This window comes from Anaeromassilibacillus senegalensis (assembly GCF_001261775.1).
In the GTDB taxonomy this organism is placed as follows: domain Bacteria; phylum Bacillota; class Clostridia; order Oscillospirales; family Acutalibacteraceae; genus Anaeromassilibacillus; species Anaeromassilibacillus senegalensis.
On sequence record NZ_LN868536.1, the window covers coordinates 1 to 55652 of the forward strand.

61 protein-coding genes, 1 tRNA gene and 1 other annotated feature (1 of these 63 running past the window's edge) are annotated in these 55652 nt (G+C 54.1%); of the genes, 43 read left to right on the forward strand and 19 right to left on the reverse strand.

Annotated elements, in window-relative coordinates; all coding sequences use genetic code 11:
• Positions 1-51: 51 nt before the first annotated feature.
• A tRNA-Asn gene (locus BN2106_RS02545) sits at positions 52-127 on the forward strand.
• A gap of 275 nt (positions 128-402) precedes the next feature.
• Here BN2106_RS02545 and BN2106_RS02550 read toward each other — a convergent pair.
• A complete protein-coding gene (locus BN2106_RS02550) occupies positions 403-732 on the reverse strand; it encodes a winged helix-turn-helix transcriptional regulator (protein ID WP_050697012.1) in 330 nt (109 codons plus the stop codon).
• Between the two features lie 144 nt (positions 733-876).
• Between BN2106_RS02550 and BN2106_RS02555 the strand changes: the two genes are divergently transcribed.
• The 4 genes from BN2106_RS02555 to BN2106_RS02570 all read left to right on the forward strand — a co-directional run bounded on the left by BN2106_RS02555 (position 877) and on the right by BN2106_RS02570 (position 3680).
• Entirely contained in the window at positions 877-1278 is a 402-nt protein-coding gene (locus BN2106_RS02555) for a pyridoxamine 5'-phosphate oxidase family protein (RefSeq protein WP_050697013.1), read from the forward strand.
• A 100-nt stretch (positions 1279-1378) separates the two neighbouring features.
• Complete coding sequence (locus BN2106_RS02560; RefSeq protein ID WP_050697014.1) at positions 1379-1981, forward strand: pyridoxamine 5'-phosphate oxidase family protein; 603 nt, start codon at positions 1379-1381, stop codon at positions 1979-1981.
• Positions 1982-1994: 13 nt separating this feature from the next.
• Positions 1995-2771 carry a protein-ADP-ribose hydrolase gene (locus BN2106_RS02565; protein ID WP_050697015.1) on the forward strand — a complete coding sequence of 259 codons (777 nt, stop codon included), beginning with the start codon at positions 1995-1997 and terminating at the stop codon, positions 2769-2771.
• Between the two features lie 12 nt (positions 2772-2783).
• Entirely contained in the window at positions 2784-3680 is an 897-nt protein-coding gene (locus BN2106_RS02570; RefSeq protein ID WP_050697016.1) for an SIR2 family NAD-dependent protein deacylase, read from the forward strand.
• Between the two features lie 79 nt (positions 3681-3759).
• Here the strand turns inward: BN2106_RS02570 and lexA are convergent, their stop codons facing one another.
• A complete protein-coding gene (gene lexA, locus BN2106_RS02575) occupies positions 3760-4344 on the reverse strand; it encodes a transcriptional repressor LexA (protein WP_050697017.1) in 585 nt (194 codons plus the stop codon).
• 486 nt (positions 4345-4830) lie between these two features.
• On the opposite strand from lexA, the gene BN2106_RS02580 reads away from it, so the two are divergent.
• A complete protein-coding gene (locus BN2106_RS02580; protein ID WP_050697018.1) occupies positions 4831-5571 on the forward strand; it encodes a M23 family metallopeptidase in 741 nt (246 codons plus the stop codon).
• Positions 5572-5953: 382 nt separating this feature from the next.
• Positions 5954-6385, forward strand: a complete 432-nt coding sequence (locus BN2106_RS02585; protein ID WP_242846236.1) for an adenine nucleotide alpha hydrolase family protein — start codon at positions 5954-5956, stop codon at positions 6383-6385.
• 187 nt (positions 6386-6572) lie between these two features.
• Here BN2106_RS02585 and BN2106_RS02590 read toward each other — a convergent pair whose 3' ends face one another.
• The 5 genes from BN2106_RS02590 to gpr form a co-directional block, all read right to left on the reverse strand.
• Positions 6573-7364, reverse strand: a complete 792-nt coding sequence (locus BN2106_RS02590) for an HAD hydrolase family protein (RefSeq protein WP_050697020.1) — start codon at positions 7362-7364, stop codon at positions 6573-6575.
• Entirely contained in the window at positions 7357-7575 is a 219-nt protein-coding gene (locus BN2106_RS02595) for a helix-turn-helix domain-containing protein (RefSeq protein WP_050697021.1), read from the reverse strand. Before BN2106_RS02595 ends, BN2106_RS02590 begins: the two co-directional genes overlap by 8 nt.
• A gap of 168 nt (positions 7576-7743) precedes the next feature.
• Positions 7744-8439 (reverse strand): hypothetical protein, encoded by a 696-nt coding sequence (locus BN2106_RS02600; RefSeq protein WP_050697022.1) that lies wholly within the window; start codon positions 8437-8439, stop codon positions 7744-7746.
• 595 nt (positions 8440-9034) lie between these two features.
• Positions 9035-10114, reverse strand: a complete 1080-nt coding sequence (gene spoIIP / locus BN2106_RS02605; RefSeq protein ID WP_050697023.1) for a stage II sporulation protein P — start codon at positions 10112-10114, stop codon at positions 9035-9037.
• Between the two features lie 374 nt (positions 10115-10488).
• A complete protein-coding gene (gene gpr, locus BN2106_RS02610; RefSeq protein ID WP_050697024.1) occupies positions 10489-11304 on the reverse strand; it encodes a GPR endopeptidase in 816 nt (271 codons plus the stop codon).
• 99 nt (positions 11305-11403) lie between these two features.
• On the opposite strand from gpr, the gene rpsT reads away from it, so the two are divergent.
• The gene (gene rpsT, locus BN2106_RS02615; protein WP_050697025.1) at positions 11404-11667 is read left to right on the forward strand and encodes a 30S ribosomal protein S20; all 264 of its coding nucleotides are present in this window, start codon (positions 11404-11406) and stop codon (positions 11665-11667) included.
• 220 nt (positions 11668-11887) lie between these two features.
• Positions 11888-12040 carry a hypothetical protein gene (locus tag BN2106_RS16410; protein WP_195891764.1) on the forward strand — a complete coding sequence of 51 codons (153 nt, stop codon included), beginning with the start codon at positions 11888-11890 and terminating at the stop codon, positions 12038-12040.
• Positions 12041-12272: 232 nt separating this feature from the next.
• Here BN2106_RS16410 and spoVAE read toward each other — a convergent pair whose 3' ends face one another.
• Positions 12273-12629, reverse strand: coding sequence for a stage V sporulation protein AE (gene spoVAE / locus BN2106_RS02620; protein ID WP_050697026.1), 357 nt, complete (start codon positions 12627-12629; stop codon positions 12273-12275).
• A 142-nt stretch (positions 12630-12771) separates the two neighbouring features.
• Here spoVAE and BN2106_RS02625 point away from each other — a divergent pair, with 142 nt between their 5' ends.
• The 8 genes from BN2106_RS02625 to BN2106_RS02660 all read left to right on the forward strand — a co-directional run bounded on the left by BN2106_RS02625 (position 12772) and on the right by BN2106_RS02660 (position 23082).
• Positions 12772-13554, forward strand: coding sequence for an immunoglobulin-like domain-containing protein (locus BN2106_RS02625; RefSeq protein ID WP_050697027.1), 783 nt, complete (start codon positions 12772-12774; stop codon positions 13552-13554).
• Between the two features lie 230 nt (positions 13555-13784).
• Complete coding sequence (gene lepA / locus BN2106_RS02630) at positions 13785-15593, forward strand: translation elongation factor 4 (protein ID WP_050697028.1); 1809 nt, start codon at positions 13785-13787, stop codon at positions 15591-15593.
• On the forward strand, positions 15586-16704 hold the full coding sequence (gene hemW / locus BN2106_RS02635; RefSeq protein WP_050697029.1) for a radical SAM family heme chaperone HemW: 1119 nt from the start codon (positions 15586-15588) through the stop codon (positions 16702-16704). The genes lepA and hemW overlap by 8 nt, the downstream gene beginning before the upstream one ends.
• 440 nt (positions 16705-17144) lie before the next feature.
• On the forward strand, positions 17145-18176 hold the full coding sequence (gene hrcA / locus BN2106_RS02640) for a heat-inducible transcriptional repressor HrcA (protein WP_050697030.1): 1032 nt from the start codon (positions 17145-17147) through the stop codon (positions 18174-18176).
• Between the two features lie 55 nt (positions 18177-18231).
• Entirely contained in the window at positions 18232-18822 is a 591-nt protein-coding gene (gene grpE, locus BN2106_RS02645; RefSeq protein WP_050697031.1) for a nucleotide exchange factor GrpE, read from the forward strand.
• Between the two features lie 69 nt (positions 18823-18891).
• Positions 18892-20739: a molecular chaperone DnaK gene (dnaK, locus tag BN2106_RS02650; RefSeq protein WP_050697032.1), complete on the forward strand. Its 1848-nt coding sequence runs from the start codon at positions 18892-18894 to the stop codon at positions 20737-20739.
• A gap of 236 nt (positions 20740-20975) precedes the next feature.
• Positions 20976-22121 carry a molecular chaperone DnaJ gene (gene dnaJ / locus BN2106_RS02655; protein ID WP_050697033.1) on the forward strand — a complete coding sequence of 382 codons (1146 nt, stop codon included), beginning with the start codon at positions 20976-20978 and terminating at the stop codon, positions 22119-22121.
• Between the two features lie 184 nt (positions 22122-22305).
• A complete protein-coding gene (locus BN2106_RS02660) occupies positions 22306-23082 on the forward strand; it encodes a class I SAM-dependent methyltransferase (protein ID WP_050697034.1) in 777 nt (258 codons plus the stop codon).
• Positions 23083-23361: 279 nt separating this feature from the next.
• On the opposite strand, the gene BN2106_RS02665 is transcribed toward BN2106_RS02660, so the two are convergent.
• Entirely contained in the window at positions 23362-24282 is a 921-nt protein-coding gene (locus tag BN2106_RS02665) for a hypothetical protein (protein ID WP_050697035.1), read from the reverse strand.
• A 149-nt stretch (positions 24283-24431) separates the two neighbouring features.
• Here BN2106_RS02665 and BN2106_RS02670 point away from each other — a divergent pair, with 149 nt between their 5' ends.
• Complete coding sequence (locus BN2106_RS02670) at positions 24432-24704, forward strand: DUF1905 domain-containing protein (protein ID WP_050697036.1); 273 nt, start codon at positions 24432-24434, stop codon at positions 24702-24704.
• A gap of 26 nt (positions 24705-24730) precedes the next feature.
• On the opposite strand, the gene BN2106_RS02675 is transcribed toward BN2106_RS02670, so the two are convergent.
• The 3 genes from BN2106_RS02675 to BN2106_RS15995 all read right to left on the reverse strand — a co-directional run bounded on the left by BN2106_RS02675 (position 24731) and on the right by BN2106_RS15995 (position 25639).
• Positions 24731-24976: a helix-turn-helix domain-containing protein gene (locus tag BN2106_RS02675; RefSeq protein WP_050697037.1), complete on the reverse strand. Its 246-nt coding sequence runs from the start codon at positions 24974-24976 to the stop codon at positions 24731-24733.
• Positions 24976-25329, reverse strand: a complete 354-nt coding sequence (locus tag BN2106_RS02680) for a helix-turn-helix domain-containing protein (protein ID WP_050697038.1) — start codon at positions 25327-25329, stop codon at positions 24976-24978. Before BN2106_RS02680 ends, BN2106_RS02675 begins: the two co-directional genes overlap by 1 nt.
• Positions 25330-25474: 145 nt before the next feature.
• The gene (locus BN2106_RS15995; protein ID WP_154666402.1) at positions 25475-25639 is read right to left on the reverse strand and encodes a hypothetical protein; all 165 of its coding nucleotides are present in this window, start codon (positions 25637-25639) and stop codon (positions 25475-25477) included.
• A gap of 165 nt (positions 25640-25804) precedes the next feature.
• Between BN2106_RS15995 and BN2106_RS16420 the strand changes: the two genes are divergently transcribed.
• The 18 genes from BN2106_RS16420 to nrdG all read left to right on the forward strand — a co-directional run bounded on the left by BN2106_RS16420 (position 25805) and on the right by nrdG (position 41402).
• Complete coding sequence (locus BN2106_RS16420; RefSeq protein WP_195891766.1) at positions 25805-25975, forward strand: ribbon-helix-helix domain-containing protein; 171 nt, start codon at positions 25805-25807, stop codon at positions 25973-25975.
• Positions 25976-26061: 86 nt separating this feature from the next.
• Positions 26062-26283 carry a type II toxin-antitoxin system RelB family antitoxin gene (relB, locus tag BN2106_RS02685; RefSeq protein ID WP_050697039.1) on the forward strand — a complete coding sequence of 74 codons (222 nt, stop codon included), beginning with the start codon at positions 26062-26064 and terminating at the stop codon, positions 26281-26283.
• Complete coding sequence (locus BN2106_RS02690) at positions 26280-26552, forward strand: type II toxin-antitoxin system RelE family toxin (protein WP_050697040.1); 273 nt, start codon at positions 26280-26282, stop codon at positions 26550-26552. Before relB ends, BN2106_RS02690 begins: the two co-directional genes overlap by 4 nt.
• A gap of 75 nt (positions 26553-26627) precedes the next feature.
• Positions 26628-26759 (forward strand): hypothetical protein, encoded by a 132-nt coding sequence (locus BN2106_RS16885; RefSeq protein ID WP_278275345.1) that lies wholly within the window; start codon positions 26628-26630, stop codon positions 26757-26759.
• A gap of 18 nt (positions 26760-26777) precedes the next feature.
• Positions 26778-27554 carry a class I SAM-dependent methyltransferase gene (locus BN2106_RS02695; RefSeq protein ID WP_050697041.1) on the forward strand — a complete coding sequence of 259 codons (777 nt, stop codon included), beginning with the start codon at positions 26778-26780 and terminating at the stop codon, positions 27552-27554.
• A gap of 109 nt (positions 27555-27663) precedes the next feature.
• Positions 27664-28236 carry a VanZ family protein gene (locus tag BN2106_RS02700; protein ID WP_050697042.1) on the forward strand — a complete coding sequence of 191 codons (573 nt, stop codon included), beginning with the start codon at positions 27664-27666 and terminating at the stop codon, positions 28234-28236.
• 28 nt (positions 28237-28264) lie between these two features.
• On the forward strand, positions 28265-28480 hold the full coding sequence (locus tag BN2106_RS02705; protein WP_050697043.1) for a PF20097 family protein: 216 nt from the start codon (positions 28265-28267) through the stop codon (positions 28478-28480).
• 135 nt (positions 28481-28615) lie between these two features.
• Positions 28616-29308, forward strand: coding sequence for an iron-sulfur cluster assembly scaffold protein (locus BN2106_RS02710; RefSeq protein ID WP_050697044.1), 693 nt, complete (start codon positions 28616-28618; stop codon positions 29306-29308).
• 91 nt (positions 29309-29399) lie between these two features.
• Positions 29400-30407: a GGGtGRT protein gene (locus tag BN2106_RS02715; protein ID WP_050697045.1), complete on the forward strand. Its 1008-nt coding sequence runs from the start codon at positions 29400-29402 to the stop codon at positions 30405-30407.
• Between the two features lie 232 nt (positions 30408-30639).
• Entirely contained in the window at positions 30640-31113 is a 474-nt protein-coding gene (locus tag BN2106_RS02720; RefSeq protein WP_242846251.1) for a sigma-70 family RNA polymerase sigma factor, read from the forward strand.
• A gap of 33 nt (positions 31114-31146) precedes the next feature.
• The gene (locus tag BN2106_RS02725; RefSeq protein ID WP_050697047.1) at positions 31147-32016 is read left to right on the forward strand and encodes an anti-sigma-V factor rsiV; all 870 of its coding nucleotides are present in this window, start codon (positions 31147-31149) and stop codon (positions 32014-32016) included.
• A gap of 1102 nt (positions 32017-33118) precedes the next feature.
• Positions 33119-33889: a 23S rRNA (guanosine(2251)-2'-O)-methyltransferase RlmB gene (gene rlmB / locus BN2106_RS02730; RefSeq protein ID WP_050697048.1), complete on the forward strand. Its 771-nt coding sequence runs from the start codon at positions 33119-33121 to the stop codon at positions 33887-33889.
• Positions 33890-33905: 16 nt separating this feature from the next.
• Positions 33906-34262: a hypothetical protein gene (locus BN2106_RS02735; protein ID WP_050697049.1), complete on the forward strand. Its 357-nt coding sequence runs from the start codon at positions 33906-33908 to the stop codon at positions 34260-34262.
• The gene (locus BN2106_RS02740) at positions 34186-37434 is read left to right on the forward strand and encodes a hypothetical protein (RefSeq protein ID WP_154666403.1); all 3249 of its coding nucleotides are present in this window, start codon (positions 34186-34188) and stop codon (positions 37432-37434) included. The genes BN2106_RS02735 and BN2106_RS02740 overlap by 77 nt, the downstream gene beginning before the upstream one ends.
• Before the next feature lie 11 nt (positions 37435-37445).
• Positions 37446-38054 (forward strand): pentapeptide repeat-containing protein, encoded by a 609-nt coding sequence (locus tag BN2106_RS02745; protein WP_050697051.1) that lies wholly within the window; start codon positions 37446-37448, stop codon positions 38052-38054.
• 357 nt (positions 38055-38411) lie between these two features.
• Entirely contained in the window at positions 38412-40709 is a 2298-nt protein-coding gene (locus BN2106_RS02750) for an anaerobic ribonucleoside triphosphate reductase (RefSeq protein WP_050697052.1), read from the forward strand.
• Positions 40710-40750: 41 nt separating this feature from the next.
• Positions 40751-40912, forward strand: coding sequence for an anaerobic ribonucleoside-triphosphate reductase (gene nrdD / locus BN2106_RS15520; RefSeq protein WP_074017386.1), 162 nt, complete (start codon positions 40751-40753; stop codon positions 40910-40912).
• Positions 40893-41402 carry an anaerobic ribonucleoside-triphosphate reductase activating protein gene (gene nrdG, locus BN2106_RS02755; protein ID WP_050697053.1) on the forward strand — a complete coding sequence of 170 codons (510 nt, stop codon included), beginning with the start codon at positions 40893-40895 and terminating at the stop codon, positions 41400-41402. The genes nrdD and nrdG overlap by 20 nt, the downstream gene beginning before the upstream one ends.
• A gap of 436 nt (positions 41403-41838) precedes the next feature.
• Here nrdG and BN2106_RS02760 read toward each other — a convergent pair whose 3' ends face one another.
• On the reverse strand, positions 41839-42051 hold the full coding sequence (locus BN2106_RS02760; RefSeq protein WP_050697054.1) for a CopG family transcriptional regulator: 213 nt from the start codon (positions 42049-42051) through the stop codon (positions 41839-41841).
• A 421-nt stretch (positions 42052-42472) separates the two neighbouring features.
• On the opposite strand from BN2106_RS02760, the gene BN2106_RS02765 reads away from it, so the two are divergent.
• Both BN2106_RS02765 and rhuM read left to right on the forward strand, forming a co-directional pair.
• On the forward strand, positions 42473-42769 hold the full coding sequence (locus BN2106_RS02765; RefSeq protein WP_050697055.1) for a DUF6809 family protein: 297 nt from the start codon (positions 42473-42475) through the stop codon (positions 42767-42769).
• Positions 42770-42832: 63 nt separating this feature from the next.
• Positions 42833-43036, forward strand: a complete 204-nt coding sequence (gene rhuM / locus BN2106_RS15750; RefSeq protein WP_050697056.1) for a RhuM family protein — start codon at positions 42833-42835, stop codon at positions 43034-43036.
• A gap of 179 nt (positions 43037-43215) precedes the next feature.
• Here rhuM and fba read toward each other — a convergent pair whose 3' ends face one another.
• The 4 genes from fba to BN2106_RS02790 all read right to left on the reverse strand — a co-directional run bounded on the left by fba (position 43216) and on the right by BN2106_RS02790 (position 46579).
• On the reverse strand, positions 43216-44154 hold the full coding sequence (gene fba / locus BN2106_RS02775) for a class II fructose-1,6-bisphosphate aldolase (RefSeq protein ID WP_050697057.1): 939 nt from the start codon (positions 44152-44154) through the stop codon (positions 43216-43218).
• Positions 44155-44258: 104 nt separating this feature from the next.
• The gene (locus BN2106_RS02780) at positions 44259-44873 is read right to left on the reverse strand and encodes a sugar O-acetyltransferase (protein WP_330379729.1); all 615 of its coding nucleotides are present in this window, start codon (positions 44871-44873) and stop codon (positions 44259-44261) included.
• A gap of 118 nt (positions 44874-44991) precedes the next feature.
• Complete coding sequence (locus BN2106_RS02785; protein ID WP_050697058.1) at positions 44992-45807, reverse strand: DNA-3-methyladenine glycosylase family protein; 816 nt, start codon at positions 45805-45807, stop codon at positions 44992-44994.
• Between the two features lie 4 nt (positions 45808-45811).
• The gene (locus BN2106_RS02790) at positions 45812-46579 is read right to left on the reverse strand and encodes an enhanced serine sensitivity protein SseB C-terminal domain-containing protein (protein WP_050697059.1); all 768 of its coding nucleotides are present in this window, start codon (positions 46577-46579) and stop codon (positions 45812-45814) included.
• Positions 46580-46765: 186 nt separating this feature from the next.
• Positions 46766-47005 (forward strand) — a binding site (T-box leader).
• Between BN2106_RS02790 and BN2106_RS16000 the strand changes: the two genes are divergently transcribed.
• Together BN2106_RS16000 and BN2106_RS02795 are read left to right on the forward strand one after the other, a co-directional pair.
• Complete coding sequence (locus tag BN2106_RS16000) at positions 46995-47312, forward strand: hypothetical protein (protein ID WP_154666405.1); 318 nt, start codon at positions 46995-46997, stop codon at positions 47310-47312. (Overlaps the previous feature by 11 nt.)
• Positions 47287-48669, forward strand: coding sequence for a TrpB-like pyridoxal phosphate-dependent enzyme (locus BN2106_RS02795; RefSeq protein WP_050697060.1), 1383 nt, complete (start codon positions 47287-47289; stop codon positions 48667-48669). Before BN2106_RS16000 ends, BN2106_RS02795 begins: the two co-directional genes overlap by 26 nt.
• Before the next feature lie 58 nt (positions 48670-48727).
• Here the strand turns inward: BN2106_RS02795 and BN2106_RS02800 are convergent, their stop codons facing one another.
• A complete protein-coding gene (locus BN2106_RS02800) occupies positions 48728-50686 on the reverse strand; it encodes a M28 family metallopeptidase (RefSeq protein WP_195891767.1) in 1959 nt (652 codons plus the stop codon).
• Between the two features lie 478 nt (positions 50687-51164).
• On the opposite strand from BN2106_RS02800, the gene BN2106_RS02805 reads away from it, so the two are divergent.
• The 3 genes from BN2106_RS02805 to BN2106_RS02815 all read left to right on the forward strand — a co-directional run bounded on the left by BN2106_RS02805 (position 51165) and on the right by BN2106_RS02815 (position 54624).
• A complete protein-coding gene (locus BN2106_RS02805; protein ID WP_050697062.1) occupies positions 51165-53231 on the forward strand; it encodes an elongation factor G in 2067 nt (688 codons plus the stop codon).
• A 267-nt stretch (positions 53232-53498) separates the two neighbouring features.
• A complete protein-coding gene (locus BN2106_RS02810) occupies positions 53499-54014 on the forward strand; it encodes a hypothetical protein (protein WP_074017415.1) in 516 nt (171 codons plus the stop codon).
• 73 nt (positions 54015-54087) lie between these two features.
• The gene (locus tag BN2106_RS02815; RefSeq protein WP_050697064.1) at positions 54088-54624 is read left to right on the forward strand and encodes a hypothetical protein; all 537 of its coding nucleotides are present in this window, start codon (positions 54088-54090) and stop codon (positions 54622-54624) included.
• A gap of 236 nt (positions 54625-54860) precedes the next feature.
• Here the strand turns inward: BN2106_RS02815 and BN2106_RS02820 are convergent, their stop codons facing one another.
• Positions 54861-55652: the 3' end of a CBM35 domain-containing protein gene (locus BN2106_RS02820; RefSeq protein WP_050697065.1), read on the reverse strand. The gene runs 5556 nt beyond the window's last position; the window shows 792 of its 6348 coding nt (coding positions 5557-6348); its start codon lies off the right edge, out of view; it ends in the stop codon at positions 54861-54863.

The following is a 55652-nucleotide window of genomic DNA, read 5'->3' on the forward strand; positions in this document are numbered from 1 at the left end:
ATACTTGGCTGGCGACGGCCCGGGACAATAGGAAGACGCCAACACGAATATTCCTCCTTAGCTCAGCCGGTAGAGCATGCGGCTGTTAACCGCAGGGTCGTTGGTTCGAGTCCAACAGGGGGAGCCAACGAGAAAGAATCTTCTGATTGGAAGGTTCTTTTTTGCTATATGCAGATCATTTTACTGAAAATGCAGTGGATTGTTCAAAACAGGTTTGATCAATCATTTGCTTGTACATGATTGACATTTTATTTATGAACATAAAGAGCTTTCAAAGGCGGGAGATCCTGCCGTTTGAGGGCTCTTTTTTGGTTTAAATATAATCTAAGCGTAGGGGTGGCGGTTTGTAAGCCAACACCGACGAAAATGCTCGCAGAAGTTGAATCCAGGAAAGCGCCCGGTCTATGGACGAACCGCTTTCTCCTTGTAGGCAAGCCCCCAGTCCCACATGGCGTCAAGGATGGGTTTGAGGCTGTAGCCTGTTTCCGTCAGGGTATACTCCACACGGGGCGGCACCTCAGCGTAAACAGTGCGAGTCAGCAGGCCGGAGGCCTCCATATCGCGCAGGTTGGAGGTCAGAACTTTCTGTGTAATATGGCCGATGGATTTTTTGAGTTCACCAAAGCGTTTGGTTCCGTCCATCAGGTCGCGCAGGATCAGAACCTTCCAGCGGTCAGAAATAAGGGTCAAGGTAGTTTCTACCGGACAGGCCGGCAATTCTTTGGTTGTCATGCGGGCAGCTCCTTCCAATCGTATCCAAAAGGATACTACAGCACAATAAAGTGCTTACTTTACAAATTCACTCTATGGCTCTATTATAAAAACAAAGGCTGGCAAAAGCAAGCCAAACGGATAAAATCCATGGAGGGATTCTAAATGAACGAAGTAACGCAATTTTTACAGGCAAATCCGGTTCAATATCTGGCCACTGTCGGCAGGGACGGCAAGCCGAAAAACCGCCCGTTCATGTTCTGCTTTGAGCAGGAGGGCAAACTCTGGTTCTGCACCAATCATGAAAAGGACGTCTATCGGGATTTACAGCAAAATCCCTGGGTGGAGGTTACCGTCTCCAGTCCGGAGTTTGTCTGGCTCCGTCTTTCCGGGAAGGCGGTATTTGTGGATAACCGGAGTGTCAAGGAAGGCTGCATGAACAACCCGATTGTCAAAGGACAGTACCAGTCCGCCGATAATCCCATTTTTGAGGTTTTTTATTTGGCAGAGGCGCATGCGGTGCTTGCAGACTTCTCTGGAAATCCACCGAGGGAATACGACCTGTAAGAATGTGGAGAAGGCCCCCGGCTCTAAGGCCAGGGGCCTTGTAAACGGTTTTCAGCATTTCGATATTATGGTGAGGCTGGGAGATAAAGGGGCAATGCATATGAGTACAAAGGAATACCTGCACTTTTTACAAAGGGAAATTCACTCCCCCGCTGTTGCCACCATCGGCGGGGACGGTCACCCGCAAGTGCGCATCATTGATATGATGCTGGCGGACGACGACAGCCTTTATTTTATCACGGCCAAGGGCAAGGCGTTTTACCGCCAGCTGCTGGAACAGCAGTATGTAGCGGTGACCGGACAAAAGGACGGAAGGGCGGTTTCGCTCAGAGGCCGAATCCGCCGGGCTGACGCAGCGCTTTTAGAACGGGTATTCCGGGAAAACCCGTATATGTGTACGATTTATCCGGGCAATACCCGAGGCGCCCTGGAAGTCTTCCAGATTTATGAAGGGCAGGGCGAATATTTCGACCTTTCGCAAAGGCCGGTATTTCGAGAAGCCTTTGCCATAGGGAACACGACGGTACAGGGCGGCGGATATTTGATCACTGAGGATTGCATTGGCTGTAAGCTGTGCGGGCCTGGATGCCCGCAGAAGTGCATTGATTTTTCTGTTGTACCGGCGGTGATCCGGCAGGAACATTGTCTGCACTGCGGCAGGTGTGCGGAGCTGTGCCCCAAGCAGGCCGTGATCCGTCGGTAAAAGGAGAAGGAATATGACACGCACGGAACAGGAATTGTATTTGATCCGGGAGCTGATCAGGGAACAGCCTCGTTACAGGGAGATAGAGATCCCACATGAGCCGGAGGAACGGCAGATGCTGCTGCATTCTCTGTTCAATGTCCGTCCGCCCGCACCCGTAAGCGCCGGTTTCCTGGAGGTACAGAACGCCTATTTGCAGGCGGTAACAAAAGAGAAGGGCGTCACCGACGCGGAAACGCTGCCGTTTATCCGTCCGGGCGTTTGTCTTTGGCAGGGGGATATCACGACGCTGCGGGTGGATGCCATCGTCAATGCGGCGAACGATCAATTGCTGGGATGTTTTTTACCCTGTCACGGCTGTATAGACAATGCCATTCATACCTTTGCAGGCGTTCAGCTTCGGCTGGCATGCTGGGAACGGATGCGGGAACAGGGGAAAGCGGAAGAGACAGGATGTGCCAAAATCACCGCAGGGTTCAACCTGCCGGCCCGATATATCCTGCATACGGTAGGCCCGGTCATCCGGGGAGTGCCGACCACAGGAGATTGTAGTCAGCTGGCGGGTTGCTACCGTTCCTGCCTGGAACTGGCGGAAGAAAACCGGCTGGAGAGCGTGGCGTTCTGCTGTATCTCCACAGGTGAGTTCCATTTTCCCAGGCAGAAAGCCGCAGAAATTGCAGTCCAGACCGTGATGGAGTTCCTTGCATCGGCGGGTGCGGTCCGCAGGGTTGTATTTAATGTGTTTCAGGATGAGGACCGGCAAATTTATCAAAAATTACTGCAAGGATGAGAGGGCGACGATATGGATGAACGGGAAACACAAAACCGGGAAATGGCATTGATGGAGCAGGCCGCCGCATGGATTCTGGATGCGGACCGCCTGGTCATCGGGATTGGCAGCGGTTTATCTGCGGCAGGGGGCCTCTGCTACACCGATCCAGCGCTTGTCCGGAAATGGTATCCGGAGTATGATCAAATGGGAATGCATGCCATTGTGGACATTCAGAGCCTCTATTGGCGCTTATCTCCGGCGAACCGGGAAAAATACTGGGGCTTTTGGGCACGGCACATTTGGCATATCCGCTATGAAGCGGCCTGTACACAGCCTTACCGGGATTTGTTTGCTTTGGCGCAGGGAAAGACCCATTTTATCATTACCACCAACTGCGACAGCCAGGTGGACAAAGCCGGGTTTTCCAAGGCGGATATTTTTGCGCCGCAGGGCAACTACGGCTATTTCCAATGCTCCAAGCCCTGCACGCAGGAAGTGTATCCAAATAAGGAACGGGTGGAGCGCATGATGCGCAATATGCCGGATTCCTTTGCCGTCCGCCCGCAGGATGTCCCGTACTGTCCGCAATGCGGCGCGCCGCTGGTCCCCAACCTGCGTTGCGACAATGCGTTTGTGGAACGGCCGCATCTGGCCAACTGGGAGCGATATGAACGGTTTATCCAGGAAGGGACGATGCAGAACACGGTATTCCTGGAATTGGGTGTTGGTTTCAATACCCCGATGATCATTCGCTATCCCTTTGAAACGCTGGTGAACCGTTTTCCATCCATGCGGCTGATCCGGATCAACGATGTGTACGCGGATGTACCGCAAAGCATTTGTAAGCGGTCCATTTCAATCCGGGCCGATTTGGCGCAGGCAATGAAAGATTTGCGGGAACTGTGCGCCGGTTCTACTTCCTGTTGAGAAAATGAAAGCCGTGCCGCTGTAGGTGGCACGCAAAAAAGCAGCCTCCATCCGGAGACTGCTTCTTTTATGTACGGTTTTATTTGTAATAGCGGAATACGGCGGCCACTTTGCCAAGAATCGTCACATCTGTGGCATAGATCGGCTCATACTCCGGGTTGTCCGGCTGCAGGCGGATGCGGTCCGGCTCGCGGTGGAAATACTTGACGGTGGCTTCGTCCTCAATCAGAGCGACGACCATGTCCCCTTCCTCTGCCACAGCGGTTTTGTGTGCGACGACCACGTCGCCGTCGAGAATCCCCGCGCATTTCATGCTCTCTCCGCGGACGTTCAATGCAAAATACTCGTCTCCATTCAGGCTGGGGGGACAGAACGGGACATAGCCCTCTACTTCTTCGACCGCCAGAATCGGCTGGCCAGCCGCCACCCGGCCCACAATCGGGACCTGTACGGTGGGCTGTTCCCCTGCGAGATGGATCGCGCGGTTCAGGCCGGCGTCCCGGCTGATGTATCCTTCACGCTCCAAGGTCTTCAGATGCGCGTGTACGCTGGAGGTGGACTTCAGGCCGGTCGCCTTACAGATTTCCCGCACGGTGGGCGGCAAGCCCCCCTGCGCCCTGCTTTTCAGGTAATCGTATACTTTTTTCTGGCTTTCTGTCAGCATAGTCAGGCCCTCTCTTTCAATCGGTACGGATAGGAAAAAATGCGGCAGGAACCGCAATATCTTGTATGTTCTATTGATTAGTATTATAGCATACCGGGGAGAAGACTGTAAACGTTTGTTTGAAAAGTTTTTTATCAAATTCGTCTCATTTGGATTCTTTTTCACGAATCGGTACAAAAAACGTTCAAAAATTCCGCAGAAAACGTTAAAAGAATATTCATAGCATATTAACAACTGAAACGGATAAAACGATTATAATAAAGTCGTAATCAAGGAATGGAGCCGCACCAGAACTTGATACATGTTCTACCCTCCTCAATATACCCCTCAAGCTAAAAGAAAAAGGACCGAATCCGCAAGGATTCGGCCTTTTTTCATGTCCGGATTAAAATGTTGCAAAGATTTGGAAAAAAGACCGTCTGTATTTTCGTTCCTTCCGAATATTCCCCGTTTTCAGTGGCAAAAATAAACTCGGAGGTGCAACGAATGAGCAATAAACATTTTCAGAAGGACAATAAATCCAGCAGCTTTTCACCAAAGGGCTTTTACATTGCGTTGGGCGTCTGCCTGATCGCGATCGGCGTGGCAGCCTGGACTACGTACGACAGTGTAGTCAACTACACCAATCCGCAGGAAGAAATCGTCAGCAGCCAGGCAGCGCATCCGGCAAATGAAGCGGTCAGCGGTATTTTGGAGGTTCCAAAGGCCAGCAGCACCGCGCCGGTTTCTTCGGAGGAGCCCAAAAAGACAGAAAGTGCTGTTCCCAGCAGCCAGCCGCCCAAGCAGCCGGTTTCTTCTGCGGAGCCGGCCAAACAGACTGCGGTGACGCCGCAGAGCTTTTCTTATCCGGTAGGGGAAACCGTTTTGCGCGAGTTCAGCGGGGAGAATCTGATTTACTCCGAAACAATGCAGGACTGGCGCGTTCACGCGGGCGTTGATTTTGCCGCCAAAGAAGGTGACCCGGTCAAGGCGATCGCGGATGGCACCGTCAAGGACGCCTACCACGACGACCTGTTCGGAAACGTGGTCTATATTGAGCACGGGAATGTAGGAAGCTGTTACTGCGGATTGCAGGATATGAACGTCAAGGCGGGCGATACCGTCAAAGCCGGTCAGGAGATCGGTACAGTAGGCGTTACCCCCTGTGAAAGCGCAGACGAAGCACATCTGCATTTTGCGGTCAAAAATTCCGGAAAATGGGTAGATCCTCTTACCATCCTGAAATAAATGCCCCCGCAAACCGCTTAGGGGCGCAAGCAGCGGAGCCGATTTCGGCTCCGTTTTTGCTTGCAAACATTTATAAAAGTTACATAAAATTTAAAACTTTGTAATTGGATTTTTCATATAAATTGTGGTACAATGAAGTTGCAGAAGTGAACCGGATTTCGGGCGGAGAAATCCGGAAAAAACAAACAGGGTGGGGATGGAAATGTGCACTTTGTAGAAAATTGACGAGTCAATTTACGAATTATTCACAAATTATACACCATCTGTTACCATACCCGCCCAGATTTTAACTATACTTAAAGGGCAAGGAAAACAGATCATACACATCGCGCCGGGGCCAATGTTTGCTCCGGCACGAACCCAGGGAAAGGAGGTCTATTTGGTGAAAACTGGAGGAGCGGTCCTGGTTTGCGTGACAGGCCAGCGCGACTGCGACCGATTGATTCAAGCAGGGAAAAAGATCTCGGAAGAGCGTTCCATACCGATCCATGTACTGTGCGTACAGCCCACTTCGGCGGGGTTTGATGCGGATTGCGAGGAACTGGAATATCTCCGGCAAACGTCCCGTGACGTGGGGGCTGAAATGTCGGTTTATTTTTACGACGACGCCCCGCTCATGGCAGTCGGCTTTGCAAAGCAAATCGGAGCGACTCATATTGTGACAGGAATGGCAGAAGCGCCTGTCAATGGATTTGTACAAGTCATTCATAAACTTTTGCCGCGCATCCCGATTTCGATGGTGGCAAAGGATGGAATTATATATAATATCTGCCCTGCGGGCCGTACGGCGGCGGCGCCGGCAGCGGTTCATTGACAGAATCTGAAATTTTAATGCGTATATCCCCTGTGAGAGACAGTGAAGAGAAAAGCTGTCCCCATAGGGGATATTTATTTATGGTGGAAAAGCCCGCGCTTATCGCTAACGTTCATTCCCCGCATGGCAAAACCCCATTGGGACGAGGCCAGCCGCCGCGTCCCAATGGGGTTTTGTTATTTTTCAATTACAGCAAGTTGAAATGCACCAGAGCCTTTTCCACTCCGTTGTTCCAGATATCTGCCGTTACATAATCCGCGGCGGCTTTCAGCTCATCGACCGCATTACCCATGGCGATCCCACAACCGACCGCACCCATCATCGTGATGTCGTTAAAGCCGTCCCCGATGGCGATGGCATTTGAAGGGTTGATGCCGGCTTTTTCCAGGAAAATCCGAACACCCCGGGATTTGTCGCGCCCCTTGAAGGAGAGGTCGGCCGCAAGGGTGCCAGGGTGCTTATTAAGCACCATTGGGCCCCGGAAGGCAGGCTTGCACTGCACATAGTGCGCCTCATCCCGGAAGACGAAATCCAAAATACTGGCGTGAACGTCCTGCGGTTCCCACTCGGTGAATAAATACCCGGGCAGTCCGTAGCTGTCGTTCAGCGGCTCAATGACCTCCTGCGGCACGTGGCAGGCCCAGCCGTGCGCATTGCCAACAAAATTGTACCAACAGCCGTACCGGTCAAAATATTTCATCAGCGCACGAACCTGCTCGGTGCGGAAAAACTCTTCAAATACCGTTTTTCCTTCCACAACGACATGCGCGCCATTCATTGCAACGTAGTTATTGAACAGGCCTGGAAAATACTTGTGGATAAAAAGTTCCGGACGGCCGGACGCAATGGCAATAATATGCCCCCGCCGCTTCAATTCCTCCAGTGCGTCTATCACACCGGGCATGACGCAAAAATTCCGTTCGTTTTCTGAGGAGAGAAGCGTGCCGTCTATATCAAAAAAGATGGCTTTTTTATCCATGAATACCTCCTTTCTGTTCACTCAGTCCCAGAAGATAATCTGTAGAAACATGGTAATACCGCGCAAGCTTGATCAGCGCCCATACGGGAATTTCCCGGAGCCCTTTTTCATAGCGCCGGTAGACCTCTCGTTTGCAGTTGAGCATATCCGCAATTTCCTGCTGTGTTTTGTCGCTGTCAATGCGCAGATCTTCGATCCGATGAAAATACATGTTTCCACCTCTAGTTCTATGCTACTATTATGTGAGAGAAGAAAGGTTAAATTGCTACCATACGGTAGCACAATGAAAAAACAAATAAAGTCGTAAAATTTGTAACACTCAAAAAAGTAAATAGGGACTCCTGTGCGGCAAAAGACGTCGCACAGGAGTCCGTTGGCTTTAATATCTTAAATTTCGATAATACTTATCGTTTAGCAAATGCTTTTTCCGGCGCTTGGGGCGGCGATACCGTTTCCGGCCGCTGCCGCCTCTGGGAGGCCGGCGGTTGCTCAGGATGACAATGACAACCACAGCGACGCCCAACCCAATGCACACCCATGCAATGATACCGATCCAGTTGGTCTTCTGGTTGTTGACAGGCGCCATGCTGGAGGACGGAAGCGGCGTGCTTTCGTCCGGCACACTCACAGTGGGCAGAACGATAGAACTTGTGCTGGAGGAACTCTCTTCAGAAGAAATTGCGGAAGAAGAGGATTCCGGTTCGCTGGAGGACGCCGGACGGGAGGTTGGCCGGCGGGAGCTGCTCGGTTTGGAAGAGGAAGGCGGTGCAGCAGAAGAGGGCGGCTCTGAGACCGGCGGTGTAACCGGTGGTTCGCTTGGCGTCTCCGGCGGCTGCGTTTCCACGGGCGGTTCTGTTGGCGTGGTCGCGGGCGGCGTCTCCGGCGTGGGGTCCACAACGGGGGCAGTGGGGTCCGGCGCCGGCTCCACAGGCGGTGGAAAAGAGGATTCCGGTGTACGGCCGATGACCTGTTGCTGCTGGCCGGGGTCCTCAGTGGCAAAGGCCGAGGTGCCGATGACGGGGATTATGCAGAGAAATAAGAAAAAGAGCATAAATGCCCGATTATGTTTCTTCAATTTCAAACCTCCTGGGCGTTCCGGGACGTTAGAGACCGCCCGGCATTACATTTTAAAACGGGTTTGGAGTCTGGCAGATTTGAACATACGCAAATTTTGGCAATTATCTTTCTTAACATCGTTATTGTTCCATAAAGAGACAAAGTCTCTATCACAACGGAACAATGTTCTCTCAGGCGTCAAAATCTCTGATTTTGGTAACGCCGTGAGGTTATTATTCCATAAAGAGACAAAGTCTCTATCACAACGGAACAATGTTCTCTCAGGCGTCAAAATCTCTGATTTTGGTAACGCCGTGAGGTTATTATACCATATTCCGACCAGAAAGCAACCGGAGCCGGGGACTGCCAGGATGTGGGACCGGTTAATTTTTTGTGAACGGACCGGTTGTATGTTATCAGAGATGAAGGTCTTTTCCGGTCAGTGCGTAGATTAACGTTTTATGATCGCCAAAACCGGTTTGGCGCGAATAATAATCCACCTGCAAAATGCCAACAGCAAGAATTAACAGGCAAAGCGTGCAGTAAAACGAAACGAGAAAGATACGGAAATTGCCCTTCCTTTTCATTTAAAACGTCCTTTCCAGACCCCTGGATCAGGTGAGCTGGTTGAGCGCCTCCACCAGCGCGTCGCCAAAGAGCTGGCCGGCATATTTGGCCTCTTCCAGCGTGTTGACCTCCGTGCCGAATTCCACCAGGAGGGAGCCTTTCGTCATATGCTCATTGTATTTACGAGGGCAAAAGTTAAGCGGACGCGCCAGGTTGGGGTATAGGTCGGACATCGACTTCTGCAATCGTGTTGCCAGACGCAGGTTGTATTCCCAATTGGGGAACCCGAGCGTACCGTCGTCGTCACAGCCGGAGATAATCATGACCTGCGCGGCCTTTTTGCCGTCCACCAGAACGGTTGGTTTGATGCGTGTGCCGTCCTGTGTGCCCATGGCGTCGCGATGGATGTCGAGCGTCACCTGAATCCCTGGGTATTTTTCCAGATTCCTTTGTATGGTTTCGCCGGAGCGGTCGTAAGAACCATTGTAACTGGGATAGTCGTGGCAGGTGGTGTCGTGCACCACACCGATCCCGGCGGCCTCCAGCTTCTTCGTGATCTCTTCACCGACCGAGACCACGTTCAGGGAATTGTCCTGTGTGCGGCTGGAACCGGCGTAAGCTTCCGTGGTATGCGTGTGGTAGATCAATACCTGTACAGAACCGTCTTTTTTTATTTTGACCGCGGGTTGTTCGCTTAATACGGCCGGAATGTCAATGGTATGGTTTTTGTTGGTGTTTTTCACCCACATATTTTCATATTGAATGCCGGAATTCCCGATGCTCATTTCCTTTATGCTGCCTGTCACTGTTTCATCCAGCGTTTTGGTGGGCAGAGCGCCAGCCGGTGCGGATGACGCCGCGCTGGACGGTGAAGAGGAAGAGGGAGCGTTGCTTGACGGCGGAAGCGCGGAAGAAGAGGGCGCCGGCGCAGGGGTTGCTGTGGTTTCCTCGCTGGCAAAGCCGTGCTCCATCGCTTCCTTTGCGCCGCCGGGCAGGATGAATCCAGCCGCGGCCAGTGCGGCGTCCTGCATATGAAGTTCCGGAAGACGGCACGCTGTACAGAAAACCGCTACCACAGCCAGCGCGGCGGAACACAGCATCAGTCCATATTGTTGCCAATTTTTCATTTTTACGATCCCCCGCCATTCACAATTCTGCGCGGAAAGACCGCGCCTATCATCTATGTGTATGCGGAAGGTCTTTCTGGCAGACCTGACTTCCAGTCGGGGCTGCCCGCCCTTTCATGTTGCCGGAATCAGTTCCGCGCAGTGGCGGGACGGACGGGACAAGCTCCCGGAGCTTTTTTAGCTTGCAGAAATCTGCGGTCAGCTCACGCATGTAGCGAGGATTATTTTTATCTGACAGGTAATGGTTAAAACGTATTTATCCACCTGTCTGTCGGGAAAGATGCCACACGGGAGTGGATTCTTTCCGTCGCGGGTACCGTGGACTTTTGTTTTGCACAACGTCCGCCCGCGCCGTGCGTGCAGGCTCAGCCTGCTCAGCCGGCGAGCATGGTAAATTCTTCGACGGAGAGGGAAGGGTTCAGAGCGGTGTTGATTGCCATTGCGACGGTGCGCGCGGCGCGGTGGATCAGCAGGTCGATTTCCCGCGGGGTGACGACCATCGTCGCACCGCGCGGCGAGACTTTTTCCTGCGGCGCTTCACGTCCCAGCAGGTCTGCGGCGAGAGTGCCGGCGTCCACGACGGTCGGTACGCCCAGGCCGATCACCGGGATACCCAGTGTTTCACGGCTGAGCTGGGGCCGTGCATTGTCCACGCCGGAGCCGGGGGAAATGCCGCCTGTGCTGAGCTGAATGGTACAGCCCAATCGTTTCAGACTCCGGGCGGCCAGCGCGTCGACTGCAATCAGCGCGGCGGGTTGGAATTCTTTTACCAGCGCGGAGAGAAGTTCGCGTGTTTCCACGCCGGTGCAGCCCAATACGCTGGTGCTGACCACCGCTACGGGACGCAGGCCGTCCAGACCGGTGACACGGGCAATCTCTCCTTTAATATGGCGTGTAGCAAGCACCTGCTCCGCCGCCTGCGGTCCAAGCGCGTCCGGTGTGATGGCCCGGTTGCCCAGGCCCGCCACCAGAACAAGGCCTTCTTCTGGAAGCAGGGTGGTCAGTTCATCGCTCAACATGTGCAGTAGTTCGTTGTTGCTGTCAAGGTGGTCGGAGATGGCGGGTACCTCAAGCGTGACATAGTCCGCGCCGTTCTCCTTGATGCGGGTGATCGTGCAGTTCCGTTTTTGTTCTACCCTTTGGCTGCCCGGTTCCGTGTATTCCAGGGCAAGGTCGGTGCGAAATTCCATTTCAATCTCTCCTTGTACTTTTATTTTGAAAAAGCTTGATTTTTCGTATATATGGTGATAAAATAAACTTCATATGACAGCACCAAAGGAGGTGGAACCATGCCGAATATTAAATCTGCCAAGAAGCGCGTTAAGGTAACTGCGACAAAGACGCTGATCAATAAATCCTTCAAGTCCAGCTTGAAGTCTGAGATCAAGAAGGCGGACCTCGCTCTGGATACGAACGCGGAGAACAAGGCGGAAGCCGTTCGCGTTGCGGTGAAGAAGATTGATCAGGCTGCTGCTAAGGGCATCCTGCACAAGAATAACGCCGCCAGAAAGAAGGCTGCGCTTGCCCGCAAGCTGAATGCCGCACAGGCGTAATTGAATACGCGATGGAAAGCTGAAAGCAGAGCGCATGCTCTGCTTTTTCTAATTTTTGTCGCTTTCCGTCGGGAATGGTTTCCAGCCGGAAATTCATTTGACTTTTTTATGGGAAGCGGTTATCATATACTATAGATGATAAGAGGGTATACAAGCCCTGTAAAATGGGTTCAATAAATAGAGCTTGTATAGGCGCTCATAAAAAATGGAGGTGCTCGATTTGAAAAAAGGAAACAACTTTGCTGTTTTTATTACCATACTCTCCGCAATGGCCGCAGTCGCCGCTGCAGCAGTGGCGGTCGTCCTTTTCTTTGAAAAGAAAAAGAAGGACGAAGAAGAGCTTGAGCACTACCTGGATTGTTCCATCCAGTAAGGAACGGTTTGGGGAGACAGGTCAATTCGGAGACAGGCGGGAAATGATACGGGCAGGTGATTACCTGCCCGTTTTCTTTTTCCTGTTTTTGCGGCGCTCCCGCATTTTGTTAAAGTCGTCGCGTGTTTTGCGCCAGACCAGTTTTCCGTATTCCATCAGGAGCGTCCAGAAAATACGCCCCTGCAGAATGCGCAGTCCTTTGTACACATATTTGCCGTAACGAAGGTACCGGTTATCCTTTATCCTTGGGTTTTGAAAACAAGGCGGCTAAATAGCCAAAGAACACCGCCGCCGCGATGCCCGCCGCGCCCGCCGTGATGCCCCCGGTAAAGACGCCCAGGAACCCCTGCTGCTGTACGGCTTCCAGCGTGCCCTTTGCCATCGCGTAGCCGAAGCCGGTCAGCGGCACCGTCGCGCCCGCGCCGGCAAAGTCCACCAGCGGCTGATACAGGCCCAGTCCGCCCAGCACGACGCCCAGCGTGACAAACAGCACCAGAATTCTGGCGGGGGTCAGTTTTGTATAGTCGATCAGTAGTTGGCCGACAACGCAGATCGCGCCGCCGATCAGAAATGCCCAGAGATATTCCATATGTTTCACCTCGGTTTTAGTATGAGGGAATCGCTGGCATTTTATGCAGGAATCCCTGCCAACCGCCGGTTGCGTGTTGAAAAAATTTCCACCTCCGCTTTGTATTCCTTATAGAACGATATCTATAAAAGGAGGAAGTGCGATGAAAAGGAAGATTTTTGCAGGCGTTTTGGTTTTGGCGTTGCTGGCACTGCCCGGGTGCGCATCGAAAGACGAGCCGGAGGAAATCACACTTGTAAGGAACTCCGAACCGGGAATCATTTGCCATGGTCCGGCGCCGGAGAGCGGACTGAGTCCCTCGCAACCGGCGGAGAGCAGCCCGGACGACATCAAGTTCCGAAAAGCGAAAGGGGCTGTTTGTTATTTGGAAAATGAAATTTGCGAGCTGCCGCTGGCGCCGGATGGAGGCAATGTGGATTCGTCCCTTCCGGCATCTGAGAAGGCGGGCGGGGTGAGGGCCGTGTCTGTTCGGGAAACCCCGGTTCCTTTGGATGCAAAAACCATAACGGTATTGGTCAGCAATCCGACGGATGAGGAGATAACCTTTGGAGAAGACTACTGGCTGGAAAAACAGAACGAGAACGGAACCTGGGAAAAGCTAGAATATCTGCCGGACACCGCGTGGCACGACATCGGTCTTGTGGTCCCGCCGCATACCACGGGGACGCATGAAATCTCGCCCGTCTATTTTTATGGCGAGGAGGCGCTGCAGCCGGGCCACTACCGCTATGGAAACCAATTTGATGGGGAGACGCTCTACGCGGAGTTCGATTTTGTAGAACCCGGCGGCGAATCGTTACCGAGAAGTGATGAAGAAAATGCCCGGCAGGAGCTTAAAAACGCATTGGGCGGTTTGCAGAAAAGAGGGCCGGACGATCCGCCCAGCCGGCCTGCGCCGTCCAAGTATGGGCAGCCAATCAACTGAGTTTCTAAAAGCGGCGATGGTCGTTTAGAATGTCGAGCGAGGCTTTAGCCTCTGTCGAGTGTCCCGACCGGAGGTCTTTTCCTGCATAAAGCTGGAAGTGTGCGCGGTTCTGTGGTATAATATAACACTATTATTGGTGAAACAGAGTTCCCCAATGGGCACGGCAGGCAATGCCGTTTATCACATAGGAATGGGAACCATTTGATTTTTAAACAGAATGGGTGATTCATTTGTCAGTACCACGCGAACGAATCCGCAATTTCAGCATCATTGCCCATATTGACCACGGAAAAAGTACACTCGCAGACCGCATTCTGGAGCAGACCAAGTCGGTCTCCCTGCGCGACATGGAGGACCAGATTCTGGATGACATGGACCTGGAGCGTGAACGCGGCATCACCATCAAGGCGCACGCCGTCACGCTGGTGTACAACGCCGAGGATGGACAGGACTACGTGTTCAACCTGATCGACACACCCGGCCACGTTGACTTCAACTATGAGGTGTCCCGCTCGCTCGCCGCATGCGAGGGCGCGGTGCTGGTGGTGGACGCCTCTCAGGGCATTGAGGCGCAGACGCTGGCCAACACCTATCTGGCAGTGGACGCCGGGCTGGAGATTGTGCCGGTGATCAACAAGATCGACCTGCCCAGCGCACAGCCGGAGCACGTGCGCCAGGAGATTGAAGACGTGATCGGCATTCCCGCGGACGAGGCACCGTGCATCTCCGCGAAAATGGGAACCAACATTGGCGCGGTCATGGAGCAGATTGTCAAGCATGTGCCCGCGCCGGACGGGAATGAAAATGACCCGCTGCGCGCGTTGATTTTTGATTCCTATTACGACGCGTACAAGGGTGTCATTGCGCATGTGCGCGTAAAGGACGGCTGCGTCCACGCCGGGGACACCATCCGCATGATGAGCGTCGGCAGTGAATTCACGGTGGTGGAGTGTGGCTATATGCGCGCCACCTGCTTTGAGCCGACCGGCTATCTGGAAGCCGGGCAGGTCGGCTATATCACCGCGTCGATCAAGGCGGTCAAGGACGCCAATGTGGGCGATACCATCACGCGCGCGGACAACCCCGCCACGGAGCCGCTGCCCGGCTACCGCGCGGTGCAGCCGATGGTCTTCTGCGGCATTTACCCCGCGGACGGGGCGAAATATCCCGACCTGCGCGACGCGCTGGAAAAGCTGCAACTGAACGACGCGGCGCTCTCCTTTGAGCCGGAGACCTCTGTCGCGCTGGGCTTTGGGTTTCGCTGCGGCTTCCTGGGCCTGCTCCACATGGAAATCATCCAGGAACGGCTGGAACGGGAATACAATCTGGACATCATTACCACCGCGCCAAGCGTGGTCTATCACATCACCAAGACGGACGGAGAGATAATTTCCATCGACAACCCGACCAACTATCCGGACCCGTCGCTGATTGCGCAGGCGGACGAGCCGATCACCAACGCGCACATCTACACGCCCAAGGAATATGTCGGCAATATTATGGACCTGTGCCAGGAGCGCCGCGGCGTGTTCAAGGATATGAGCTACATCGACACCGACCGCGTGGACATCCACTACGAGCTGCCGCTGAACGAGATCATCTACGACTTTTTTGACGCACTGAAATCCCGTACGCGCGGTTACGCCAGCTTTGACTACGAGCTGGCGGGCTATCAGAAGAGCGACCTGGTCAAGCTGGACATCATGCTGAACGGCGAGGTGGTCGACGCGCTGTCGTTCATCATCCACGCGGAGAAGGCGTATCCCCGCGCCCGCAAGATGGCGGAAAAGCTGCGGGAGAAAATCCCGCGCCAGCTCTTCGAGGTGCCAATTCAGGCGTGTGTCGGCGGGCGCATCATTGCGCGCGAGACAGTCAAGGCGCTGCGCAAGGACGTTCTGGCCAAGTGCTATGGCGGCGACATCACACGAAAGAAGAAACTTCTGGAAAAGCAGAAGGAAGGCAAGAAGCGCATGCGCCAGCTCGGCACAGTCGAGGTGCCGCAGGAAGCCTTCATGAGCGTGTTGAAGCTGGATGAATAAGATCGGATTATATATCCATGTGCCGTTCTGTGAGAAAAAATGTCCTTACTGCGACTTTTATTCCGTGCGCGGAACGGAAGAATTGCTGGATGATTATACAAATTGTTTAATAGAACGAATAAAATACGAACAGGAGCGTATCGGCAGGCCCGCCGATACGCTCTATTTCGGCGGCGGCACGCCCGGCTTGCTCGGCGGAAAGCGTATCGCCCGGCTGGTCGAACAGGCAAAAGCCTGTTTTGGGCTGGAAAACGCGGAGATCACGGCGGAGGTCAACCCCGGAGACCATTTGGAAGACTTTTTGCAGGGATTTGCTTTCGCCGGCGGAAACCGGCTTTCCATCGGGCTGCAGTCCGCCAATGACGAAGAGCTGCGATTGCTGGGCCGGCGGCACACAGCGGCGCAAGCGGCGGAGACCGTGCATGCCGCAAGGCGGGCCGGTATGCAAAACATTTCACTGGATTTGATGCTTGGGATTCAGGGGCAGGATCGGGAAAGCCTGCGTCGGTCCATCGCCTTTTGCGCGGAACAGGATGTGGAGCATGTTTCCGCCTATCTGTTAAAAATCGAGCCGCGCACGGTCTACGACAAACGGCGGGACAGCCTGAAACTGCCGGATGAGGACGAAACCTGCGCACTGTATCTGCTGGCATGTGAGGAACTCGAAAAGGCCGGGCTGAAACAATATGAAATCTCGAATTTTGCAAAACCGGGATTCGAGAGCCGCCACAATCTGAAATACTGGCATTGCGAAGAATATCTGGGACTCGGCCCGGCGGCGCATTCATTTCTGAATGGAAAGCGCTCTTATTATGAACGGGACCTGCGCGCGTTTATGGCGGGCGCCGCCCCGGTAACGGACAATGATCCGGAGATGCCCGCGGGCTGCCCGGAGGAATTTGCCATGCTGGCGCTGCGATTGACGGAGGGCTTGCGGGACGGCGCGTATGAAGCCCGGTTTGGCACGCCGGTTTCCGATACATGGAAGCGCGCCGCAAAGCGGTATGAGCAGGCGGGGCTGACGGAGTGCAAGGCGGACGGCTTCCGGTTTACCCGGCGCGGCTTTCTGGTTTCCAACGCGCTGTTGTCGGAGATTCTATACAATTCGTAATATAATGAGAAAAATATACGGGGCCGTTGCAGCTTGTATTCTGCAACGGCCCCGAAAATTTGCCCGTCAGCACAGAAGGTCCGTAAAGGACCGTATCACTCGTTCCCACTCGCTCCTCTCAGAAAGAGAATTTCGCTCCTTGCGAGGAGCGACCAAAGGCTCTGCCTTTGGAAACCGCCACCTTTTGGAAAGGTGGAAAAACACGTTTTAACCGTTACCTGTCAGATAAAAAAACAATCCTCGCCGTAGGCGCGTCCCGACTGGAAGTCCGTGTTCCGACCGGAGGTCCCGTTTTTTGCGCGGGTTTTGGGAAATCCTGTCTTTAGATTCATAATTAATTTACATTTATCTTATTGACAATCGGGCAAAGTAATGATAAATTAGTATCTAGAGTTAGCACTCAAACAAATAGAGTGCTAAACGCAAAAGAGGTGAGAGGCTTGGAACTCAGCGAGAGAAAGAAAAAGATTCTGGCGGCTGTGGTGGAACTCTATGTCGCCACAGGGGAGCCGGTCGGTTCAAAGGCGCTTTGTGACAACCTCGATTTTGCCGTTTCCTCAGCGACGGTCCGCAACGAGATGAGCGACTTGGCGGAGATGGGGCTGCTGGAGCAGCCGCATACGTCGGCCGGGCGTGTGCCTTCGCAGAAGGGCTACCGCGTGTACATCGACAGCCTGATGAAGCGCAAACCGGTGACGCGCGAGGAAAAACGGTATCTGGACAGCTTGCTGCTCTCCAGCGCGTACGACCCGGAAAAGCTGCTGGACGGCGTTTCCCGCGCGTTGGCGGCCGCAACCCGGTTCGCGGCGATCTCTACAACGCCCAGCGGGCGTTCGGCGGATATCCGGGCGGTGCAGTTCGTGCAGACGAGCCGCCGCACGGCGATGGTCATCCTGATGACCTCCGCGGGTACGATGAAGACGCGTGTATTCCACTGCGACTTCGACCTTTCGCAGGAAATCCTGCGGGTGTTCTTCCGCGTGTTCAATGAAAAGCTGGCGGGGCTTCCGGTGTCGGCGGTGACGCCGGCATTCATGCAGACGCTGGCGGCCTCCATGGGCGAGATGGCAATTCTGATGTCGTCCGCGTTTATGGCGGTGCTGGACGTGGCGCGGGACTCCATGCAGGCGGAAATCCGCATGGAGGGCCAGACCAACCTGCTGTTTTACCCCGACTTGGCGCTGACGGCGCGGCGCGTGATGGATTTTCTGGCGCGCGAGGACGACCTGAACCGTCTGCTGGAGCAGCGGACCAAAACGGTCAAGGTGCTGATCGGCGACGAAATTCAAAGGCCGGAGCTGAAGGATTCCAGTGTGGTGATTTCCCGGTATGCCATCGGCGGGCGGGACGCAGGCGCGCTGGCGATCATCGGCCCGATGCGCATGAACTACGCGAAAGTGATCGCCCACATGGAATATCTTTCCGATTCCGTGGGGAAAATGCTGACAGAACTGATGGATTACGATTTTTAATCACATAGAGCGCCCCAGGGTGCAAATGACGAAATAAAGGAGGGTCCGGGCAAAAGTGAACACGGAGGAAAAGAACCCGCAGACGGAGGAAGAAACCGTCGCGGAACCGGAGACAGAACAGCCCGAGGTTCAGGCGGAAAAAGCAAAGAAGGACAAAGGAGGCTTTGGCGGCAAGAAAGCCAAGGCGGAGAAAGAAGAGATGCAGAAAAAGCTGGACGAAGCGGAGGCGGCCCTGAAAAAGCAAAAAGACCAGTTATTGCGCACCGCCGCGGAATACGACAATTTCCGCAAGCGGACGGAGCGCGAAAAGGCTTCAATTTATACCGATGCGACGGCGGCGGCCGTTCAGGAGTTCCTGCCGGTGGCGGATAACCTGGAACGTGCGCTGGCCCAGCAGGAATGCAGCGTGGAGGACCTGCGCAAGGGCGTGGAAATGGTCCAGGCACAGCTGATGAAGGCGCTGGAAAAACTCGGCGTCGCGGAGATGGGCGCGGTAGGGGAAGCGTTCAATCCGGATATTCACAATGCGGTATCCCACATTGACGACGAAAGCGCGGACGAAAACGTCATCGCGCAGGTGTTCCAGAAGGGATACAAAATGGGAGACAAGGTCGTGCGGCACGCGGTTGTCGTTGTTGCCAACTGATTCGCTCCTGAGCCCCATCGATCGATAGATGATAAAAATACAACCGAATGATATTGGAGGAAACGTATTATGAGTAAAACAATTGGGATTGACCTTGGTACAACAAACTCCTGCGTAGCAGTGATTGAAGGCGGCGAACCCGTCGTCATCGCCAACGCGGAAGGCGGAAGAACCACGCCGTCCGTTGTGGCATTTTCCAAAACCGGCGAGAGAATGGTCGGCCAGGTGGCAAAGCGCCAGGCGATCACCAACCCGGACCGCACCATTTCTTCCATCAAGAGAGAAATGGGTTCCAACTACAAAGTATCTGTTGACGATAAGAGCTACACCCCGCAGGAAATTTCCGCAATGATTCTGCAGAAGCTGAAGGCGGACGCGGAAGCCTATCTGGGCGAGAAGGTGACCTCCGCGGTTATCACCGTTCCGGCGTACTTCACCGACGCACAGCGCCAGGCGACCAAGGACGCGGGCAAGATCGCGGGCCTCGACGTCAAGCGTATCATCAATGAGCCGACGGCGGCGGCGCTGTCCTACGGCATCGACAAGGGCGATGAGCAGAAGATTATGGTCTACGACCTGGGCGGCGGCACCTTCGACGTGTCCATCATCGAGATGGGCGACGGCGTGCAGGAAGTGCTGGCGACCGCCGGTAACAACCGTCTGGGCGGCGACGACTTCGACAAGCGCGTGATGGACTGGATGGTCATGACCTTCAAGCAGGAATCCGGCATCGACCTCACCAGCGACAAGATGGCCATGCAGCGCCTCAAGGAAGCGGCGGAGAAGGCAAAGATCGAGCTTTCCGGCATGACCTCCGCTTCGATCAACCTGCCGTTCATCACGGCGGACGCGACCGGCCCGAAGCATCTGGATATGACCCTGAGCCGCGCGAAGTTCAACGAGCTGACCGCCGACCTGGTGGAAAAGACCATGGGCCCGGTGCGCCAGGCGCTGAAGGATTCCGGTTTGCAGATCAGCCAGATCAACAAGGTGCTGCTTGTCGGCGGTTCTTCCAGAATCCCGGCGGTGCAGGACGCGGTCAAGAGCTTTACCGGCAAGGACCCGTTCAAGGGCATCAACCCGGATGAGTGCGTTGCCATCGGCGCGGCGCTGCAGGCGGGTGTTTTGGGCGGCGAGGTCGAGGGCCTGCTGCTGCTCGACGTCACCCCGCTGTCCCTGGGCGTGGAAACAATGGGCGGCGTCATGACCAAGGTCATCGAGCGCAACACCACGATCCCGACCAAAAAGAGCCAGATTTTCTCCACCGCGGCGGACGGCCAGACCCAGGTTGAGGTCAACGTCCTGCAGGGCGAGCGTGAGTTTGCCCGCGACAACAAGCAGCTTGGCCTGTTTAAGCTGGACGGCATCGCGCCCGCGCCGCGCGGCATCCCCCAGATCGAGGTTACGTTCGACATCGACGCGAACGGCATCGTAAACGTATCCGCGAAGGATCTTGCGACCGGCAAGGAACAGCACATCACGATTTCTTCCAGCTCCAACATGAGCAAGGACGACATCAACAAGGCGGTGCAGGACGCGGAGAAGTTCGCGGCGGAAGACAAGAAGCGCCGTGAGGAAGTCGACGCGAAGAACGAGGCGGAGAACCTCTGCTATTCCGTTGAAAAGCTGATCAAGGACAGCGGCGACAAGATGGACGATGCCGACAAGACCGATCTGGAGGCGAAAGCGGCTTCCGTGAAGGAAGCGATTTCCGCGAACAACATCGACGACATCAAGAGCCGCACCGAGGAGCTGCAAAAGGCCCTGTATGCCGCCTCTGAGAAGATGTACAAAGCGGCTGCCCCGCAGGAGGGCGCGGCCCCGGCGGGCGATGCGGGCGCACCGGCGCAGGATGCAAACGGCAACCCGGTCTACGACGCGGAGTATAAGGATGTAGATGAAGAGCCGAAGAACTAAGGCGATACAATAAAGCGGCAGGCTGTTGCGGGCACGGGAACGCGCCCGCAGCAGCTTTCAGCCGTAACACGGATATGGAAAAATTCTGTCGAAAACGATTGTCGGCGGGTCAAAAACCTGCTATGATAGAGAACGCGGCCTTTTGCCGCGGCTGTAAATTTGTGTTGGCGTAGAACGTCAGGGCCCACAGGAACCGGGCCTTGAAAAGGAGGCTGCGCCTTTTAGGAGTGATAGGTGTGGCTGATAAAAGGGATTTTTATGAAGTGATGGGCGTGCCGAAGAACGCCACCGATGACGAAATTAAAAAAGCCTACCGCAAGCTTGCCAAGCAATACCACCCGGACCTCAACCCGGGTGACAAGGAAGCGGAGGCCAAATTCAAGGAAGTCAACGAGGCGTACGAGGTACTCTCCGATAAAGATAAAAAAGCCCGGTATGACCAGTTCGGCCATGCGGGCGTAGACCCCAACTTCGGCGGCGGCGCGGGGGGCGGAAGCCCGTTCAGCGGCGACATCGACCTGGGGGATATATTCAACAGCTTCTTCGGCGGCTTTGGCGGACAGCGCCAGGCCAACCCGAACGCGCCGCGCCGCGGCAGCGACACGGAAGCGGTTGTCAACATAAGCTTTGAAGAGGCGGCAAAGGGCTGCCGCAAAACGGTGGCTTTTAATAAGGTGGACGCCTGCGCGGATTGCGGCGGCACCGGCGCAAAGAAGGGCACCTCCGCGAAGACGTGTTCCCAGTGCGGCGGCAGCGGACAGGTGCGCATCAACCAGCGCACACCATTCGGCATGGTGCAGACGGCCCGCACCTGCGACCGCTGCGGCGGCACCGGCAAGGTCATCGAAACGCCCTGTGATACCTGTAAGGGCAGCGGCAAGGTCCGCCGCCAGAAAACCATTGAGATCAATGTTCCCGCCGGTATCGACAACGACCAGATGCTCAACGTGAGCGGGCAGGGCAACGCCGGAACCAACGGAGGCCCGAACGGCGACCTGCATGTTTATGTCAACGTGCGGCCTCATCCGATCTTTGAGCGCCGGGGCGACGATATCTGGTGCGAAATGCCGATCACCTTTACCCAGGCGGCTTTGGGCGCGGAGGTGGTGGTACCCACCATCGACGGCAAGGTCAGCTATCAGGTGCGTGAGGGTACCCAGCCCGGCGACGTGTTCAAGCTCAAGGGCAAGGGCATCCCGCACATCAACGGCAGAGGACGCGGCGACCAGTTTGTGCGCATGACCATCGAGGTGCCGAAGAACCTCTCCCAGAAGCAGAAGGATATTTTGAAGGAGTTCGACGACAGCGCGGAGGAAAAGAATTACCAGAAGCGCAAGGGCTTCTTCGATAAGCTCAAGGAAATGTTTGACGACAAGAAATAAAGGGTTTTTCGGGCAGGACGCGTTTGTGTCCTGCCCGTTTTGATCTTTGTTGACAATTAAAACGGGATGCTTTACACTGGAACATGACCATATATGCGCATTTGGCGCGCGGGTCGCTTATATGAAAAGAGGCGTTTCAAATGTCATATGAAGCATTTGGAAGTGAGTAAAAAAGGAGAAACCAATGGATTACCAAAATATCAATGCAGAAACCATCGACCAATGGGTAAAAGACGGCTGGACCTGGGGCATCCCTGTTTCGCATGAAGAATGTGAACGCGCGGCGCGCGGCGATTGGAGCGTTCTGCTGACGCCCAACAAGGCTGTGCCGATGGAATGGTTTGGCGGCCTGAAAGGAAAAAAGGTGCTGGGGCTTGCGAGCGGCGGGGGACAGCAGATGCCTCTTTTTGCGGCGGCGGGCGCGATTTGTACCGTGCTCGACTATTCCGAAAAGCAGCTGGAGTCCGAGCGGATGGTCGCGGAACGGGAAGGCTATGACATTCAGATTATCCGCGCGGACATGACGAAACCGCTTCCGTTTGCGGATGAGAGCTTCGACCTGATTTTTCACCCGGTTTCCAATTGTTATGTAGAACAGGTGAAGCCGATTTTTAAGGAATGCTACCGTATTTTAAAGGACGGCGGCGTTTTACTGGCGGGCCTTGACAACGGGGTGAACTACCTGTTCGATAACGACGAAAAGATGCTTTTGAATACCCTGCCGTTCAATCCGCTGCAACACGCGGAGCAGATGAAACAGCTGGTGGAGACGGACAGCGGCGTGCAGTTCTCCCATACGCTGGACGAGCAGATCGGGGGCCAGCTGGAGGCGGGTTTCATCCTGACGCATATTCAGGAAGATACAAACGAGGAAGGAAACCTGAAGGATCACAATATTCCCACCTACGTGGCAACCCGTGCGGTGAAACGGAACGACTTGCAGCCGTGCCGGCTGCTTTAACCCTAAAAGGCAACAAATAGCGCGTTGTAAACAGTCCCTGTTTTAATTGTGGCGTAGGACAAAATGCGTTTTCCCACTTTTTTGAAAAGTGGCGGGATCAAAGGGCAGAGCCCTTTGCCGCTCCTCGCAAGGAGCGGAACGCTTTTTCCTGAGAAGAGCGAGTGGGAACGAGTGATATGGTCCTTTATAGACCTTTTGTGTTGCCGGGTAAACTTTGGGGGCCGTTGCAGAATTCAAACTGCAACGGCCCCCTCTTTATTTACGATATATGGCTGGCCGTCAAAGTTTTCCAAAGCCTTTCAGGTAGAGCAGGTTCAAAAGAATGCGGTCGGATTTCCACCAGTTTTTGCTGACGGCCCATTCTTCGGACGCATTGCCCCAGTCCCAGGGGATGTTCCAGGAACCGTCCGCAAGCTGCGTTTTAACAATAAAGCCGCACTCATAGTCGGCCATTGCCTGATTGTCCGCGTAAAATGGGCTGTTCGGGCTATTCAGGAATTGCGACGGCTTGCAGACGTAGGAAGTCTCCCACTCGGCGGCGTCCTGCGAGATGCAGTCGTGAACCTGTTTTCGCAGCAATTCCTTTAAGGTGGGCAGATCGATGATATCGTATAAGTGAGCACGTTCCAGATACTCCAAAAGCCGGCAGTAACAGGTGAGGGTATGCAGGCCGTTTTCTCTCCGGCCGGCGGAAAGCTGTGCAAAAGCCTCCCGCGCAACACGGTGGGCCGTTTGGAAAATCGCGCTGTCCGCTTCGGCAAACCGGAGGATAAACCCAGCCAGGCAGGCGGTGGCGTTGTAATCGTTATGGTCGGTTGTGTCCGCGTCGGTATACCACCAGGGCGCGTGCGGGTACGCGTTGTTGCTTTCCACCACCTTGTACCAGAAGGAACCGTTAAAGTCCTTCCCGCTTTCCAGATAGCGCAGAATGCCTTTGACAATGGGGTGTGCCGGGTCTGTAAACTCGATTTCGCGCAGAATCTCCGTGGCGACCCAGGTTTGAATTGGAGCGGAGTGCGGGTTCCACGCGTCCGCTTCCAGAGCGTGCCCAAAGCCGCCGTCTTCGTTCTGATAGAAAGACAACGCGCGGAGTACCGCTTCCTTACTTCCGTCCTCAAAGTGGTATTGCCAGCGGGCCAGGTCCAGCGGTCTGGCGTTGCGGTATATAAAGTCTCTTGCTTTTTGACAGGCTGCGTTCATTTGTTGTACCTCACAAGGAATCAAATTTTCTCCATTGTATCTTAACATATGTAATTTGACAATACCATGGCAAATATTTCGGCTCTTAATGAATGCAGGCTACGTTGTTTGTAAAAAATACTTGCAACGGCTGCACAGGGAGGGACAATATGAACGAAACAGTTTATACCTTTGACGCGGTGATCCAAAAGGTGCCGGACATCGACGGCGCGTATGTGGAAATTCCGTTTGACGTCAAGCGGGAATTCGGCAAGGGGCGCGTGCCGGTCACGGCGACCTTTGACGGGGTGGAGTATCGGGGTTCGCTGGTGCGGATGGGTACGCCGGGGCATATTCTGGGTCTGCGCAAGGACATCCGCGCCAAAATCGGCAAACAGCCGGGGGACACGGTGCATGTGACGGTACAGGAGAGAAACAAATAAAAGAAAGAGGAACAGGGAGGTGAAATTTATTCACTATCCTGTTCCTCTTTCTCAGTGTCAGACCCCAATACATTCCACTCCCTGCCCACCAGAAAATCGAGCGACACTTTGTACAGGTCGCTGAGCTCCAAAAGGGTGTTCAGCGGCGGCTTGGTCTTCCCGCTTTCATAATAGGCGTAGGTGGAGCGGTCGATGCCGAGATACCCGGCCAGCTCCCGTTGAGAATACCGGTAATGCAGGCGGAGCTTGCGAAGGACTTCTTTCAGTTCCATCAGATACCCCTTTTGAGCAGGTCAATATTTTTCACCATCGACTCGATCATGGCCAGCTCTTCTCTTGAACAATCAATCAACAATTGGGAGATTTGTGATATTTGAGCGTGCTTGATGGGGTCATCCTCGTCCTTCGCTTCCAAATGGATAATGTCGTCGAGGGGAATCTGGAAATGGGTGCAGAAAAGCATCAGTTTTTCCAGGCTCAGTTTTTTTACGCCGCGCTCAGCCTGCCCGTAATATTGTTCGTCGATGTCCAGTATTTCCGACAGCTGTTTTTGTGTCATCCCCGCCTGCAATCGGTACTTTTTGAGCCTTTGGCCGATTGCTTTTAATGCACTTTCATCCAACAATGTTCTCACCTCTTGTTAAAAAGAATATCATAATGGGAAGAAAAAACGAAGTAATTGTATGGTCGGGTGACCCGTGCAGAAAGGTAAGATGTGGAAAATGATTGTGCCTGTACTGAGGGCTGTTGTGTGTGCAACGCGCGGCGAATCACATTTTTTCCTGCATTTCCTCCGCTTTTTCAAGGCCAAGGCTGATCAGTTGAAGAAACACTTCATTGTTTGTTTGGCCGCAAAATTCTTTCTGCTTCAGTCCGTCAATTTTCTTCACCAATTCTTGAGATAATGACATGCTAAACTTTATGTTTGATTTCATTAGTTAACACCTTCCTTTCAAATTATGTGGTGAACTGGTGTTCTCTTAAATTATAGTGGTGAACCGGTGAAGAGTCAAGTAAATGACAATATTATTCACACCATATCACCATGTCATCTTTACATCTCTGGTGAACTAGTGTATAATAGCGTTGAGGTGAAAAATATGGCTACTAAAAAACCAAGGTTTTCAATTACCGTTCCAGAAGAGTTGTTAAAAAAGATTGATGATTATCGTTTTGACAATCGTATTGCAAGTCGGGCTGAGGCCGTCATTCGACTAATCGAAATGGGATTTGATGTATTGGAACAGGAGACAAAAGAAACTGCTGAATGATGCCGACTCCCCCATGCTTTTTTTTAAAAAGCCATTGATAAACAAAATGTTATGTAATACAATGTATTACATAAGGAGGGATGCATATGACCATCTCTTTAAGAATGAGCGACGAAGATTTCCTGCTGATCAAAAAATACGCGGAGCTGAAGGGCCTGTCGGTTTCGGAGCTTGTGCGCCAGTCCGTGCTGGAACGCATGGAAGAGGAGTACGACCTGAAAGTGTATGAAAAGGCGATGCAGTCGTTCCGTAAAGACCCTGTGACCTATTCTCTGGAGGAAGTTGAAAAGGAGTTGGGCCTCAGGTGACGTATCATGTGGAATTTACCAGAGAAGCGTTAAAGGCGCTGAAAAAGCTTGATCCGCACACAGCGCTTTTTATCACGGCGTGGATCCGAAAAAATCTGGAAGGATGCGCCGACCCGCGTCTGCATGGAAAAGGCCTGACGGCGAACCGGAGCGGGCAATGGCGGTATCGCGTGGGCGATTACCGCCTGATTGCCGAGATACAGGATGGCAGAGTCGTCATCCTTATTTTGACGATCGGACATCGAAGAGATATTTATGAATCAGACTGAAAACCGCAGGGAAAAAGGAGGAACGGATGCAAAAGCTCTTTTTGGCTTCCTTGTTTAAGGAGGTGGCGCACCAATTTGCCGAGTTTGCCGGGGAACCGCTGGCGGGAAAGCGTGGCGTTTATTCCCACCGCGACGCTGCCGCTGGTTCCCATCCGCAATTCTCAGGCCATTTTGGTCACGGGAACAGAAAAACAGATTGTACCGTGATGATCTGAGGAGGATGAAATGGCAGGCCATAAAATAGAAGAAAGCATTCAAAAGACAAAGCAGGGATTTGAGGAAAGCTTTGCGGCGGAGACATTGTATAACCGGCAAACGCAGGACGAGACACACTTAAATCGGATTTTAAATTTCTTAAAGATAGATAAGAAGGTGAATATTCTTGACCTGGGAACCGGCACCGGGTATTTGGCCTTTCCCATCGCAGAGAAATACCCGCAGGCGGAAGTGACCGGGCTGGACATCGTGGAAAAGGCCCTGTGCCGGAACCGCCAGAGGGCGGAACAGGAAAATTTGAAGAATCTGCACTTTGTCAGCTACGATGGGATGAAATTTCCGTTTGCGGATCAGGCGTTTGATTGGGTGGTCAGCCGGTATGCCCTGCATCATTTCCCGGCAATTGAGGAGACGTTCCGGGAGATCAGCCGCGTGCTGAAGCCCGGCGGGCGGTTCTTTCTGTCCGATCCCGCGCCGAATGAGGACGACGCGGAACGGTTTGTGGATGCGTATATGCAGCTGAAAAAGGACGGGCATATCCGGTTTTATACACGCGGGGAATGGCAGGCGCTGGCGGACGCGGCGGGCCTGACTCTGTGTGACGGTTTTACCAGCAGCATCCGCTTTCCAAAGAAGAGAGAAACCGCGCCGGGGTGGGAAGACCTGCTCAAGCGGTTCGACGGCGGCGTTGTCAAAGGCTACCGCGTGGAGGTCACAGCGGATGAAATTTGGATAACGGAACAGGTCAATAATCTTCTTTTTCAAAAGGAAGCGCCGCGCGGGTAGCGCGGCAGAAACACAAATGATTCGGAAAAATTAAGAAATCGGCAACAATTTGGGCAGGAAATCTCCCCGTCGTTTGTGGTATGCTAAAGAAAATACACGGAGGGATTTTATGAAACTGATCCTGCTTTATATACAATCCATGCTGCTCGACCTGCTGCCGGTGATCCCGGTGGTTTTGCTTTTGCGGTTGGGCGTCTGCTTCTATCACCGGAAGAAGGGACGTAAAACGACGGCCCTGCACGAAACCGGCGTGATTTTGTTTGCACTGTTTTTGATGGGGCTGGCGTCGGTGACCGTTTCACTGGACTTCCTGTTCCGCGGGGAATTCGCAATGCGCGGCGAAGTGAATTTTGTTCCCCTGCGGACCATTCTGATCTATTGGAGCGGAGGAACGGCAAGCGAGCTGCTCATTAATATCTGGGGCAACATCGGTATGTTTCTGCCCATCGGCTTCTGTGTGCCGCTGCTGTGGGAAAAACGGGAGGCATTCCGCTGGGCGCTGCTGTGCGGGTTTGGCGTGTCGTTCCTGATCGAGTTTTTGCAGCTGTTTAGTTTCCGCACCACGGATGTGGACGACCTCATCCTGAACACGCTGGGGGCCTGTTTGGGCTGGCTGGCATTTGTGCTGCTGAACCGGCTGTTCCCGAGGGCCGTTGAGCGGTTCCGGATGAAAAGAATATGAAACGGTTGAGAAACAGGGAGGCGTATGTATGAAATGCCCCGTATGCGGCAGGGAAATGGAGCAAGGCTTCCTCCAGGGCAACCAACGGATCGCATGGGTAAAAAAGAGACATAAAGTGTTCCTCCTGCCGGGAGAGGGCGAAGTGCTGCTGGAGAACAACGCGTTCGGCTCCTTTTTAGTTCCCGCATGGATTTGCAAAGAATGCCAGAAGGTGATTCTGGATTATGCCGGTCAAAGCGGTTAAGAGCGGCCCTCCGGCGGCCTGCCGGGAAAACCGCCGCGGGCGTGAAAAAAGTATTGCGGAATTCCGCAAAAAAGCTTATAATCAATACGTATGTTGGTTAAACCAAGGAAACTTGAAACCGAAAGGAGTACCGATATGAATTATTCCCATGAAGTGGAAAGAATGTGTCCTGTTGCCAAAGGCCCGAACCACGGCCCCGCGCCGATCCCGGAAGAGGGCAAATGGGTAAAATCCTACGAAATCAAAGACATCTCCGGCCTGTCCCATGGTGTGGGCTGGTGCGCGCCGCAGCAGGGCGCCTGCAAACTGACCCTGAACGTAAAAGACGGTATTGTACAGGAGGCGCTGGTTGAGACGCTGGGATGTTCCGGCATGACGCATTCCGCCGCAATGGCCGCTGAAATCCTGCCGGGTAAAACCCTGCTGGAGTGCCTGAACACCGACCTCGTCTGCGACGCAATCAACGTCGCCATGCGTGAAATCTTCAAGCAGCTCGCTTACGGCCGCAGCCAGACCGCGTTCTCCGAGGGTGGACTGCCGATCGGCGCCAGCCTTGAGGACCTCGGCAAGGGCCTGCGTTCCCAGGTCGGCACCATGTTCAGCACCGGCGCAAAGGGCGTCCGCTACATGGAAATGGCTGAGGGCTACGTTCTGAAGACCGCTCTGGATGAAAATAATGAAGTCATCGGCTATCAGTTTGTCAAGCTTGGCAAGATGATGGAAGATATCCGCCACGGTGTGGACCCGAAGACCGCCTATGAAAAGAATATTGGCCAGTACGGCCGCTTTGACGGCGCGGCCAAGTACATCGACCCGCGCGAAGAATAATCCGGCAGGGAACATACCGAACTTTCCGAACACGGCGGGTTCCTGTTTTGGGGAATCGCCGGAGAAAGCAGAATAAAGGAGGACAACTTACATGGCTAACGATGTCAAGTTTGAAGGTAAAGAAAGAAGAATTGCCAAAATCGAAGCGTGTCTTGCCGAGTATGGCCTTGCCAGCCTCGAAGAAGCACGTGACCTTTGCCTCAGCAAAGGAATCGATGTGGATACGATCGTCAAGGGCGTTCAGCCCATCGCGTTTGAGAACGCCAGCTGGGCATACACCCTCGGCTGCGCGGTCGCTCTGAAGAAGGGCTGCGCTTCCGCCGCCGACGCCGCAGAGGCGATCGGTATCGGCCTGCAGGCGTTCTGCATCCCGGGCTCCGTTGCGGAGAACCGCAAAGTGGGCCTCGGCCACGGCAACCTCGGCGCAAGACTGCTCCGCGATGAGACCAAGTGCTTCGCGTTCCTCGCGGGCCACGAGTCCTTCGCCGCCGCAGAAGGCGCAATCGGCATTGCCAAGACGGCAAACCGCGCCCGCAAAGAGCCGCTCCGCATCATCCTGAACGGCCTGGGCAAAGACGCTGCCTACATCATCTCCAGAATCAACGGCTTTACCTATGTGAAGACCGATTATGATTTCTTCAACGACGAACTGACCGTTGTGGAAGAGAAGGCATTCTCCGACGGCGAGCGCGCGGCAGTCAAGTGCTACGGCGCGAACGACGTTCTGGAAGGTGTTGCCATCATGAAGAAGGAGGGCGTGGACGTCTCCATCACCGGCAACTCCACCAACCCGACCCGCTTCCAGCACTTGGTTGCGGGTACCTACAAGAAGTGGGCGATCGAGAACAGCAAGCCGTACTTCTCCGTTGCTTCCGGCGGCGGCACCGGCCGTACCCTGCACCCGGACAACATGGGCGCTGGCCCGGCTTCTTACGGCCTGACCGACTCCATGGGCCGTATGCACGGCGACGCGCAGTTCGCGGGTTCTTCCTCTGTGCCGGCGCACGTGGAAATGATGGGCCTGATCGGCATGGGCAACAACCCCATGGTCGGCGCCACCGTTGCCTGCGCAGTTGCGGTTTACGAGTCCAGCAAGTAATTCCCTGGTTTAAAACGATCAGAGGCCGATGCGGTATGCCGCATCGGCCTTTTCTTTTTGGAAAATTCTTATGGGATGGCACTCAAAAAGGCGGTATACTGGTAATAGGAAAAAATTCCTTGTTTTCCCGGGATAATATCAACTTTATGGCTATGCTAGGTATCTAATAAACAGAAGATGAGAAACAGGGCATCAAATTCAAATAGATGGGCGGGGAATGGTTTTGACAACAATGCAAATGTTTCGGGAGTACATTACCCAGAATCAGCAATCTTTTTACCGCTTGGCGTACAGTTACACGAAAAACAGCGACGCCGCGCTGGATGTGGTGCAGAACGCCATTGTCAAGGGGATTGAAAAGCTCCACACGCTGCGCAATCCAGATTTTATGAAAACGTGGTTCTATCGGATTGTGGTTAACGAGGGGCTGACCTATCTGCGGCGCAACAACGTCATTTCTCTGGAGGAGTACGGGGAAACGGCGCTTCCTGTTGGGGAAGACAGGGATGTTGCACAGAATGTGGACCTGTACAACGCGGTACAGAAACTGGAACCGAAGCTCAAAACCATCGTTATCCTGCGATTTTTTGAAGACATGAAGCTGGAAGACATTGCAGCAGTAACCGGAGAGAATCTCAGCACCGTTAAGTCACGCCTGTATAAGGCGCTGCGGCTTTTGAAGCTGGATCTGCAAGAGGGTGCGTAACCGTATTTAAAAAGATGACAGGGAGGAACCATCATGAGAAACCTTGAAGAGGCCAGAAAGCAATATGAGGCCATGGAAATTCCGGAACAGCTGGACGACGTAGTAAACGCAGCGTTTGACCGCGCGTCGGTGCGCAGGCACATCGCCTGGTACAAGCCGGTATTGTCCGCAGCGGCGTCGGTGTGCATCTTGTTTGTGGCGCTGCTGAACATCAGCCCGACCTTTGCCCACGCGATGGCGGAGGTGCCTGTGCTGGGCAGTGTCGCACGGGTGTTGACGTTCCGCTCCTATGCCATTGAAAGCGACACGGAGCTGATCACTGTTAACCAGCCGTCCATTGCCGGAACGGGCAACACAGAGCTGGAAAAGCGCGTCAATAATGAGATCCAGGCAAAGATTGACGCGATTGTAGAGCAGGTGCGCCAGGAGGCGAAGGAACGCCGGGAACAGGCGGTCGCAGACGGCTACGATATAAATGAAATGATGCCGGTCATGCTTGATATCCGGTATGAGGTGAAGAGCTCCAGTGAAAAAGCGCTCTCCTTTGTCATTTATAAGACGGAGACGGCGGCCAGCTCTTACACAGAGCAGCTTTTTTACAATCTGGATTTGTCCACGGGGAAAGACCTGACACTGCAAGACGTGCTGGGACCGGATTACAAAGCCACAGCGGATAAAACGATCAAAGAAACCATTGACAAGCGTGTGGCAGAGGACCCGGAGGCTTGGCCGTACTTCACGCCGAGTGCCGATATGCCGGACGAAGGGTTCCAGGGGATTTCCGATCACCAGAAATTTTATATCGATCAGGACGGGAATGTGGTCATCAGCTTCGATGAATATGAAATCGGACCGGGTTCTATGGGGATTCAGGATTTTGTCGTAGGGAAATCTTTGGTGTAAAAGATTTGAAAAAGCAGTGGAAAACAGACAAATAACAAACAGGGCAGCGGTTCTCAGCCGCTGCCCTGTTTGTGTGATTCAACGAGTTTTCACCAGTTTCCACAGAGTTTTCCACCAAAAAACGCGCCGAAATGGTTCTGATCAGGCAAGTTTTTGCGGAAAAACCGCAGTGGGCCGGGCTTTTATACGGCTTGTATTTCCACAGGTTTACATAAATCGAGTGGAAAACCATTCAAGAGATGTGGATAACTCGGTGGAAAGGGTGGAGAACCCACGGGTACAAGCCTCTGAAAAGTGGAAAACCCGGTGAAAATGGTGAAGTTATGTCAACTGCACGTCCGAATCTTCACAACGCCGAGTAAAATTTTCAGGAAACCGGCGCCGCAGTGTGGAATACCACAGGAAAGTTTTCCACGACGGTGTGGAAAACGCAAAACACCTCGGATATCGTCAGATTGGGTATCCTCAAGGGACGCGTTTTGTGGTATAATAACCTCACGCCGTAAGCGGAAGCAGAGCTTCCGACGGCTGAGAGAACATTGTTCCGTTGTGATGGAGGCTGCGCCTCTTTTTATGGAATAATAACCTCAAGCCGTGACCGGAAGCAGAGCCTCCGACGATTGGGAGAAACATTGAATCATGCCAGCTTGAGATTGTTCGTCAAACAGCTGTGTGAAATGAGCTGTTTTGCAGGACGGGCATGATTGAATAACCGCACGGCGTAAGTGGAAGCAGAGCTTCCGACGGCTGAAAAATATGGAAGCATGTTGAATGGGAATAAGCGGTCAGTTTGAGTGTTAAAAAGCCTAGCGGTGGTTATGGATATAGAATAGTCTGACACTGTAGATGGAAAAATACCGCTTAACAGGAGAATGGACAAATTGTGTAAAAATGTTTTGATCGACTGCACGGCTTTGCCCGGATAAATTGTGTTCAATATGGTGAAAAATTTTACGTCCGCTCGATCTAGATTCGCAGGCGGAAAAATGGAGATAATCGGTTGGCGCGGCTTCGCGCCATTTTGTATGATACGGGTCTGAATGGCGGGCCCACAGAAGAAACAACGACTCGACGATTGACAGGAAGCAGGGGAACGCAGTACATGAAAAAAGAAGAACAGAACCGCCGCGGGGACGATATCATTGCGGGAAGAAACGCCGTTCTGGAGGCGCTGCGCAGCGGCAGAACCATCGACAGCCTGTATGTTGCAAGAGGGCAGCGCACGGGCAGCATCGGCGCGCTGATCGCCAAGGCAAAGGAGCTGGGCGTTGCCGTCAAGGAAGCGGACAGCAAGAAGCTGGATTATATGTGCGGAAACGCCGCGCATCAGGGAGTAGTGGCCGTCGCGGCTGTCAAGGAGTATGCGACGGTGGACGATTTGTTCGCATTGGCGCAGGAGCGCGGAGAACCGCCTTTCTTTATTGTAGCGGACGGCCTGGAGGACCCGCACAATCTGGGCGCAGTGCTCCGTACAGCGGAGTGCGCGGGTGCGCATGGGATTATTGTTCCCAAGCGGCACTCGGTTGGTTTGACGTACGCCGTGGGGAAAGCGTCCGCGGGCGCGGTGGAGTATGTGCCGGTGGCCCGGGTAACCAACATCGCCGCCACGCTGGAGGAATTGAAGAAGCGTGGTGTGTGGACGTTTGCCGCCGATATGGACGGGCAGGACTGGTGCTCCGTCGATTACAAGGGGCCAACCGCAATTGTGGTGGGGTCCGAAGGGTTCGGTGTGGGCCGTCTGGTAAAAGAGAAATGTGATTTTGTCATATCCCTGCCGATGAAGGGCAAGATAAATTCGTTGAATGCCTCTGTTGCGTGCGGCGTGATCTGTTATGAGGTGGCGCGCCAGCGCAGCGGAATTCCGATGAAGTAAGACAGGGGGGAACAGAATGGACAAAAAAAGCAATCATCCCCACGATGATTTTTCTGTAGAAGAGATTTTGCAGGAGGCCCGCCGCCTGCGCGAACAGCAGGGGGAAGAGGCGGCCCCTGCGACAGAAGCAGACGTACCGCCCGCGCCGCAGCGCGCGCAGGCGGTGCCGGTGCTGCGTACGGAGATGCCCGCACCAAGCCACGGAGATGCCCGCACCAAGCCCGGTCCGGGAGCCGGAACGCCAGGCGCCGCCGCGCAAGGAAGCGGAACCCGTCCGAAAAATGGAAGAGCCGAGGATGCCTGCGCCCCAAAGGGAACGGATGGAGGCGGAGGAACCGCAGGACTGGGAGCCGGAGGAAGAAGAGCCTGTTAAGCTGTCCTGGGCGGAGCGCCGCGCGGAAAAAAAGCGCGTAAAAGAAGAACGCCGCCGCATGAAACGCCAGGAAAAGGGCTTTGAAGAGGAAGACGACATTTATTACGGCCTGCAGCTCAAGCCTCTGGAGGAGTACAAAGCGCAGTATGAGCGGACGCTGCAGCCGGATAAGCCGGCGGGTGCATCCGCCGCGGACCCGCAAAAGACGCAGGCCAAGCCAGTGCAAAGTGCAAGGCCAACGGATAAAACCGGTTCCATTTTCTCCTATTTGTTTGACTCGACTGATGAAGAGATGGACGAGGAGATTGCCAAGCGGTTTGAGGACCTGCACCAGGAGCGTCAGCAGCGCATGGAGGCGGTGTCCCGCAAAACCGGCGCCTTTAAACTGAATTCCAATACCATTGAGATCAAGTTTCCGCAGCGAACCCCGGAGCCTTTGCAAAACGTTTCGGAGGCGGCGTCATCCGAGACAGTGGAACTGCCGACGGCACAGAAAAAGGCGGCGGAGCCAAAGCCCAGAGAGGCGCCCAAGCAGCAGACGCCGACATCTATATGGAACGATTTTCCGGTGGGTGACGAAACCTTTGAGTTTCCCGCGATGGGGAGCTTCACAGGGCCTGCAAAGGCCAAAAGGGATACGAAAAGCGGCGGACAGGTGATGGACCTGACCGCGGAGGGAGAAACCTTTGAATTCCCTGCGGTGGGCGGGTATGCGATGCCCCCGCAGATCGAAGATACCAACCCGTTTGAGCCGGTGCGGGAGGAAGAACCGGTCCAACCCGTTCAGCCGAAGCAGCCGGCCCAACCCAAAACGCCGTCGAAACCGACAACCCCGCAAAAGGAAATTCCCGCCGCAGAGCCAGCGCCGGAAGCGCCTGTGCAGCCGCAGGAACCCGCCGCGCCGCACTCCATGCCGGAGATTCCCGCCCGGCCGGAAGTACAGCCTTCCGTTACGCCGATCAGCGCGCAGGAGCCGGAGCAAACTGCTCCGGCGGATACATACGCGGAGCTGGAAGTGCCGCTCCGTCCCGTGTCCGGTGGGCGCGTTAAAAAGGCGGAATACCGTCCGGCGGGCGTGACGCCGATTCATGTGGTGCAGCTGCACGACTATGCGGAAGTGATTTTAAAAGAGGCAAAGACCTATCCCAAACCAGCCAAGCTGCGTCCCGTGGCCAAACCGGAGGAAAAACAGGCGGAGCCGGAAAAAGCACAGGCACGCCCGGTGCAGGCCGAACCGTTGGAAGAAGAACCGGTCAAGCTCTGGGAGGGCTTTGCGGAAGAACCGGAGGAAGAAACACCGCCGGAACCGCCCTACCGGGAGCCGGAAGAGGAGCTTCCCGCGCCCGAGCAGAAGAAAAAGAAAAAATTCTCCATCATGGGAGAAGAAGAACCGGATAACGATCCGCAGGAAACGTACACGGAAGAGGAGCCGGACGAACTGGACGATTACCAGAGCCCGTCCGACGCGCCGTCGGTTTCCCACGAGCTGGGTTCCAGCCTCCGTGAGCTGACGCTACGATTGACCGTGACGGGGATATGCACAATTTTGCTGCTGATTTTCGGCGTGCTGGGAGAGATGAACGGGTTTTTACCGGAGATGCTCCGTGGTCTGATTCCAACGCAGACATATTTGATTTTAAATCTGGTGTTTTTGGGAATCACGGCGCTGACCTGCTCCGTGACCATCTTTAACGGCATCAAGGCCCTGTTTAAATTGCAGGCGAACTCGGACAGCGGCGTGGCCGTCGCGGTGCTTGCCTCGCTGATCCAGGGGGCGGCGCTGCTGTTTGCGCCGGAGAGCGTGTCTTCGTCCAATATGCACGTTTACGCGGTGCTTGCGGCGGTGGCGCTGTTCCTGAACACAGCGGGAAAATTCTCGCTCGTCAAGCGCGTGCGGCATAATTTCCGGTTTGTCGCATCGCCGGATCAAAAATACGCGGTTCAGTATTTTGACGATCACAATACGGCTTTGCAGATGGCAAAGGGCTGCGTGGCGGATACGCCCGCCATCGCCTACCAGGGCAAGACGGGCTTTCTGAAGCATTTTCTGAGCCTCAGTTATGAGAACGACCCGAGCGACAACAGTTCCCAGATTATCGCGCCGCTCGGCTTTATCCTTTCTCTGGTGCTGTGCATCGTGTGCTATTTCCTGCAAAAGGACGTGATCGGCGCGATCACGGTCTTTGCGGCATCCGCGTGCATCAGTGTGCCGATGACGAACATGCTGTGCGTCAACCTGCCGCTGGCGCGCCTGAACAAAGTGGCGACGCGCTGCGGGGCCATGGTGGTGGGGTATCCCGCCGTAGACCAGTTCTCCACCGCAAACGCGGTGATGGTGGACGCCAAGGACCTGTTCCCCAAGGGAACGGTGATCCTGAACGGCATCAAGACATTTGGCGGCCAGCGCATCGACGACGCGATCGTGGACGCAACGGCGCTGATGTGCGCCACCGGCGGGCCGCTGAGCGATCTGTTCGACCAGATCATCAAGAGCCATCAGGATATGCTGCCGAAGATCGACAACATCGCTTACGAGGACGACCGGGGCGTTGTGGGCTGGGTGTCCGGCCGGCGGATTCTGGTTGGCAACCGGGAGCTGATGAAATCCCACAGCATCGAGCCGCCGTCCAAGGACTATGAAGAAAAATACCTGCTGGGCGGCAAACAGGTGGTGTATCTGGCCTCCGGCGGGGATCTGGTGGCAATGTTCATCGTCTCCTACAATTCCGACCGCCGCCGCGCAGCGGAACTGCGCCGCATGGAGGACAATGGCATCAGCCTGATTGTGCGGACCTGCGACCCGAATGTCACGCCGCGCTTGATTGCGCAGGTGTTTGACCTGGACGAGCATTCCGTCCGCGTATTGCCGGAGCGGCTGGGTAAAGTCTACGTGGACCTGGTCAAGGAGCCGGAAGAGCGCACAGACGCCCTGATAGCGACCAAGGGACGCCCGACGGCGATGATGCGCATGCTGACCGCATGTGTGCGCCAGCGGAGCAATATTTCCGTTGCGGTGGCGCTGCAGACCGTTGCGGTGGTGCTGGGCTTCCTGCTGGTGGCTTTCCTGGCGTGCTATTCCGGATTGAAACAGCTCAGCACAGTGGCCCTGCTGCTGTTTGAACTGTTCTGGATTGTTGCGGTGCTGCTGGTGCCGCGTCTGCGCAAACCGTAAAGGAGCGGCCTATGGCGTTTGATTTCACACAGAAGCAATATGAAAAGCAGGATATGGAGGACGCAGAGCTGTCGGAACGGGAGCTCTGCGGCTTTCATTTTGTCGATTGCCGGTTCTATGGTGCGGAGCTGGGCGGGCTGGTGACAAGGAAGTGCTTGTTTTCCAACTGTACTTTTTCGTTTGCCTCCCTGCAGGACAGCCTGCACGTGGGAACCGCGTTCCTCAACTGCACCTTTGACGGCGCGAGCCTGTTCGGCGCGGAGCTGGAGAACTGCAAATGCACCGGCAGCAGTTTTGCCGGTGCGAATCTGACGGGGCTGGCAATCCGGGGCGGCAATTTTTCCGATACGGTGCTGGATGGCTGCGATCTGCGGCGGATGGACCTGCACAGTGTGTGCTTTGCGCACGCGTTTTTACAGCGTGCCAATCTGGAAAGAGCGGATCTGCGCGGCTGTGATTTTTCCCATGCAGTGCTTGTTGGCGCGGTCCTCAAAAACGCCGACCTGCGCGGCGCAAGGCTGGATGGCGTGGACGTGCGGCAGGTGCGGTTTGACCGCACAAAAATCGATCTGGAACAGGCGGTCCGTTTTGCCGAGAGCATGGGGTGCGTTTTAGAGTAAAAATATTTTTTTAATCCCCAGTAAGAGACAAAAAACGGTTTGTCCATCTGCGCGGCGAACGCGTAAACGGCTTTGTCCGTGCGTTTCCGACGTTTTGGTATGTTTTGGTAGTTCTCAATGGAGACAATACGACATATAGTAGCGGTTGCAGCGATTGTTGACAACAACCCCAAGATGTAGTAAAATGCAAACCGGATTCAAGCTCCGCCCAGCGGGGCCCGGGAGTGCGGCGGGAGACGCCTGCCGCCCGGAATTGAAAAGGCCTTTGACGTAAAAAACCTGGATGGAAGAGCGGACGACGCTGCCCGGTGCAGCGATCACATAAGGCGCGGCGCGCCTGAAAGGGATGGTAGATCAGTGGCAACACAAATTAAAAAACGCAACGGCGTGGTGGTACCGTTCGATGCGCAGAAAATCCGCAATGCGGTTTTTAAAGCCAATACGGCGGTGACAGAAGAAAAGATGACCGGCGCGGCATTGGACCGTCTGACGGATAAAGTTTCCAGGGCGTTTCCGGATCCTGTGGTTCCCACTGTGGAGGAAGTACAGGATAAAGTGGAGGAGAAGCTGATTGAGGCGGGCTTTGCCAAGACTGCCAAGGCCTATATCCTGTACCGCGCGGAGCACGCAAAGATCCGCCAGGCCGAGGGCGACCTGATGGATATCTACAAGGAACTGACCTTTGAGGATGCGCGCGACGCGGATATTAAGCGGGAAAATGCCAACATCGATACCGATACCGCGATGGGCACCATGCTGAAGTATGGCTCCGAAGGTTCCAAGTATTTTATCAACAACTATGTGCTTCCCAAAGATTATGCGGCGGCGCACATCCACGGCGATATCCATATTCACGACGAGGATTTCTACATGCTGACGGAAACCTGCTGCCAGATCGATCTGATCAAGCTGTTCCACAACGGTTTCTGTACGGGGCACGGGTTCTTGCGGGAGCCGAACGATATCCGCAGCTATGCCGCGCTGGCCTGCATCGCGATTCAGGCGAACCAGAATGAGATGCACGGCGGGCAAAGCATCCCGAACTTTGACTATTCCCTGGCGCCGGGCGTGGCAAAGACCTTCCGCAAGGCGTATTTCCGCGAACTGGCAAAGTACCTGCACATCACCAAGGCCATGAACATGGACGACGCGAAAGCGTTGGCGGCCGCGGTAAAGGCGGGGATTGAATGGGATATCACACTGGGCAATGCGCCGGAATACGGAGAGGCGCTGGCGGCGTTCCTGCCGGAGCACCAGCGTGTGAACGGCTATGAGGAGATCACGGAGCCGGAAGCGCGCAGGGCGCACGAGTATGCGGTGGAAGCGGCGACAAACAGCACGAACGACGCGACGTACCAGGCGATGGAAGCGCTGATCCACAACCTGAACACCATGCATTCCCGCGCGGGTGCACAGGTGCCGTTCTCTTCTTTGAACTACGGCACGGACACTTCCCCGGAGGCGCGCATGGTCATGAAAAACCTGCTGCTGGCCACGGAACGTGGACTGGGCGACGGCGAAACGCCGATCTTCCCGGTGCAGATTTTTAAGGTCAAGGAAGGCGTCAACTACAATGAGGGCGACCCGAACTACGACCTGTTTAAACTTTCCTGCAGGGTGAGCGCCAAGCGCCTGTTCCCGAACTTCAGCTTCATCGACGCGCCGTTCAATTTGCAGTACTACAAAGAGGGCGACTACGACACGGAGGTTTCCTATATGGGATGCCGCACGCGTGTGATGGGCAATGTGCACGACCGCTCCCGCGAGACGACCTGTGGACGCGGCAATCTCAGCTTTACCTCGATCAACCTGCCCCGCATCGGCATTGAGGCGAAGGGCGATATCAAGCGGTTTTACGAGCTGCTTGACAAGCGGATCGACCTGGTCATTGGCCAGCTGCTGCACCGCTTCCAGATTCAGTGCGGCAAGAAGGTGCGCAATTATCCATTCCTGATGGGACAGGGGGTCTGGATCGATTCCGATAACCTCGGCCCGGACGACAGCATCGCAGAGGTGCTCAAGCACGGCACGCTGAGTATCGGCTTCATCGGCCTGGCGGAGACGTTGAAAGCGCTGGTCGGCAAGCATCACGGGGAGAGCGAAGAGAGCCAGAAGCTCGGCCTGGAAATCATCACCTACATGCGCAAGCGCATGGACGACGAGAGCCAGAAACGCGGTTTGAACTTCACCCTGCTGGCAACCCCGGCGGAAGGCCTTTCCGGCCGTTTCGTCCGCATCGATCAAAAGAAATACGGTAAAATTCCCGGCGTGACCGACCGCGAATATTACACCAACAGTTTCCATGTGCCGGTGTATTATCCGATCAGTGCCTATAAAAAGATTCAACTGGAGGCTCCCTACCACGCGATGACCAACGCGGGCCACATCAGCTATGTGGAGCTGGACGGCGACACAGCGAAGAATCTGGAGGCGTTTGAGTCCATCGTGCGCTGTATGAAGGAAGCCGGCATCGGCTACGGCTCCGTCAACCATCCGGTGGACCGCGACCCCGTTTGCGGCTATACCGGCGTGATCGACGAGGTATGCCCCCGCTGTGGCCGCCATGCGGGCGAACCGGTGAGCAAGGAACGGCTGGATGAGCTGCGCAAGAAATATCCCGGTGTGCCGCACTATGAGTGCTGCTACGGAAAATAAAGATACAACCCGATGATACATTGATAAAGGAGAAGAGATACATGATCACATTGAATCAGAACAACGGAATGGTCGGCGAGGGCGTCGATTTTGAGCGTATCCGCAGAATTACGGGCTACCTGGTGGGCACCATCGACCGTTTTAATGATGCAAAGCGTGCGGAAGAGGGTGACCGCGTGAAGCATGGCCTGTCTCAGAATTAGTGGAATTGAGCCGGAATCCATCGTGGACGGCAAGGGCATCCGCTACGTGATTTTCACGCAGGGGTGCCCGCATCATTGTCCCGGCTGCCACAACCCGCAGACGCACGATTTTGCGGGCGGCAGGGAGGCGGACACGGACGCGCTGCTGGCGGAAATACGGGAAAATCCGCTCCTGAAGGGTGTGACCTTCAGCGGCGGGGAGCCCTTCTGCCAGCCCGGACCGCTCGCGTTGCTGGCGAAACAGGTGCACGCGCTGGGCAAGGATGTGACCGTTTATACCGGCTTTACCTATGAACAATTGCAGAACAGGCACGACGAAGAAATCGACGCGCTGCTGTCACAGGCCGATGTGCTGATCGACGGCCGCTTTGAAGAGGCGCAGAAGGATTTGACGCTGCTGTTCCGCGGCAGCCGCAACCAGCGGGTGATCAATATGAACGCGACGCGCGCGCAGGGCTGTGTTGTGCTGGAAGAACTGGATGAAGGTTAAACAGGGCGTGTTGCAAAACAGTCCTGTTTTAATTGTGGCATAGAACAAAATGTGTTTCTCCACCTTTCTGAAAGGTGGCGGGATCAAAGGGCAGCGCCCTTTGCCGTTCTCCGCAGAGAACGGAACTCTCTTTCTGAGAAGAGCGAGTGGGAACGAGTGATATGGTCCTTTATAGACCTGTTATGCTGCTCGGCAAACTTTGGAGAGCTGTTGCAAAATAGCTCTTTAGGAAAAAATAGTACAAAGAAACTGCCTTTGAATCTGGCTGTGAAAGGCCATTTCCAAGGGCAGTTTCTTTTTTGTACGATTTGCTATTACAATTTCATTTTGAAACGGGCGGTTTTTTACTTGACAAGTATAAGAACAATGCGCATCTTTTAAAGTGAAATTCGTCCTGTAAAAGTTTGAATTTATACGCCCCATAAAGAAGATAATTTTATTTACTTTCTTCTTCATCAGGTATAAACTCTAAATTGTCTAGTGCATAGCGAAGTGCCATAGAAACCAGTTCATTACGAGAATGGTGGCTTTTTTCGGCAAGATCAGCATACTTTTTTTGTAATTCCCTGTCAATGCGAATGGTCATGGTAACGGACTTGTCCTCTTTTTTATTCGGGTTTTTCGGTCGAACAACAAATTTCTTATCCATTGTTTCACCTCCTGATATTTAATTGTTTTTTCTTGATATTTTGGAGCACAAGATGTATAGTAAACTTGTGCTCCAAAACAGGAGGTGATCCCATAGAAGCACGAAAAAAGCCAGGCCCTCATCCAGAAAAACCATTGGATGCGTCTATGAAAGTCCGAGCAGACCGGGAAACGATGGATATGGTGGAATTTTGCATGGAAAAGCTTCAAATTTCCCGCTCTGAGGTATTAAGACGAGGTGTCCATTGTCTGTATGAGCAGCTAAACGGCAAATAAAAAGGAAGTGGCGCGCTCACTCGAAAGAACAACGCCACTCCCCAAACACCGACACGCTCTTTTCAGATTGTGCGGTATAAATTATTATACACTGTACCGCCTGATCTTTCAAGGGAGCTTGTCACCTGAGAAAGGAAATGAGATCAATGGATTCTGTTATTAAAGCACTGTTCCGGGGCGAGATTATGCCGGAGGAACGGATTGTACCGGACGAACCTGCATATTGGCCTGCCGAGCATGCGATTTCTGATGAAAAGGAATATTTTAAAGAAAGGCTTACGCAGGAGGATAAGGCCCATTTTGAAAAACTGTATGATTTATATTGCCAGTCTACAACGCTGTACGGCGCGCAGTCGTTCCAGTATGGGTTCAAGCTGGGGGCCATGCTGATGGTTGATGTGTTTACCGGAAAAGAGGAAGTTGTGCGGGATAAGAACATATGAGATGTTTTTTTCTGTATGAAGTGAGAATAGCAAGCGGTAATTATATCTATGGGAGAAGGTGAATTGGACAGAAGTGCAGTTGTTGAAAGTATTGCAACAACTGCGGCAGATGGGAAAACATATCACGTGGATCACTATAACTTAGATATTATTATTTCTGTCGGATACAGGGTGAAATCCCTGCGCGGCACGCAATTCCGCATATGGGCAAATTTCGTGCGGAAGGGATATCTGATCAAAGACTTTGCCACGAACGAGGCGCTTTAAAAAAGCGGGCGGCGGCAATTATTTTGATGAATTGCTGGAGCGTATCCGTGTTGTCAAAACCATTGAAACCTGTCGGGAACGTCCTGCGTTGCCTGAATTGAGGCAAGCAAAATAAAAAAAACCCCCGCTTGTCCAATACAGACAAGCGGGGGTTGGTCATTTCAAGAAAACTGTTCCGATTAAGCTTTGCCTTCGCAACCGAGAACCGTATTGATCTTGTGCGCAACCAAGCTCTGGATTGCGTCACGCGCAACACCCAGATACTGGCGGGGATCAAAGTGGGACGGATTCTCCGCAAAGTACTTGCGGACGGTTGCGGTCATGGCGAGACGCAGGTCGGAGTCGACGTTGATCTTGCAGACTGCCATCTTCGCCGCTTCACGAAGCATTTCTTCCGGAATGCCGATTGCGTCGGGCATTTTGCCGCCGAACTGATTGACCATCTGCACATACTCCGGGAGGACAGAGGAGGCGCCGTGCAGAACGATCGGGAAGCCCGGGAGACGGTTTGCGACTTCCTGAAGAATGTCGAGACGCAGTTTCGGGTTCTGGCCGGGCTTGAATTTGTAAGCACCGTGGCTCGTGCCGATTGCAATGGCAAGGGAGTCCACGCCTGTCCGTGTTACAAAATCCTGGACTTCGTTCGGGTCGGTGAACTGTGCGTTGTCATCCGAAACCTCAACTTCGTCCTCTACACCAGCCAGCTGGCCCAGTTCCGCTTCAACGGTAACGTTGTATTTATGCGCATACTCTACGACCTTGCGGGCCTCTTCCACGTTCTCTTCGTACGGCTTGGAAGAGCCGTCGAACATAACGGAAGTGAAACCGTCGTCGATGCAAGCCTTGCACAGCTCATAGGAAGAGCCGTGATCCAGATGCAGAGCTACCGGGATTTCCGGATTCTCTTTGCACGCCGCCTCGACCATCTTGACCAGGTAGGCCGGATGGGCGTATTTGCGGGCGCTGGAGGAAACCTGCAAAATCACAGGCGCTTTCAGATCTGCGCAGGCGCCCATGATGCCCTGGATGATTTCCATATCGTTAATATTGAACGCGCCGATTGCATAGCCGCCGTCGTATGCTTTCTGGAACATTTCCTTGGTATTTACCAATGCCATTGGAATCACACTCCTAATCTTTTAGATGCCTTTATTATAACGCATATTCTACAAAAAGGGAATACTTTTTGATGGAATCGGAAGTTTGTTTTTCGCGCGCCGCCTCAGCTGTTTTCCGGCGGCTCTACGCCGTTGATGAAGCGGACGGGCCGGCAGGGGCTGCCCACTGCCACGCAGTTTGCCGGGATGTCCTTTGTCACCACGCTTCCCGCGCCGATCACACTCCCCGCGCCGATGGAGACGCCGGGCAGGATGATTACGCCACCACCAATCCAGCAGCCGTCCCCGATGGAGACGGGCAGCGCGTAGGTGCGGCAGAAGTATTCGCCGCTCTCCGGCGACCAGTCCGGTGTGAGGCGGTCTGCCAGTTCCACGGGATGGGAGGCGGTATAAATCTGCACGTTGGAGGCGATCAGCACATTGCTTCCCACTGTGATTCTGTTACAGTCCACGAAGGTGCAGTTCATATTGACGGAGACGTTGTCCCCAAAGTAGATATTGCAGCCGTAGTCGCAGGTGAAGTGGCTGCCAATGGAGACGTTTGTCCCAATCCCGCCGAGCAACTCCTCCAAAACGGCGCGTTTTTCCGCCTTCTGCTCATAGGGCAGGGCGTTGTACTTGGGGAGTAGTTCCCGCGTTTTGCGCTTAAACTCCAGAAAGATGGGATCGTGGCAGTCGTACCATTCGCCCGCCATGCACTTTTCCAGCTCATTTTTCACGATGATTCCCCCTTTTTAAAACCTGTGGGTGTGATACAAGATTGATCAATCAAAACCGATCTTCACGGGAGCGGGTTCTTTCTGTCCGGCGAACGCATAGGATATTTCTTTTAGATCGCTACGCGCCGGCCTTGCTGACCGCAGGTCCGCCGGCCTTGCCAGCCGCAGGTCCGGAGGTCCTTACAAAGTGGAAGATGTATTGCTGGGCGATTCCGGCGTTGGGGCCAAAGTCCGCGGGCGTTTTGCCGGGGAACAGCTCCTTCATGGCGCGCTTCATCCAGACGTCCATCGGGAACGCGTCCAGCCGGTGCAGGCCGTACAGGAGGGCGCAGTCCGCCACCTTTGGCCCCACGCCCACGATGGTCATCAGGCTGGCGCGCGCTTCGTCGACCGGGATGCGGCGCGCCTGTTCCAGATCGACCGCGCCGGAAGCGATTTTGCGCGCCGCGTCCAAGATGTACCGCGCGCGGAAGCCGCAGCGCAGGGGCGCGAGCGCTTCTTCGTCGAGCGCAGCAAGGCGCTCCGGGGTGGGAAAGTCAAATACGCCTTCTTCCAGCGGGTCCCCAAACGATGCGCAAAGCCGGGAGATAATCCCCTTAATGCGCGGGATGTTGTTGTTTTGTGAGATGATGAAGGAACAGAGCGCCTCCCATGGGTCCTGGTTCAGGATGCGGATACCGGGCGCATATGCAGCGGCGCGCGCCAATGCCGCATCCAGGGAGGAAAGCTCCTGCCGGATGTCCGCATAGTCGCGCGCCGCATCAAAGTATGTACGCCAGAAAGGGTCTTGCAAAGCGGTTTCCAAATTGTCGTTGGAAACCCGCAGGACACGGCCACCCGCGACGCCCTGAAAAGAGCCGTCGGGCTGCCGGTCCCAGCGAAAGCATTGTCCGCATTCCAGCGTTGCATGTAAGTCAAATTCACGCAGATCCATCGAATTATTCCGTCTCGATGCCTTTGCGGTAGAATGGCTTTTTGTCCTCAATGGCTTCCTTGCCGAATTTGCCGCTGGACGGCATCAGGTCAAGGTACTGGCCCGCTTCCAGATCGCCGCGCACCGCGTCCACCGTGTTGCGGAAGACCTTTTCCTGGTCCGCGCCGTTGGTCAGGCTGATGACGACCAGGAAATGCGGCTCGTCCGGATTGGCCTTGTAATTGGCCTGGAACAGCCATGCGCTCAGGACTTCGTTGCAGCCCTTAAAGAAGGTGTTCATCGATTTGATCAGCTTTTTCGGGGACGGCTCGGGCTTGCTCAGCACAACCATGTCCGGGCTGATCTGCGTCTGCTGGAACGGATGGGAGATTTTGTTCATAGTCGCCTTGCGGATGATCAGGTTCTGGTGGCTGGGATTGACCACAAAGCCCGCGATTTCCTCCGCCTGAGAGTTGACCAGACGCTCCAGCTCTTCATAGGTCAGGGTCATGGTGTCGTTGGAATCGCCCGCCCATTTGGACAGCTCGTCCATGTCGGAGAACATCGCAAAGAAGCTCTCGCCCTGGGTGCTGGTGGCGGCGCGGAATTTCACCTGCACCTTTTCCGCCGGCCGGCCGTTTTCATCCTTGCCCACCAGGGTGACGGGGGTGAGGTACTGCATCTGGCGCAGTTCCTGAATCAGTTCCAGTTCGTTTTTCCTCGTTTTATCTTCATCAAACTGTTTCAGCTTGCTAATAAACGCCGGATTTTTTACGGGTTGGTTAAGCTGCATAAATCGGTTCCTCCTGAAAAAATAGTATTTGTATGATTATATACTGCCCGCTGGAAATTTGCAAGTCAAACGGCCTTCCATATTCCGTATTATTTACAGAAATCTGCCGGAGAACAGGGAATAACAAAAATATTTTGCGCTTCCGCTTGACAAATCCGCGCGGGATTCCTATAATGAAATCAACAAAATAAACCGATGATGAAGAGTAGTACATAGGCAAGACGCTCAAAAGAGAGCCGCGGACGGTGGAAGCGCGGCGGGTGCAGCCGGTGGAATGGACTTCGGAGGGCACGGTGAAAGAGTTCGAGTAGCCGTTGACGGGAGCTCCGCCCGTTATCAAGGGAGCGTACATAAACGTGTACGGAATAAGCGGCGCGCAAGCGCAATCCGGGTGGTACCGCAGGAGTGAAGGCTCTTGTCCCTGAATCTAGGGGCAAGGGTTTATTTTTTTATTACATTAAGAAAATCATCTGATTTTCCACTTCTAAACGTAACAAAAAATCCTTATCTATCAGGCCAACCGGGAAAGCGCTCAGGATATTGGAAAACAGAACTATTTTTTATTGCGCCCATGATTTATAGAAAATCCCGAGACATCCACGCGCAACAAAAAATGGACTGCTGTGGCTTTCCTATCGTTCCGCGCGGAGGTTTTCCGGAATCAGCTATTTTTTATTACATTGTGAAAACAGAAGGAGGCAATAACGATGGCGCACATCCCACACAGATTTAATTTGACCGAGGAACAGATGCCGACGCAGTGGTATAACATGCGCGCGGATATGAAGGAGCAGCCGGACCCGCTGCTCAACCCGGCGACGTTCGAACCCATCAAGACGGAGGAACTGTATCCGATTTTCTGCGAGGAGCTTGCCCAGCAGGAGATGGACGGCAAAACCGCATACTATGACATTCCCAATGAAATTCTGGATATCTATAAGGCATACCGTCCGTCCCCGCTCAATCGCGCGTACGATCTGGAAAAATACCTGGGGACGCCCGCAAAGATTTACTTTAAATTTGAGGGCAACAACACCTCCGGCAGCCATAAGCTGAATTCCGCTGTGGCGCAGGCCTATTACGCCAAGAAGCAGGGGCTGAAGGGCTTGACAACGGAAACCGGTGCTGGCCAGTGGGGCACCGCACTTGCCGAGGCATGCGCGTATTTTGGCTTGCCGCTGACGGTGTTCATGGTCAAGGGCTCCTGTAACCAGAAGCCATACCGCAAAGCGATCATCCAGACCTTCGGCGCAAACGTGATTCCCAGCCCCAGCGACACCACGCAGGTGGGCCGCGCCATCCTGGCGGGTGACCCGGACACCACGGGCAGCCTGGGTTGCGCCATCTCTGAGGCGATTGAAGTGGCGACCACGCACGACGGCTACCGGTATGTGCTCGGTTCCGTGCTGAATCAGGTGCTGCTGCACCAGTCCATCATCGGCTTGGAGGCCAAGAAGGCGATGGATATTCTGGGCGAGTATCCGGATATTGTGATCGGCTGCGCGGGCGGCGGCTCCAACATTGGAGGCCTGATTGCGCCATTTATGCAGGATAAGCTGCTGGGAAGAAAGAACCCGTATTTCATCGCGGTGGAACCGGCTTCCTGCCCGTCTCTGACCCGCGGCCGCTATGCATATGACTTCTGCGACACCGGCAAGGTCACGCCGCTGGCGCGCATGTATACACTGGGCAGCGGCTTTATTCCGTCCGCCAACCACGCGGGTGGCCTGCGCTACCACGGCATGTCCCCGATTGTCTCCAAGCTCTACCACGACGGCTGGATCGACGAGGCCCGCTCTGTGGAGCAGACCAAGGTGTTCGACGCGGCGACGCTGTTCGCCCGTGTGGAGACCATCCTGCCCGCGCCGGAATCCGCGCACGCCATCCGCGTCGCCATCGACGAGGCGCTCAAGTGCAAGGAAACCGGCGAGGAAAAGACCATTCTGTTCGGCCTGACCGGCACCGGATACTTCGACATGACCGCGTATACCTCTTATATGGAAAAGACCATGACGGATTATATCCCCACCGACGAGGATTTGCAGCCGGGATTCGATTCCCTGCCGAAGATCCCGGGGATTCAGGAGTAAAATAATATAGAAATGAAAACCTCCACAGATGCGGGCAACCGCTGCTGTGGAGGTTTTTTCAGGTTTGGCTGTTCAACGCTGGTTCCAGAGCTTCCCGAATTGCCTGGTAGATGGTTTCCGCTTCGGCTTCGGTCATGGCGATGGGCTCAAATGCGTCGCTGAGTGCACCGTTCGCTTCTTCCGGCGTAATTCTGTAAACAAAATAATCGTAAATAAAGCCGTCTTCCGCCGCGGGAATGGTTAAGTTGTAGTATTTTTTATCTGCTTCATCTGCTTTTTGCACGGTGCATTCCGGATGGGCGTCCCATGCGGGGAATTCCGGCTCCGGTTCTCCAATCAGAGTGCGTTTGATTGTATTATTGCTGATAGCAAGAAGAAAAGCGGAATCGTCTTCTCCGTAAACCAGAGAAAAAGAGTCTGGCGTTGTATCGGCGATTTTTTTGGTGGCCACAACCGTGGGCTCTTTCGGCAGGTCATCCATGGAATCCGCATCGTACAGGGGGTAACCGTCTGCATAGTTATCTCTGTAGTAGCGAAATGGCAAGCCGTTTATATGATCGGGAATGGAAAGCTCCGGATACCTTTCTGCAACCTCCTGCGGAGTGGTGAGCGGATAATTTCCAAAAGTGTAAAAATAGAACCCTTTAAAGGGATAATAAATCGTTTCGTCATAGCCAACCGAATACTCTTTTACCAGACGGCGTCCTTCCTCCACGGCTTCCAGATACACATCCCGGGGAATGTCTTCCCATTCAATGTGGTATTTCCCAGTCTGTACTTCCTGCGGCTTGACCAGTTCCTGATCCAGTTGCGGGAGGAACCCGCGGAGTGTTTCTGCGATCCGACGCAGCAGGTCAAAGTCAATTTGCTCCATGGTATCGCCCAGGACATGCGTTGCCTGTGACTCATTTTCCGTGGCCAAGCCGACGGAAGGAATTTGATAAGCGGTAAAGCTTGTATAGTCGCTTGCTCCGGCGGCGCCCAGTTCACAGGGGATTCCTTCCTGGTTGAGAAAAGTGCGTACTTTTTCCGTCAGCTCTTTGTTTCCGTCTTCCTCAACGATTAATTGGCCGACGGAGGGCGCGCCGACACAGTCGACATTGATCATGTTAATTGTTTGATATGCGGAACCGGAGAGCGACTGCGCAAAAGCATTGCTGCCCTGCATCAAACTTTCTTCTCCGTTGAACGCGCAGAAGATTAAATCGCTTTTCAGCGCGGGGAAGTCCGGCTGAGCGGTCAGCCGGGCCAGCTCCAACAGGACGCTGGTTCCGGAAGCGTTGTCCAGAGCGCCCCGGTAGACTGAGGTCCCATAACTTCCCACGTGGTCAAAATGCGCGCCAATGACAATGGCCTGTTTTCCGGTTTTACCCTTTTTAACGCCAACGACGTTCTGCACGGTTTGTTCTTCAGCAATCAACTTCCCTTTCACTTCTACAGAGACGCCATTCTGTTGCAGTGCTGAAAAGACAGGAGAGGGAACCTGAATCAGCGGTACACTGCCGGATACGGCAACGGCGTTTAATCGGTTGTTCTCCTGTATGATTCCAAGACAAGATTCCGGGCTGTTGTTGGTTTCCCCCGTTGGCTGTAGAAAAATTTTATGTTTCAGGTCCGGATCGTTGCTGTCGGATGTCAACAACCCGGAAAGCCCTTGCGCGCCGGTATCCAATATACAGGGGATATCCTGTCCCGCGCGGTATTCCTTTTTCGTGCCGTCGGAAAAGGAAACCTCCAATACTTGCGTCTGCCGGCCTGGGTTGTGCGTCGTTTGCTTGTAATCAAAAAAGTAGTTTTCTGCTGTGCCGTAAAAATCCAGCCCGGCGGTTTGAAACTGTTCCGCTATGTAGTTTTTGGCGGCTTCATTTCCTTCCGTCCCCGGCAAGCGGCCGTTTGCCTGATCTGAGGTCAGAAAGGCCATATCGTTGGAAATGGCTTTTTCGTTTGCCTTGCAGGATGGCAGGAAGAAAAGCAAAAGTGCGGCGCACAGCAGGGCATTCATACGTTTGTGTGACATGTGATTCGGTTCACCTCCTGAAAATAAAAACCATACCGCCATTCTCGGGAATGGCTATCCGGATGAAGAAAAGTTTTTAATAATAAATTGCAATTATAATTTAGCATTTTTACGATGTCCGCGTCAATTGTGTTTAAAAAATATTATTTATTCGTATTGATAGACAGATTTTGTCAATCGTTTTTTGCTATATTGACATATAAAATAAGTGGGATGTGTATGTTTTCGTACCGCTATCAGAAAACTATTTCAGTAAATGTCTTTTAGGGAAAATTAAAAACCGTCGAATACAAAAGAAATCGGTAAATTTATCCGTTGTTAGCGCGCATTCTGCCCAGTATTTGCAAAAACTTTCTGTTTGATTCTGTTAAATTTCACTTTTTGCTTGTAATGGTTGTGAGAATGCGATATAATTGTTATTAATTTGATTGAACAATTGTAAAGTTGTACCAATCACCCCCTGAAAGGAGTTTTTTAAGTGAAACTGTACAATGCGAAAGATATTTTGAACATTGCAATCGCGGGGCACAGCGGCTCCGGAAAGACCTCAATTGCGGAGGCCATGCTTTACCTCTCCGGTGCGACGGACCGTTTCGGGAAGGTTGGAGAGGGCAATACCGTGTGCGATTACGACGCGGAGGAGATTAAGAGAAAAGCAACCATCGGCGCGGCAGTAGCCCCGCTGGAGTGGAAGAATCATAAAATCAACCTGCTGGACGCACCGGGCCTGTTCGATTTTGAAGGCGCGATGTGCGAAGCGGTCCGCGCGGCGGATTCTGTCCTGATTGCGGTTTCCGGCAAGGACGGCGTGGCGGTCGGCACAGAGAAGGCGGTTGCGGCGGCGGATGCGCGCGGTCTGGCAAAGATTTTCTTTGTCAACGGCCTGTGCGATGAAAGCGCGCGTTTTTACCGCGTGTTTGAGGATTTGAAGGGCAGTTTCGGCCCGTCCGTGTGCCCGGTCGTGGTTCCCTACATAGAGGACGGCAAGGCAAATATCTATGTCAATATTTTGGAATACAAAGCGTACGATTACTCCAATGGCAAGCCCGTGGAGGTCGCGATGCCCCCGATGGGCGACCGTCTGGAGGGATTGCGCACCGCTATTTATGAAGCGGTTGCGGAAACAAGCGACGAAATGTTTGAAAAATATTTCTCCGGCGAAGCTTTTACACCGGAAGAGGTTATCGTCGGCATCAGCAAGGGCGTAAAGTCCGGCTCGATCAGCCCGGTGTTCTGCGGCGACGCGCTCCTGATGCGCGGCATGGAGCAGTTCCTGGACGGCCTGACCTGGCTGGCCCCTTCCGCGCAGGAGAAGAGCGCGGAGGTTGGCGCGGACATCGACGGCAACCCGGTCGAGCTTTCCGTCAATCCGGACGGCGCGACAGCGGCAATTGTCTTTAAGACCATCGCGGACCCGTTCGTTGGTAAGATGTCCTTCCTGAAAGTGATTTCCGGCAAGGTGGCGACGGATTCCCAGCTGGTGGATATGCGCACCGGCAACACTGAGCGCATCGGCAAGGTGGTTATGCTGCGCGGTAAAAAGCAGGAGGAGATGAGCTGCATCACGGCGGGAGACATCGGCGTTGTGCTGAAGCTGGGCGGCGTCGCCACGGGCGATACCCTCTGTTCTCCGACCCGCAAGGTCACGCTGGAGGGCATCACCTATCCCGTCCCGACGCTCTCCTTGGCGATTGTCCCGAAGAACAAGGGTGACGAGGATAAGGTTGCGCAGGGCGTTTTCCGCCTGATGGAGGAAGATCCGGTCATTAAGTTTGTCAACAATGCGGAGACGCATCAGATGGTTCTTTCCGGACTCGGTGAGCAGCATCTGGACGTGATCGTCTCCAAGCTCAAGAATAAATTCGGCGTGGACATCACGTTGGAGGAGCCGCGCGTGGCGTACCGTGAAACCATCCGCAAGAAGGTACAGGTACAGGGACGCCATAAGAAGCAGACCGGCGGACACGGCCAGTTTGGCGATGTTTGGATTGAGTTTGAGCCGTGCGACAGCGAAGGCCTGGAGTTCGGCGAGCGCGTCGTCGGTGGTTCTGTACCGAAGGGCTATTTCCCCGCGGTAGAAAAGGGATTGCAGGACTGTATCGTACATGGGCCGCTGGCGGGATATCCGGTTGTTGGCCTGCGCGCGACGCTGTATGACGGCTCCTACCATCCGGTGGATTCCTCCGAAATGGCGTTTAAAATGGCGGCAACGCTGGCGTACAAGGCCGGCATGCCGATTGCCAGCCCCGCATTGCTGGAGCCGATCGGTATGCTGCGCGCGACTGTTCCGGATGCGAACATGGGCGACATCATGGGTGAAGTCAACAAGCGCCGCGGCCGCGTTTTGGGCATGGAACCCGCGGGCGAGGGCCAGCAGACGGTAGAGGCGGAAGTACCGATGGCGGAGATGCACGACTTCAGCACTTATGTGCGCCAGGTGACGCAGGGACGCGGCAGCTTTACATTTGATTTTACACGCTATGAGGAAGCACCCGCACAGGTCGCGCAGAAGGTCATCGAGCAGGCCAAAGCTGACGCGGAATAAATAGAATCGTACAGCTTCATAAAGAACCAGATCAGGTGCCGTATCACAATTGGCAGGATGCATCGGAATTGGTTGTATTTGACGGCTCCTCCGCCTTTGGCGGGGGAGTCGTTTTGATACCGTCATTTCATGCAAAATCTGTGTTGTGATAGGGCGCCTTTCAGTTTAATCCAAATTTAACCAAAGAAACATCTTGTTTTAATGAGAAAGCGGTATCCTTCCCTTGTCAGAAAAAATAAGAAAGACAGGAAGGAACGATTCATTACCATGCGGGAATCATCCAATCACAAGTTGATCAAAACAGCGTTGCTCGCCTTTTGTATGCTGGTGCTGCTGGGCGGCGGAATTTTTGTGGGAATACAATACCAAAACTGGGCGGTTCAGCCGGCGGCTGCTCCGATGGAGCAGGAATTGGACGGGGCTGCCAAGGACTGGGCCGGAACCGTGCCGCCGGATCAAAGCGGCGAAAGCCAGCCGGGCATCAAGATTCCCGGTTATGCCTCCATTTCCATCCCGGCCAACGAGCAGGATGTCAAAATTTCTCTGCTGAACCCAGAGGAAAACCCCTGCTATTTTACCTTTGAATTGGTGCTGGACGACACGGGCGAGACGCTCTATGCCTCCAAGCTGGTGGAGCCGGGCAAGGCGATTCAGGAGCAGACCCTTTCCCGATCGCTGGATGCGGGAGAGTATGGGGCGACCATTAAAATTTCCACCTTTTCTTTGAAAGATCAGGCGCAGATGAATGGGGCGAATGTAAAGACCAAACTGGTGGTAGTCTGAGCCAATCCTCATCCCGTCCTTCCGGACCGGATGTTTTGATAGATCATTTCAATGATGAATGGAGGAAGTCAAAATGAAAAAAATGGTAAGTTTCTGTATGGCGGCGGTTCTGGCCGCGGCGGTGTCCACCTCGTCGTTTGCCGCGACGAAAGCCGTCAACCCCGGGTCTATGGAGTTTCATCAGGATTCCTTTACAGAGGGTGAAGTCGGCGTCGAACTGGAATATGAGGCGGTCGCGGAGCCGACATACACCATCACAATCCCGATGGGACTTGAGTTGGTCAAAGGCGGAGCGACCTCCACCTTCAAAGCGGAGGATATCTCCAACTTGGATGGCGGTAAGGTCGTGATGACCATCGTCAGCACCCGCAAGTCCGGTATGCCGGCAGCCTGCCCGGATTTTGCGCTTTATCGCGGGCACAACTATGTCCCCTATGAAGTGCAGGGCTTTTATGAAGACGGCAGCTCCAGAATGGTCCGGGAGCTGAACAAAGAGGTTCTTTCCTTTGACAAAGACGGCGAGTACAAATACCGCGTGATTCCCGCTTCCGTCATTCCGGAAACCGGCACCTACTGGGGCAACCTGACCTTTCAGTTTGATATTGTCTGAAATTTGCAAACCTGAACGATCCTGTTTTAATAATCCTACTTTGCAGAGAGCTGTTGCGGCAATTAGGCCGGAACAGCTTTTTTGCGTGCGTATAACGAGCAACGGCCCCCGCGTTCTGCGCGGGGGCCGTTGCCATGTAAATGCGAGTGGTTGCATTAAAAGTTTCTCTAAACGGAGCCGTTTCAAGCGCTGTTCAGCAAAGAACGGTTCCTCCCAAACAACTTGAAAGGCGTTTCTCAGACAATTGTTACAACACAGTGCCGCTGCGGTTTTTCATCAGCTGTTGCGGTGTACACGCCGGTGCTTTGGCCTGGAGTGCCAATGGCATAGACCCGGAAGTAATAATCGCTGCCGATCCGCACTGCAAACTGCGTTTTCAGGATCTGTCCATTGCCGACCGTAAAGCTCGGTGCAGTAGTACCGGAAGCCGTCATTTTAAAACAGTAGGCATGTCCGCGTGTTAAAGTGAAATCGGTAGTCGTATCGCAGTGTACAGAAGCGCTGCTACCCTGCGCAGAGACGATGCCGGAAGCGCCGTAAGAGTTGCCACGCGGCGGTAGCGATTGGCTGTTTTTATTCCCGGCGGACACCGGGCGGCCCGCGGGAACCAGGCTGTTCCGTGCGGTACGCGCGTGTTTCACCGCGCTGTCAATGGTGTCCTGCCGGCTTTCGTCCACCGTGTCATCCGTTAGAATTTGTTCCAGGTCCGCTATCGCGGCGGCCACATGCGCATAGCTTTGTTTGGTGTAGTCTGCTGGGCGAAGTTTCTTGAGCGCGTTCAATACAACTTTTAATTCGGTCTTGTCCGCCCGTTTGCGGAGTGCTGCCATTGCTTCTGTAAGCGTCTGCGCCGCCGCGTCGATCACACGCTGCGAAGCATCCTGCTCCAGGGAAACTGCTTCCTTCAGCGCTGCAAAGAAAGCTTCCTGTCCGTCCGGCAGGTACGTATCTGTCTCAATTTCCTCTGCGGTCTGCTCTGCGGCGGCAATGAGAGCGTCGAGCGCCGTCCGGTCGGCAAGGCGTTTTAA

Excerpts from the sequence above, each read along its gene's own strand:
- BN2106_RS02555 (WP_050697013.1), top strand. The coding sequence starts at position 877 with ATGAACGAAGTAACGCAATTTTTACAGGCAAATCCGGTTCAATATCTG.
- BN2106_RS02560 (WP_050697014.1), top strand. The coding sequence starts at position 1,379 with ATGAGTACAAAGGAATACCTGCACTTTTTACAAAGGGAAATTCACTCC.
- BN2106_RS02565 (WP_050697015.1), top strand. The coding sequence starts at position 1,995 with ATGACACGCACGGAACAGGAATTGTATTTGATCCGGGAGCTGATCAGG.
- BN2106_RS02810 (WP_074017415.1), top strand. The coding sequence starts at position 53,499 with ATGCGGGAATCATCCAATCACAAGTTGATCAAAACAGCGTTGCTCGCC.
- hemW (WP_050697029.1), top strand. The coding sequence starts at position 15,586 with ATGAATAAGATCGGATTATATATCCATGTGCCGTTCTGTGAGAAAAAA.
- BN2106_RS02790 (WP_050697059.1), bottom strand. The coding sequence starts at position 46,579 with ATGCAGCTTAACCAACCCGTAAAAAATCCGGCGTTTATTAGCAAGCTG.
- BN2106_RS02670 (WP_050697036.1), top strand. The coding sequence starts at position 24,432 with ATGAACGAAACAGTTTATACCTTTGACGCGGTGATCCAAAAGGTGCCG.
- BN2106_RS02735 (WP_050697049.1), top strand. The coding sequence starts at position 33,906 with ATGGACAAAAAAAGCAATCATCCCCACGATGATTTTTCTGTAGAAGAG.
- BN2106_RS02590 (WP_050697020.1), bottom strand. The coding sequence starts at position 7,364 with ATGGATAAAAAAGCCATCTTTTTTGATATAGACGGCACGCTTCTCTCC.
- BN2106_RS02550 (WP_050697012.1), bottom strand. The coding sequence starts at position 732 with ATGACAACCAAAGAATTGCCGGCCTGTCCGGTAGAAACTACCTTGACC.
- BN2106_RS02760 (WP_050697054.1), bottom strand. The coding sequence starts at position 42,051 with ATGGATAAGAAATTTGTTGTTCGACCGAAAAACCCGAATAAAAAAGAG.
- lexA (WP_050697017.1), bottom strand. The coding sequence starts at position 4,344 with ATGCTGACAGAAAGCCAGAAAAAAGTATACGATTACCTGAAAAGCAGG.
- BN2106_RS02785 (WP_050697058.1), bottom strand. The coding sequence starts at position 45,807 with ATGGATCTGCGTGAATTTGACTTACATGCAACGCTGGAATGCGGACAA.
- fba (WP_050697057.1), bottom strand. The coding sequence starts at position 44,154 with ATGGCATTGGTAAATACCAAGGAAATGTTCCAGAAAGCATACGACGGC.
- BN2106_RS02745 (WP_050697051.1), top strand. The coding sequence starts at position 37,446 with ATGGCGTTTGATTTCACACAGAAGCAATATGAAAAGCAGGATATGGAG.
- BN2106_RS02815 (WP_050697064.1), top strand. The coding sequence starts at position 54,088 with ATGAAAAAAATGGTAAGTTTCTGTATGGCGGCGGTTCTGGCCGCGGCG.
- BN2106_RS02710 (WP_050697044.1), top strand. The coding sequence starts at position 28,616 with ATGAATTATTCCCATGAAGTGGAAAGAATGTGTCCTGTTGCCAAAGGC.
- BN2106_RS02765 (WP_050697055.1), top strand. The coding sequence starts at position 42,473 with ATGGATTCTGTTATTAAAGCACTGTTCCGGGGCGAGATTATGCCGGAG.
- BN2106_RS16420 (WP_195891766.1), top strand. The coding sequence starts at position 25,805 with ATGGCTACTAAAAAACCAAGGTTTTCAATTACCGTTCCAGAAGAGTTG.
- spoVAE (WP_050697026.1), bottom strand. The coding sequence starts at position 12,629 with ATGGAATATCTCTGGGCATTTCTGATCGGCGGCGCGATCTGCGTTGTC.
- rlmB (WP_050697048.1), top strand. The coding sequence starts at position 33,119 with ATGAAAAAAGAAGAACAGAACCGCCGCGGGGACGATATCATTGCGGGA.
- gpr (WP_050697024.1), bottom strand. The coding sequence starts at position 11,304 with ATGGAATTTCGCACCGACCTTGCCCTGGAATACACGGAACCGGGCAGC.
- BN2106_RS02625 (WP_050697027.1), top strand. The coding sequence starts at position 12,772 with ATGAAAAGGAAGATTTTTGCAGGCGTTTTGGTTTTGGCGTTGCTGGCA.
- BN2106_RS02675 (WP_050697037.1), bottom strand. The coding sequence starts at position 24,976 with ATGGAACTGAAAGAAGTCCTTCGCAAGCTCCGCCTGCATTACCGGTAT.
- BN2106_RS02800 (WP_195891767.1), bottom strand. The coding sequence starts at position 50,686 with ATGTCACACAAACGTATGAATGCCCTGCTGTGCGCCGCACTTTTGCTT.
- BN2106_RS02595 (WP_050697021.1), bottom strand. The coding sequence starts at position 7,575 with ATGTATTTTCATCGGATCGAAGATCTGCGCATTGACAGCGACAAAACA.
- dnaK (WP_050697032.1), top strand. The coding sequence starts at position 18,892 with ATGAGTAAAACAATTGGGATTGACCTTGGTACAACAAACTCCTGCGTA.
- BN2106_RS02705 (WP_050697043.1), top strand. The coding sequence starts at position 28,265 with ATGAAATGCCCCGTATGCGGCAGGGAAATGGAGCAAGGCTTCCTCCAG.
- rpsT (WP_050697025.1), top strand. The coding sequence starts at position 11,404 with ATGCCGAATATTAAATCTGCCAAGAAGCGCGTTAAGGTAACTGCGACA.
- BN2106_RS02740 (WP_154666403.1), top strand. The coding sequence starts at position 34,186 with ATGCCTGCGCCCCAAAGGGAACGGATGGAGGCGGAGGAACCGCAGGAC.
- BN2106_RS15995 (WP_154666402.1), bottom strand. The coding sequence starts at position 25,639 with ATGAAATCAAACATAAAGTTTAGCATGTCATTATCTCAAGAATTGGTG.
- nrdD (WP_074017386.1), top strand. The coding sequence starts at position 40,751 with ATGATCACATTGAATCAGAACAACGGAATGGTCGGCGAGGGCGTCGAT.
- BN2106_RS02725 (WP_050697047.1), top strand. The coding sequence starts at position 31,147 with ATGAGAAACCTTGAAGAGGCCAGAAAGCAATATGAGGCCATGGAAATT.
- BN2106_RS02570 (WP_050697016.1), top strand. The coding sequence starts at position 2,784 with ATGGATGAACGGGAAACACAAAACCGGGAAATGGCATTGATGGAGCAG.
- BN2106_RS02695 (WP_050697041.1), top strand. The coding sequence starts at position 26,778 with ATGGCAGGCCATAAAATAGAAGAAAGCATTCAAAAGACAAAGCAGGGA.
- BN2106_RS02715 (WP_050697045.1), top strand. The coding sequence starts at position 29,400 with ATGGCTAACGATGTCAAGTTTGAAGGTAAAGAAAGAAGAATTGCCAAA.
- BN2106_RS02720 (WP_242846251.1), top strand. The coding sequence starts at position 30,640 with ATGCAAATGTTTCGGGAGTACATTACCCAGAATCAGCAATCTTTTTAC.
- BN2106_RS02795 (WP_050697060.1), top strand. The coding sequence starts at position 47,287 with ATGGCGCACATCCCACACAGATTTAATTTGACCGAGGAACAGATGCCG.
- relB (WP_050697039.1), top strand. The coding sequence starts at position 26,062 with ATGACCATCTCTTTAAGAATGAGCGACGAAGATTTCCTGCTGATCAAA.
- BN2106_RS02700 (WP_050697042.1), top strand. The coding sequence starts at position 27,664 with ATGAAACTGATCCTGCTTTATATACAATCCATGCTGCTCGACCTGCTG.
- BN2106_RS02580 (WP_050697018.1), top strand. The coding sequence starts at position 4,831 with ATGAGCAATAAACATTTTCAGAAGGACAATAAATCCAGCAGCTTTTCA.
- nrdG (WP_050697053.1), top strand. The coding sequence starts at position 40,893 with ATGGCCTGTCTCAGAATTAGTGGAATTGAGCCGGAATCCATCGTGGAC.
- BN2106_RS02660 (WP_050697034.1), top strand. The coding sequence starts at position 22,306 with ATGGATTACCAAAATATCAATGCAGAAACCATCGACCAATGGGTAAAA.
- spoIIP (WP_050697023.1), bottom strand. The coding sequence starts at position 10,114 with ATGAAAAATTGGCAACAATATGGACTGATGCTGTGTTCCGCCGCGCTG.
- BN2106_RS02665 (WP_050697035.1), bottom strand. The coding sequence starts at position 24,282 with ATGAACGCAGCCTGTCAAAAAGCAAGAGACTTTATATACCGCAACGCC.